At 56.9% G+C, this 57,671-nt stretch carries 38 protein-coding genes and 8 pseudogenes (1 of these 46 cut by a window edge); 7 read left to right on the forward strand and 39 right to left on the reverse strand.

Going from position 1 to position 57,671, the window contains the following annotated elements; all coding sequences use genetic code 11:
• Positions 1–58: 58 nt before the first annotated feature.
• Positions 59–865 (forward strand): alpha/beta hydrolase, encoded by an 807-nt coding sequence (locus H9L05_RS05870; RefSeq protein ID WP_187733398.1) that lies wholly within the window; start codon positions 59–61, stop codon positions 863–865.
• Positions 866–907: 42 nt separating this feature from the next.
• Here the strand turns inward: H9L05_RS05870 and H9L05_RS23190 are convergent, their stop codons facing one another.
• From H9L05_RS23190 to H9L05_RS05885, 6 genes and pseudogenes are all read right to left on the reverse strand, one after another.
• Complete coding sequence (locus tag H9L05_RS23190; protein ID WP_223284753.1) at positions 908–1,168, reverse strand: hypothetical protein; 261 nt, start codon at positions 1,166–1,168, stop codon at positions 908–910.
• A gap of 64 nt (positions 1,169–1,232) precedes the next feature.
• Positions 1,233–1,637, reverse strand: coding sequence for a putative sulfate/molybdate transporter (locus H9L05_RS23195; RefSeq protein WP_223284754.1), 405 nt, complete (start codon positions 1,635–1,637; stop codon positions 1,233–1,235).
• 94 nt (positions 1,638–1,731) lie between these two features.
• Positions 1,732–1,989: pseudogene (locus H9L05_RS26755) on the reverse strand (putative sulfate/molybdate transporter); the annotation flags it as partial.
• Between the two features lie 141 nt (positions 1,990–2,130).
• Positions 2,131–2,541, reverse strand: a complete 411-nt coding sequence (locus H9L05_RS05880; RefSeq protein ID WP_187733399.1) for a hypothetical protein — start codon at positions 2,539–2,541, stop codon at positions 2,131–2,133.
• Positions 2,542–2,644: 103 nt separating this feature from the next.
• Positions 2,645–2,827 (reverse strand): rhodanese-like domain-containing protein, encoded by a 183-nt coding sequence (locus H9L05_RS25875; RefSeq protein ID WP_317175118.1) that lies wholly within the window; start codon positions 2,825–2,827, stop codon positions 2,645–2,647.
• 8 nt (positions 2,828–2,835) lie between these two features.
• On the reverse strand, positions 2,836–3,753 hold the full coding sequence (locus H9L05_RS05885; RefSeq protein WP_317175119.1) for a HesA/MoeB/ThiF family protein: 918 nt from the start codon (positions 3,751–3,753) through the stop codon (positions 2,836–2,838).
• Positions 3,754–4,104: 351 nt separating this feature from the next.
• Here H9L05_RS05885 and fdhD point away from each other — a divergent pair, with 351 nt between their 5' ends.
• The 3 genes and pseudogenes from fdhD to H9L05_RS05900 all read left to right on the forward strand — a co-directional run bounded on the left by fdhD (position 4,105) and on the right by H9L05_RS05900 (position 8,035).
• Positions 4,105–4,986 carry a formate dehydrogenase accessory sulfurtransferase FdhD gene (gene fdhD / locus H9L05_RS05890; protein ID WP_223284755.1) on the forward strand — a complete coding sequence of 294 codons (882 nt, stop codon included), beginning with the start codon at positions 4,105–4,107 and terminating at the stop codon, positions 4,984–4,986.
• A gap of 12 nt (positions 4,987–4,998) precedes the next feature.
• Positions 4,999–5,322, forward strand: a complete 324-nt coding sequence (locus H9L05_RS05895) for a DUF7009 family protein (protein ID WP_187733400.1) — start codon at positions 4,999–5,001, stop codon at positions 5,320–5,322.
• Positions 5,323–5,480: 158 nt separating this feature from the next.
• Positions 5,481–8,035 (forward strand): annotated as a pseudogene (locus H9L05_RS05900) (FdhF/YdeP family oxidoreductase).
• Positions 8,036–8,394: 359 nt separating this feature from the next.
• On the opposite strand, the gene tamL reads toward H9L05_RS05900, so the two are convergent.
• The 7 genes and pseudogenes from tamL to H9L05_RS23210 form a co-directional block, all read right to left on the reverse strand.
• On the reverse strand, positions 8,395–10,719 hold the full coding sequence (gene tamL, locus H9L05_RS05905; protein WP_187733401.1) for a translocation and assembly module lipoprotein TamL: 2,325 nt from the start codon (positions 10,717–10,719) through the stop codon (positions 8,395–8,397).
• A gap of 195 nt (positions 10,720–10,914) precedes the next feature.
• Positions 10,915–15,273, reverse strand: coding sequence for a translocation/assembly module TamB domain-containing protein (locus H9L05_RS05910; protein WP_187733402.1), 4,359 nt, complete (start codon positions 15,271–15,273; stop codon positions 10,915–10,917).
• A gap of 152 nt (positions 15,274–15,425) precedes the next feature.
• Positions 15,426–16,052, reverse strand: coding sequence for a DUF748 domain-containing protein (locus tag H9L05_RS05915; protein ID WP_187733403.1), 627 nt, complete (start codon positions 16,050–16,052; stop codon positions 15,426–15,428).
• Positions 16,053–16,369: 317 nt separating this feature from the next.
• A complete protein-coding gene (locus tag H9L05_RS05920) occupies positions 16,370–17,965 on the reverse strand; it encodes a DUF4394 domain-containing protein (RefSeq protein WP_187733404.1) in 1,596 nt (531 codons plus the stop codon).
• Positions 17,966–18,132: 167 nt separating this feature from the next.
• Positions 18,133–19,734 (reverse strand): DUF4394 domain-containing protein, encoded by a 1,602-nt coding sequence (locus H9L05_RS05925; RefSeq protein ID WP_187733405.1) that lies wholly within the window; start codon positions 19,732–19,734, stop codon positions 18,133–18,135.
• A 242-nt stretch (positions 19,735–19,976) separates the two neighbouring features.
• Positions 19,977–20,702, reverse strand: a complete 726-nt coding sequence (locus H9L05_RS23205) for a DUF4394 domain-containing protein (RefSeq protein ID WP_223284916.1) — start codon at positions 20,700–20,702, stop codon at positions 19,977–19,979.
• Positions 20,703–20,825: 123 nt separating this feature from the next.
• A pseudogene (locus tag H9L05_RS23210) lies at positions 20,826–21,592 on the reverse strand (DUF4394 domain-containing protein); the annotation flags it as partial.
• A 206-nt stretch (positions 21,593–21,798) separates the two neighbouring features.
• Between H9L05_RS23210 and H9L05_RS05940 the strand changes: the two are divergent.
• The 3 genes from H9L05_RS05940 to H9L05_RS05950 all read left to right on the forward strand — a co-directional run bounded on the left by H9L05_RS05940 (position 21,799) and on the right by H9L05_RS05950 (position 25,631).
• A complete protein-coding gene (locus H9L05_RS05940) occupies positions 21,799–22,176 on the forward strand; it encodes a CBM20 domain-containing protein (RefSeq protein ID WP_187733408.1) in 378 nt (125 codons plus the stop codon).
• The gene (locus H9L05_RS05945) at positions 22,080–24,548 is read left to right on the forward strand and encodes a 4-alpha-glucanotransferase (protein WP_187733409.1); all 2,469 of its coding nucleotides are present in this window, start codon (positions 22,080–22,082) and stop codon (positions 24,546–24,548) included. The genes H9L05_RS05940 and H9L05_RS05945 overlap by 97 nt, the downstream gene beginning before the upstream one ends.
• A gap of 117 nt (positions 24,549–24,665) precedes the next feature.
• Positions 24,666–25,631 carry an NAD(P)/FAD-dependent oxidoreductase gene (locus H9L05_RS05950; RefSeq protein WP_187733410.1) on the forward strand — a complete coding sequence of 322 codons (966 nt, stop codon included), beginning with the start codon at positions 24,666–24,668 and terminating at the stop codon, positions 25,629–25,631.
• 9 nt (positions 25,632–25,640) lie between these two features.
• On the opposite strand, the gene H9L05_RS05955 is transcribed toward H9L05_RS05950, so the two are convergent.
• The 26 genes and pseudogenes from H9L05_RS05955 to H9L05_RS23245 all read right to left on the reverse strand — a co-directional run.
• A complete protein-coding gene (locus H9L05_RS05955; RefSeq protein ID WP_187733411.1) occupies positions 25,641–27,020 on the reverse strand; it encodes a sensor histidine kinase in 1,380 nt (459 codons plus the stop codon).
• Between the two features lie 123 nt (positions 27,021–27,143).
• The gene (locus H9L05_RS05960) at positions 27,144–27,446 is read right to left on the reverse strand and encodes a hypothetical protein (protein ID WP_187733412.1); all 303 of its coding nucleotides are present in this window, start codon (positions 27,444–27,446) and stop codon (positions 27,144–27,146) included.
• 955 nt (positions 27,447–28,401) lie between these two features.
• Positions 28,402–29,112: a hypothetical protein gene (locus tag H9L05_RS25880; RefSeq protein ID WP_317175120.1), complete on the reverse strand. Its 711-nt coding sequence runs from the start codon at positions 29,110–29,112 to the stop codon at positions 28,402–28,404.
• Positions 29,109–29,288 (reverse strand): hypothetical protein, encoded by a 180-nt coding sequence (locus H9L05_RS25885; RefSeq protein WP_317175121.1) that lies wholly within the window; start codon positions 29,286–29,288, stop codon positions 29,109–29,111. Before H9L05_RS25885 ends, H9L05_RS25880 begins: the two co-directional genes overlap by 4 nt.
• On the reverse strand, positions 29,246–31,042 hold the full coding sequence (locus H9L05_RS05965) for a glycosyl hydrolase 115 family protein (protein ID WP_317175122.1): 1,797 nt from the start codon (positions 31,040–31,042) through the stop codon (positions 29,246–29,248). Before H9L05_RS05965 ends, H9L05_RS25885 begins: the two co-directional genes overlap by 43 nt.
• A gap of 20 nt (positions 31,043–31,062) precedes the next feature.
• A complete protein-coding gene (locus H9L05_RS05970; protein ID WP_187733413.1) occupies positions 31,063–32,187 on the reverse strand; it encodes an endo-1,4-beta-xylanase in 1,125 nt (374 codons plus the stop codon).
• A gap of 55 nt (positions 32,188–32,242) precedes the next feature.
• The gene (locus H9L05_RS05975; RefSeq protein WP_187733414.1) at positions 32,243–33,871 is read right to left on the reverse strand and encodes an alpha-N-arabinofuranosidase; all 1,629 of its coding nucleotides are present in this window, start codon (positions 33,869–33,871) and stop codon (positions 32,243–32,245) included.
• 260 nt (positions 33,872–34,131) lie between these two features.
• Entirely contained in the window at positions 34,132–34,272 is a 141-nt protein-coding gene (locus H9L05_RS23215; RefSeq protein ID WP_223284756.1) for a hypothetical protein, read from the reverse strand.
• Positions 34,273–34,934: pseudogene (locus tag H9L05_RS23220) on the reverse strand (transketolase-like TK C-terminal-containing protein); the annotation flags it as partial. It lies immediately after the preceding gene.
• A gap of 59 nt (positions 34,935–34,993) precedes the next feature.
• On the reverse strand, positions 34,994–36,181 hold the full coding sequence (locus tag H9L05_RS23225) for a transketolase family protein (protein WP_223284757.1): 1,188 nt from the start codon (positions 36,179–36,181) through the stop codon (positions 34,994–34,996).
• A gap of 82 nt (positions 36,182–36,263) precedes the next feature.
• Positions 36,264–37,595, reverse strand: a complete 1,332-nt coding sequence (gene xylA / locus H9L05_RS05985) for a xylose isomerase (RefSeq protein ID WP_187733415.1) — start codon at positions 37,593–37,595, stop codon at positions 36,264–36,266.
• Positions 37,573–39,099 carry a xylulokinase gene (locus H9L05_RS05990; protein ID WP_187733416.1) on the reverse strand — a complete coding sequence of 509 codons (1,527 nt, stop codon included), beginning with the start codon at positions 39,097–39,099 and terminating at the stop codon, positions 37,573–37,575. The genes xylA and H9L05_RS05990 overlap by 23 nt, the downstream gene beginning before the upstream one ends.
• A gap of 447 nt (positions 39,100–39,546) precedes the next feature.
• Positions 39,547–41,550: a sialate O-acetylesterase gene (locus H9L05_RS05995; RefSeq protein ID WP_187733417.1), complete on the reverse strand. Its 2,004-nt coding sequence runs from the start codon at positions 41,548–41,550 to the stop codon at positions 39,547–39,549.
• A gap of 78 nt (positions 41,551–41,628) precedes the next feature.
• Complete coding sequence (locus H9L05_RS26760) at positions 41,629–42,432, reverse strand: hypothetical protein (RefSeq protein ID WP_394368485.1); 804 nt, start codon at positions 42,430–42,432, stop codon at positions 41,629–41,631.
• A gap of 21 nt (positions 42,433–42,453) precedes the next feature.
• Positions 42,454–43,673, reverse strand: a pseudogene (locus H9L05_RS26765) (alpha-glucuronidase); the annotation flags it as partial.
• A gap of 51 nt (positions 43,674–43,724) precedes the next feature.
• A complete protein-coding gene (locus H9L05_RS06005; RefSeq protein ID WP_262892640.1) occupies positions 43,725–44,387 on the reverse strand; it encodes a family 43 glycosylhydrolase in 663 nt (220 codons plus the stop codon).
• A gap of 395 nt (positions 44,388–44,782) precedes the next feature.
• Positions 44,783–46,498, reverse strand: a complete 1,716-nt coding sequence (locus tag H9L05_RS06010; RefSeq protein ID WP_394368486.1) for a glycosyl hydrolase family 95 catalytic domain-containing protein — start codon at positions 46,496–46,498, stop codon at positions 44,783–44,785.
• A pseudogene (locus tag H9L05_RS24870) lies at positions 46,475–47,304 on the reverse strand (glycoside hydrolase family 95 protein); the annotation flags it as partial. The pseudogene H9L05_RS24870 and the gene H9L05_RS06010, both read right to left, overlap by 24 nt.
• A 115-nt stretch (positions 47,305–47,419) precedes the next feature.
• Positions 47,420–49,347 (reverse strand): annotated as a pseudogene (locus H9L05_RS06015) (alpha/beta hydrolase-fold protein).
• A gap of 53 nt (positions 49,348–49,400) precedes the next feature.
• Positions 49,401–50,744, reverse strand: coding sequence for a family 43 glycosylhydrolase (locus H9L05_RS06020; protein WP_187733418.1), 1,344 nt, complete (start codon positions 50,742–50,744; stop codon positions 49,401–49,403).
• 131 nt (positions 50,745–50,875) lie between these two features.
• Positions 50,876–52,476 (reverse strand): annotated as a pseudogene (locus H9L05_RS06025) (glycoside hydrolase family 43 protein).
• Positions 52,477–52,494: 18 nt separating this feature from the next.
• Positions 52,495–53,805, reverse strand: coding sequence for a glycosyl hydrolase family 8 (locus tag H9L05_RS06030; RefSeq protein WP_187733419.1), 1,311 nt, complete (start codon positions 53,803–53,805; stop codon positions 52,495–52,497).
• A gap of 39 nt (positions 53,806–53,844) precedes the next feature.
• The gene (locus H9L05_RS25890; protein WP_317175123.1) at positions 53,845–54,084 is read right to left on the reverse strand and encodes a beta-xylosidase family glycoside hydrolase; all 240 of its coding nucleotides are present in this window, start codon (positions 54,082–54,084) and stop codon (positions 53,845–53,847) included.
• Positions 53,994–55,520, reverse strand: a complete 1,527-nt coding sequence (locus H9L05_RS06035) for a glycoside hydrolase family 43 protein (RefSeq protein ID WP_317175124.1) — start codon at positions 55,518–55,520, stop codon at positions 53,994–53,996. The genes H9L05_RS25890 and H9L05_RS06035 overlap by 91 nt, the downstream gene beginning before the upstream one ends.
• Positions 55,521–55,873: 353 nt before the next feature.
• On the reverse strand, positions 55,874–56,656 hold the full coding sequence (locus tag H9L05_RS23240; RefSeq protein ID WP_223284758.1) for a RagB/SusD family nutrient uptake outer membrane protein: 783 nt from the start codon (positions 56,654–56,656) through the stop codon (positions 55,874–55,876).
• Positions 56,584–57,671: the 3' portion of a RagB/SusD family nutrient uptake outer membrane protein gene (locus H9L05_RS23245; RefSeq protein ID WP_262892643.1), read on the reverse strand. 1 nt of this gene lie beyond the right edge of the window; only the last 1,088 of its 1,089 coding nucleotides appear in the window; the start codon is cut by the window's right edge — 2 of its three bases fall inside, at positions 57,670–57,671; its stop codon occupies positions 56,584–56,586. The genes H9L05_RS23240 and H9L05_RS23245 overlap by 73 nt, the downstream gene beginning before the upstream one ends.

Below are 57,671 nucleotides of genomic sequence, written 5' to 3' on the forward strand. Positions count from 1 at the left end.
CTTAGTTGTAAATTAGCTTACCTACTCGGCCACCAGCAACTAGGCGCAAGCCTATGCCATGAAACTTTTCCTTGTTGCATTTGGCGTAGCCTTGGTGCTATATGCGGCGGTGTGCTGCCTGCTTTATTACAAGCAGGAAAGTCTGCTGTTCTTTCCGCAAAAATTGCCCCCCGGCTACCGATTTTCCTTCCCTGTTCCCTTCGAGGAGCGCTGGATACCGGCCGCCGATGGGACGCGCCTGCATGGCTTACTCTTCACCACGCCAGACCCGAAAGGCCTCATCTTTTACCTGCACGGCAACGCTGGCTCGCTGACCAGTTGGGGTGATGTAGCGCCGGTTTACACCCGCCTTGGTTACGACGTGTTTATGCTCGACTACCGGGGCTACGGCAAAAGTGAGGGCACAATCAGCACTGAAAAGCAGTTCATTAGCGATGCTGAGGTGGCGTATGAGCATGTCAAAGTTCGGTACCACGAAAACCAAATTGTGGTGGTGGGCTATTCGCTGGGTACGGGGCTGGCAACCTGGCTCGCTGCTCATTATCAGCCCAGACTGCTCATTCTGCAAGCTCCGTACTACAGCTTTCAAGACTTGGCTCAGCACTTTTACCCCTGGGTACCGGGCGTATTGCTGCGCTACCCCATGCGCACCCACGAGTTATTGCCGCAGGTAAAAGCGCCGGTGGTGCTCATCCACGGCGACCAGGATGAGGTAGTATACTATGGCTCGTCATTGAAGCTCAAACCCTTGCTCAAACCCACCGACCGGCTTATTACGCTCCCCGGAATCGGGCACAACGGCATGACCGAAACTCTTATCTACCAGACGATAATCCGGGGTATCCTGAGCGCGCCGACGGTATAACTCTGTGGTTTGCCTGCGCAATACATGTGTTTGCTGCCCCAATTACTTGCCCAAGCCAGCCCAACCGCGCTGCATAGCATAGTACACCGCCGTACCAATCACCAGTCCTACCAGATACCCATACGGTAGCCCGCCACACAGCAAACCTACCAGCAGGGCCACCAGCAAATCGGCGCGGGAGCCGGTCAGGTCGCGGATGAGAGCGGCTAGCGTCAGGGATTCAAACAAGAGCAGAATACCAAGTATAGGCAGCGGGAATATCTGCACAATTTGGGCGAAGCCCTGGCTGAAAAACAGGCCCATCACCAAAAAAAGCCCCCATATAGAATAACGGAGCCCCCGGAGCGTGCCCCAAACGCATGGTGCCCTACCAGCCCCCGGAGCCGTGGCACACCGGAACCCCGCCAAAAAACGGATTGACCAGATTCATCAGCGAGTAAGTGAAGCTGATTTGGCGGACAGTAATGCGGCGCTCGGGGAAGAAGTCGGTGAGGACTTGCTTGGTGGCCAGAATGGAATTGCCGAGGGAAAGCGGGATCTGAGGCAAGGCCAGTAACAGGGCTCCGGTCAGCACATCGGCACGGTTGGGCGTATGCCAGGTAGGTAAATGGAAGCCCAGCGCGGCGTAAGATGATGTAAGATCGAGCTTGAAAACCAAGGCATAAATGCCCCCAGCGCAATGACCAGCAGGGCCGCCGGCCAGCGACGGTTGCCAAGCAGCGCCACCGTGACGCCAAACGCGGCGGCAGCCAACAAATAGCCCCCAAGCCATCGGCGGGCACATATTCCTTGAGCGCCAGAGAAGCCAGTTGCAAGGCCAACCCCAACTGAATACCGCGTACCACGGGTTTGGGCACCAGTCGGGCCAGCCCATCAATCAGCCCCAATACCGACAGCAGGAACATGACCACACCAATGGCCAGCCCACCACCAAAGATGACGTTGCCGGGCAGTTTTTGGGCAATAACGAGGGCCGCAAACGCCTTCAGTGGTTGCACTGGCATGGGCAGTCCGTACCAAAATCCCGAAAAAAGCTGCATCAGCCCAAACATGATCAGCACACTGGCGCTATCAACGTTTGAGGCGGCAATGATGCCAATAAGCAGCGGCAGATCGGTGCCCAAATCCCCGAAAGCCCCGCCAGCTCATTGCGGTCAAAACGAATATGGCGCGGGGTTGGGGCGATACTGGGGGCATTTTTGGCACTTATAATCTTACTGAAGAGCTGCTTGGACAAGTGGCTGGAGCAATTATTCTAGCGACGCTTATGCCTCCTGCAACCAGCGCGTGGTCTCGCCTTCGTCATCAAAAACATTGACCAGAAAAGGACGCTCCGGCGCGAGCATATACGCCACGTGCTGCTGGTGCGCCGGGTCATTGCGGAAGCGGTCGTAGATATAAGTCGAATTCAGAACGCCTAAGCGCAGGCGCTGGGGCAATAATCGGGCGGCGGCTTGGGGGTAGAAGGTAGCACTGGCCCACGCACTCAGCTGCGGATCGGTGTTTTCGCGGCGGCGCACATCCAGCAGCCAGCGGGCGCAGCTATGTTCAGCCGCCACTTCCAGCATGGCCTGATAATCAGCCTGCAAGACCGGCAGGGACGCATCCTGGTGCCAGCGCACAATCAAAATTCCTAAATCGGGGCGGTAAGCAATGGTGCGGGTGGTGGTATCCAACGGGGTAGAATTAGAGCAGAATAGGCAGGCTCGGGTCAAATATGCATCGAATACTCTACTTAGCATGGATGCATGGTAAACTACTAGCTTCTGAAATCCTCCCTCAATACTGCGGCATAGTTGGATCAACCTCCAGCGCCCAGGCATGAATGCCCCCCGTCAGGTTTTGCAGATTGGTGAAGCCCGCCTTGGTTTGCAGCTCCGTAATAGCCGCCGCGCTCCGCCCGCCGTGGTGGCAATACACCACAATGGGGTGATGGCGAGGCAACAGGCTGGCGCGAGCCACTACCTGGCTCAGCGGAATAAGGGTAGCCCCGGCAAATGAAAGCGGTAATACTCCTCCGGCTCACGCACATCCAGCAGAAACGGCGGCGCTTCGGAGGCCAAAAGCTCTGCCAGCTCCGGCGCTGTTATGGCTACTGGCGTGGCCGAGCAGAGCTCCGCATAATCGGTGGGGGAAGCCGTGCTAAGGTTGAGTAGGGAGTGCTCGGGGTGGCGCGAAAAGCGCAGAATGCGCGACTGAAAACTCAGCGCATCGAATACCCAAAGCCGGCCGCGCAGCACTTCGCCCAGCCCCATCAGCACTTTGAGCGCCTCCGTTGCCTGGGCGCAGCCAATGAGCCCGGGCAGCACGCCCAACACACCGGTGGTGTCGCAGTTAGGCGCCTCGGCCGCCGAGGGCGTCGTCGGGAACAGGCAGCGATACGTAGGGCCGTCTTGGTAATTGAACACCGAAACCTGCCCTTCAAACTTATAAATGGCCCCCGAAACCAGTGGTCGGCCCACGCTCACGCAGGCGTCGTTGAGCAGGTAGCGGGTGGCAAAATTATCGGAGCCATCGACCACCAGATCGTAGGCGCCCACCAGCTTCTCAACGCTCACCCGGTCTACGCGCCGGGCGTGGATTTCGCATCTGATGGATGGATTGAGGCGCTTTACAGCACGGGCGGCGGCTTCGGCCTTCATTTGGCCAATATCGGCGTTGCCGAACAGAACCTGGCGCTGCAAATTGCTGAGCTCCACCCGGTCGGAGTCGGCAATGCCGAGCGTCCCGACGCCGGCGGCGGCCAGGTATTGCAGCACCGGACAGCCCAGGCCGCCAGCGCCTACCACCAGCACCCGCGCCCCCAGCAGCCGCGCCTGGCCCTCCTCCCCTATTTCGGGCAGCTGAAGGTGGCGGCGGTAGCGTTGACGGTCTTCTTGAGTAAGCATAGAACAGATAAGTAACTATAGAAACCTAGCTAAAGCAAATTTAGGTTTATCCACAAAGGTGAGCGGCACGTCTGATTGGGTCACTATCGTTGCTGATAATGTTTAATGTATACTCATCCATTTAAAATCCACCTGTTTGTCATCCTAAGGCACGAAGGACCTTTTCACACCAGGAAAGTCGTACAACTGCTATAAAGTCCTTCGTGTCTCAGGATGACAGGAAAAATAACACCCCACAAAGACTATCTGCAAGTACGCCTCTCTACACCTGTAGGCTAAACTAACGTAGGCACTAAGAGTTAATCATCAGCTGATAACTACCGCTTTTTCCGTTTCTTAATTCCTGCACTCGTGTCCGCGCCCGTTTTTTTGCCCCCCACCAGCTACGATTACGTCACTGTGCACAAGGTGCAGGGCGAAGAAATAACAGTAGCCTCCGATGTGCTGGCCGCCGAAGAGCCCCTAGAAATTCGGATTGGCTACGGGCCCAGCGGGCAGCGCGAGCATCGTACCCTGTCCATTACCATGCGCACGCCGGGCCACGACTTTGAGCTGGCCGCGGGCTTCCTACTCACCGAAGGCATCATTCGGGGCCGGCAGGAGTTGCAGGGCGTCATCTATTGCCCCGATGTAGAAAAAGAAGAAGAGCGCGAAAATGTAGTGCGGGCCGAGCTTTCCCCCACGGCCACCCCCGACTTGCCCCGCCTGGAGCGCCACTTTTATACCAGCAGCAGCTGCGGCGTCTGTGGCAAAACCAGCATCGACGCGGTGCACGCGGCTTCCTGCCCGGTGTTGCCCAAAAATGCCCCCCACGTAAGCGCGGCCGTCATTCATCAGCTGCCAGAGCGGCAGCGGGCGGCCCAAGCCTTGTTTGAGCAAACCGGCGGCTTGCACGCAGCGGCTTTGTTTTCGCCCGAAGGCGAATTGCTGCTGCTGCGCGAAGATGTGGGCCGGCACAATGCTCTGGACAAAGTAATTGGCGCGGCTCTGCTGCAAGAACAGCTTCCCCTGCACCACACCATACTGCTGGTGAGTGGGCGGGCATCATTTGAGCTGGTGCAAAAGGCGGCCGTGGCCGGCATTCCCATGATGGCTGCCGTAGGCGCCCCCAGCTCTTTGGCCGTAAAAGCCGCGAAAGACTTTGGAATGACGCTTTGCGGCTTCGTGCGCCAAGGCCGCTATAATGTATATTCGGGCGAGTGGCGCATAAGCGCTACTGCGTCTGACACATAAACCTTGCTACCCATGAAACTACGCATTGAGGATAACTCGCTTCGTTTGCGCCTGTCGGAGGCGGAAGTGCACCAATTTGCCGAAACGGGACGGGTAGCAGCCGTAGTCCCGCTAGGTCCAGCCGCCACCGACGCCCTGACTTACGCTCTTGAGCGCGTAGAAACGGAGCATTTTCGGGTCTCATACGGTGCCGGCGCCATCACCGTGAAGGTGCCCGCCACGCTGGCCAATCAATGGACCACAACCGATCAAAATGGGTTGTCGGCAACCTTACTGCTCACCGATACTCAATCACTCAAGGTTTTAATCGAAAAGGACCTGGATTGTCGGCACTAGTGGCGTAACTTTCTCTTACGCTCTTCGTGGATGGTTTTGGCTAAAGTGCTTGAAAACCAATAAAAACCTTTTTTTGTTGACAACAATCCAGACTGTACGTATTTAATAGAGTTTCGCTGTTTCGTTGCGCCCACCCACCTTCATTCTCAGCTCTTATTATGGAAAAGTCCCCCGCCGAAGACCCCAGCAAAGCCGGCCGCACTCACGAGCAAACGGCCCAGGACAACGTGCCCAAAAGCGGGGAACGTCCTGATCAGGGAGTAGCGCCCACCAACGACCATTATAATCCCGAAGGACAGTTGAAGAAGGAAGAAGAACACATTCCGGCCCCCGAGGTGGCGCGCGCCAAATACCTGTTTCCGGTGTTGGCCCAGCCCGTCGAAACCCTGACTGGCCTGAAGCTGGAAGAGCGCATGAAAGTAGCTGCTGGGGTTACGGCCGTTATCAAATCTATGCAGTTCAGCTGGAGCGAGGGTGGCATGAACCGTGGCACCCGCGGCCTGCTTAAGATGAACCAGAAGGACGGCTTCGACTGCTCTAGCTGCGCCTGGCCTGACCCCGACGACCACCGCTCCGTGGCCGAGTTCTGCGAGAACGGCGCCAAAGCTACCGCCTCCGACGCCGACGATAAAAGCTGCGGCCCCGAGTTCTTTGCTAAGCACAGCCTCGCTGACCTATCGCGCATGACCGACCGCGACCAGAACAACGCCGGCCGCCTCACGCACCCGCTCATCAAACGCCCCGGCGGCACCCACTACGAGCCCGTCGAGTGGATGGAAGCCTTCCAGATCATTGGCCGGGAGCTGAACGCGCTTTCCTCGCCCGACGAGGCGGCGTTTTATACCTCGGGCAAAGTGCCCAACGAGCCGGCTTTCCTGTTTCAGCTTTTCGTGCGCGAGTTTGGCACCAACAACCTGCCCGACTGCTCCAATATGTGCCACGAGAGCAGCGGCTCGGCCCTAAGCCCCACGCTGGGTCTGGGCAAAGGCTCTGTCACGCTCAATGACATTCACGAGGCCGAGGTTATTCTGGTTATTGGCCAGAATCCCGGCACCAACCACCCGCGCATGCTCACGGCTTTGCAGAAAGCCAAGCGCAACGGGGCCAAAATCATCAGCGTAAATCCGCTGATCGAAGCCGGTCTGAACCACTTCAAAAACCCTCAGGATTTCATGAACCCGGTGCGGGCCCTGGGCGCTCTGATGGGCGACGGCACGCAGATTACGGACGTATACCTGCAAGTACGCGTGGATGGCGACATGGCCCTGCTGCGCGGCATTATGAAGCATTTGTTTGAAGCCGAAGACCGCAACCCTGGCCAAGTGGTAGACCGCGCTTTTGTGAATGAGTTCACTACAGGCTTCGAGTCTTTTGAGCAGAATATTCGCAACACGAGCTGGGAGGATATCGAGGAAATCAGCGGTGTTTCGCGGGCCGAGCTGCTGGAAGCGGCTAACCTCATTGCCAACAAGCAGAAAATCATCACCTGCTGGGCCATGGGCGTTACGCAGCAGCGCAAGGGCGTCGAAACCATCCAGGAAATCATCAACCTGCAACTGATGAAGGGCGCCATCGGCAAGCCGGGCGCGGGCACTTGCCCGGTGCGTGGCCACTCCAACGTGCAGGGCGACCGGACCATGGGCATCTGGGAAAAGCCGCACAAAAACTTTCTGGACGCGCTGGAAAAGGAGTTCGGCTTCTCGCCGCCCCGCGAGCAAGGCTTGGATACCGTGGAAAGCATCAAGGCTATGGTACTGGGCAAAATCAAAGTGTATTTCAGTCTGGGGGGCAATTTATTAGCCGCGGGCCCCGATACCGAGCTGATTGCCGAAGGTATGCGCAAGCAGAAGCTGACCGTGTTTGTGGGCACCAAGCTCAACCGCGGCCACCTCGTAACCGGCGAAACCAGCTTGTTGCTTCCCTGCTTCACCCACCTGGATATCGACATGCAGAAGTCGGGCCACCAGATGACGTCCTGCGAGAACTCGATGGGCGTAGTTAGCCAAAACAAAGGCGTGCTGGTGCCGCTCGATGGGCAGATGCTGAGCGAAGTAGCCATCATCAGCGGTATGGCCCTGGCCACCATCGGGCACCGGACCAAGGTAGATTGGGTAGCCATGACCCAGAACTACGACAACATCCGCGACCATATTGCCCGCGTGATTCCGGGCTTCGAGAACTTCAACGAGAAGCTCCGCCGTCCGGGGGCTTTTATTTGCCCAACGGCCCCCGTGAGCGGAAGTTTACAACTGAGAACGGCAAAGCCAACTTCACTACCACTACCCTGGAAAAGCCCCTCCTGGAGCCCGACCAACTGGTATTGATGACCGTGCGCAGCCACGACCAGTTCAACACGACCATTTACGAGTACAACGACCGCTACCGGGGCATCCACGGCGAGCGACGCGTGCTGTTCATGAATAAGCAGGACATGGCCGCCCGCAGTATTAAAGCCAAGGACCTGATCGACATCACCAGCCACTATGAAGGCGAGCAGCGCACCGTAGAGAAGTTCGTGGCCGTGCCGTATGATATTCCCAAAGGCAACGTGTGCGCTTACTTCCCCGAGGCCAACCCACTGGTACCAATTTCCAGCGTGGCTAAGGTGAGTAATACGCCTACTTCCAAGTATGTGGTGGTGACGGTGGTACCTGCTGCCGTTTCTAATGGCGCTTCGGAAAAGGCAATGGCTCGGGAAGCGGTGGAGGCGTAAGCTTCTTAGGCGGCGAAAAAGCCCCCAACGATTGGCCTCACCCCCCGACCCCCTCGCCTAGGGGTAACGCGCTTCAAGTGTTTGCGGGTGAGCCTGACGTTAATCGTTCTACGCCGCACCTTCGGCTTTCGCCTCAGGCACTACTACGAGTTCCATCCGCCAAGCTCAGATCCAAAAAAGCCCCCAGATTTTTCTGGGGGCTTTTTTACGTTGCAAAAAATCTAAGTCGGTAGCGGTTGCGGAGGCGACAGGCGACGTAGCCACGTAGAACGATTAACGTCAGGCTCACCCGCAAACACTTGAAGCGCGTTACCCCTAGGCGAGGGGGTCGGGGGTGAGGCCAATCGCCAGGGGTAAACCTAGAACGGATAGCCGATACCGATATTCAGGCGCACGGCCTTAAAGCCGGAGTCCAGCTTATTATAATCATCGCCATTCGGCGTTTGGAAAGCTGAATTCTCAAACGGATAAATGAGCGGGTAGGCCGCATCGAAACGGATAACGAAGAACTGCACGTCGATGCGGATGCCGGCGCCGGCGCCCACGGCTAATTCCCGAAAGAAGCTGTTGAATTTGAACTGGCCGTTTTTGCCGTCGGGCTGGCCGTTGGCATCGAAGGTAGGGCGGTCGGCATCGGCATTAATCAGCCAGATGTTACCCGCATCAACAAACAGAGCGCCTTTCACATACGGAAACAAATCGTGGCGGTATTCGATGTTGGCTTCCAGACGCATGTCGCCGACCTGGTCGTAGAAGCTGGTTACATCTTCCGGGTCCTGAGAGCGGTACGTGCCCGGTCCGATGCCCCGCGCGGCGAAGGCCCGCACGCTGTTCGGTCCTCCAATACCGTACTGCTTCAGATAAGGCAGCACATTGGAGTTCTTATACGGCACGCCCACTCCAATCAGCAAGCGCGTAGCAAAGCGGTTGCCGCTGGTAGCGTCGGGCGACACGCGGAAGTAGTCGCGAAACTCCAGGTTGACCTTGGTGTACTGCGAAAACTCCTGCCCAAACAGCTCGTAGTTGCCCTGCTCATTCTGGGGGGCTCCTTTAGTGCTTTGCAGCAGGTACGCCAAGTTGCCGGCCAGCTCTACTCCTCCGCTAAAATAAATCTGGTTGCGGCGCTGCTCCAGCACCTGCTGGTTGTAGGTATAGGTGTAGCTGCTACCCAAAACAAACTGCTGACGGAAGCTATTGGCCAGGAAAGGCCGCTCACGCAATAAAGAATCGAAAGCTGCATCCGTGTTAGCCAGGCGCAGGTATTCTACGTTGATGGGCTGAAGCTGCTGCTCGTTGGTGACCTTGGTTTTCCAACTGTAGCCATAGCCCAGATTAAATACATCCTGCTGAAAAAAGTTGGTGCGCAGCACGTACTTATAGCCCGCGTTGAAGAAAGTGCGGGGCTGAAAATCCGAGTTGCGCAGACGGATATCAAAAGGCGGCGTAATCAGGCGCGGCACCAGCAGCTGCCCATCTACCCCAATGGTGGTTGACGTAACGCCCGACTGAATACCGTTGCCGGTTTCAAATGAGGCCCGCGCATTTATCAGCAGCTGCTCAGCGCCCCGCAGGGCAGAGCGGTTGCGAAACTGCAAGACAATGCCCGGCCCGGTGAAAATGTTGGACACGTTCATCTGTACCTCCGCCCGCAGCGACTTTTTGGGCACCTGCGTCATGCGTACCAGAGAATTGAGGTGGCCGTAGCCCCCCGAATCGGGCTGGTTGGCGGCCCGGTACCGGATGTCCACAAACTTGAAGGTGCCCAGGCTCATCAGTCGGCTCAGCGTCTGGTCGGAGCGGCGGCGGCGGTAAATGCTGTCGGGGTAAATGAAGGTGGCGTTGGTAATAGCCTTAGCCTTAAACACTTTCTCGTCGGGGAAGTAGCGGTAGCCCCGAAACATGACTGGCTCCTTGGCGCCTTCCGTCGTATCAGAAAGAGTATAGTCGGTATCCAGCGTCACCCGATTAAGCACATACGGCTTAGCCGCCTGGGGCGGAATGGTACCCTTAATTTTCAGGTAGACATTCGCTTCATTATCCAGGGTGCTATCTACCTGAAACAGAATATAATCGGGGTTGAAATAATAGTAGCCCTGGTTTTTGAGCGCCGCGTCGATACGTACCCGCTCGTTAATCATGGTTTGCAGGTTGTACGGGTCGCCTACTTTCAGCAGCGAGTTTGGCTCCGTGGCCCGAATAGCGCGGTCGATGAGCGTGTCGCGGTCGGGGAAGTGAATCTCTTTGATCAGATACGGCTTGCCCACCGCCGCCACATAATCAATGGAGGCCGTGTTATCTTTCACCTTCACCTTGCTGCTCACGGCGGGCTTGAAATAGCCATTGTTGTAAAGACGGTTGGTCATCAGCCCCTTTACATTGTTGGTGTCCACGGCGCTCAGCAGCACGGGCTCTTCGCCGTATTTATCGGCCAGCCACTTGCCCAGGCCCTTGGTTTTGCCCTCGCCCATGTGCCAGAAATACAGCTTGGGCCGCAGCCCCAGAATGGAGCTGTTGGGCTTGGGCGTTATCACCGACTCCAACTCCGTCGTCAGCACCGACTCATTCGGAATAGCGCTTTCCGACTTAATCGCGACGGTGCTGCCGGTGTAGAGCTTGCTGCCTTCGGGAATAAACTTGGTGCCGGAGCAGCCAGCCAGCAGCAGGACAAAAAAGCCCCCAGCCACCACTGGGGGGCTTTTTTTGCGATAGCAATAACGGTGTGGGTCGTAGAAGGCACGGAATAAGTTGGAGATTTTGGGTAGATAATGGCAGAATGTAGAACGGAGTGGCACTCCGTTCTTACGCGAAGCGCAAAGCCGTAACCGCGCCCGCGTGGGCTTGCCGCTAGGCGGCAGAACGGAGTGCCACTCCGTTCTACATCACCGGCCCGCCGTCGTCTGGCGCCGCGCCAAGCGGCCGGCCTCACGCCGGGGCACGGCCACGGTTTGCACGGAGTCTTTGACTGCTTTTTCTTCCTGTTTTTCGCGTTTGCGGTTTTGCTTGCGTTCTTCTTTTACGTCTTTGTCAATGCCCTGAAACAAGTCGGCCAGGGTCTTGTAGTCGCGCTGGAAAATGAGGGAGGCGCCGTTGCGCACGTACTGCCCATCGATGTCGCCGTAGGCGTTGTTGCGGTAGGCGCGCAGGCGGAGGCGGCCGTTAGCCAGAATATCATACTCAATGCTCACGTCGCCGGCGAAGTTGCTCACGCTTTGCTGTCCGCTCGAAGCCTGGTTGCCCCCGGCCAACGGCACATCCGTACCCAGTCGCACCGTTACACGGTCGTTGAAGAGCTGGCGACGCACGGCCACGTTCAGGTCGGTGCGCGTTTTCTCGGAGCCCGAGGAGAAGTCAGCCTGTGAGTTCACGCCCAGCTCCACGCCTAAGTTGGAGAGGTAGCTGCCCGTGAGCTTGTTAAGCTGCTGGGTAAGCACCTGACTGGCGCTACCCCGCAGCTGCTCCGCCACCAGGCTACCTCCACTCGACTCGAACGGATTGGCAGCTAGGAAGCGCTCCAGCACCAGCAGTGAGAATACCTGCTTGTTCAGTTCGTCCGTCTGGCTCGGCTGGCGTAGCTGGGCCAGACGGTTTTCGATTTGGGGCCGCAACTGGGTACGGGCATCTTCGGGCAGTTGAATATCGAAGCTGATAACGGGCTTGAGCAGGTCGCCGTTTACCTTCAACAACACCTCAAAGGGCAACTGATTGCGCCCGATCGTCTGCAAGCTTTCGTCGGCTTCACCCTGCCCGGCCAACAGCTCCGCGGGGGCCGTTTTGACATTGAAAATAGCCGTTACGTTGGTTTGGGCATTATACGGGTCGCCGCTCCACGTGATAGAGCTGCCCTGGGCAATCTCAAATTCGCGCGAAGCTAGGTCGTATAGAGACATAGCGTACTTGCCCTCCGTCACATCCAGCCGTCCGCTGAGCGTAATGGTACCCGCAGGGTCGATGGCGGTGTTCAGCGTGCCGGCGGCCCGCACTTGCAGATTGTCGCCGGAGGCCTGGTCGATGACAATGGTAAACGGCGTCTCATCGGTCACAGTCACGACGGCGGCAATATCAAAGCCCTCCGCCGTTTGGGCCGAATCGACGGGTGCCTGACGGGCCAACATAGTATCGAGCGGCGCGCTGAGGTCGATGAACTCGACAATGCCCTCTCGCTCTACCGCCACGGCCTCATCGTTGGGCACCACCACCGTCAGATTGGAGCCTTCCACTACGGTAGCCGTGGTGCGGATGCGCGGCAACGCAAGATCCCCGGTTATGCGCGTGTCCGAATCGACCAGTAGCTTGCCGTAGAATATTTCGTTATCGCGCTGGGTGCTTTGCACGGCCAGAAAGTCATTCGTAACGGCTCGCAGCTGAAAGCGGTAGTCGTCGATGTAGTTCTTGGTGTACACGTAGCCGTTGATTTCCGCCTTGTTGTTCAGCGAATCCAGAATGGTAAAGTCCTGAAACTTGATTCCCTGCTCATCGAAAGTCAGGCTTTCGTTGGGCAGCGTGAAAGGGGCGCCAAGCTGGGTAAGCGTAAAGCCGGCATCGTTGGTATTGAGCGTACCGCGCAGCTGGGGGGCATTTGTAGTGCCTCGCACCGTAAAATCACCAGTCAGATAGCCCGTCATCTCGCGCACCTCGCCGAGCGCGAAAGGCTCGGCCGTATTCAGGTTCAGGCGAGCTACGTTGATGGCCATATCCAAATCGCCAGCCGCCAAGTAGTAGCCCGTGGCCCGCACTTCGTTGTTGTTGGGCCCGCCCGTCAGGCGAGCATCGACCTGGTAGCGGTCGGCAGTGGGATTAGTTGCATTCAACGACAAGTCACCGATAACCGACTTGTTGTAGGCGAAGCTGCTCAGGGTCATGTCGGCGGTAAATGCCTGGCGCGGCTGGCCCAGACTGCGTACTACAGCCTGCCCGTTGAGCGTACCGCCCACCAACGAATCCTGCAAGCCGCCCGCTACAGCCAGCATGTTCAGATCGAGGCTGCCCAAGCGCACCTGCAACGGATATTCGCCCCCCGGCAAGGTTTGCAGCTCGATAAACTGCTGGCCCTGACTTAAGCGCACGTTTTCGGCTCGCACTGCCCCTGATGCCAGAGTATACTGCACCTTATTATTGGGTGCAACCGTCCATTTCTGGTTACTCACCACCAGATTTTCATCAAAGCTGAACGCATACGCGTCGCCTTGGCTCAGCACTTGCAGCACCCCAGCCAGATTCAGCAGCTGGGCGCTATCCGACTCCGCAATGCGCACGCTTGTAGCCACCTGGTTGTTGGCCACGTTGCCGGTTATGCTGGGGTTGGGCAGGCGCAGACTGGTATCCTGGCTGGCCTGGCGCATACGCAGCGCGTAATCCAGCTTTTGCGGATCGGAGGCAATGGTAAGCTGGGTCGAGTCGAGCCGGAAGCCCTCGTAGATGATAACCGGAATCCGGCTGTTCAGCGTCAGGTTAGCTTCCCGGCTGTCGAAGCCGCCGGTCAGGTTGAAAGGCGAAATCTTGGTTAATCCCGGTACAAAGGCCGCAATCGGGCGGGGCTCCAGCACGCGCACATCGAAGGTGAAATTGCGGGCCGGACCGCCCGCCACGTAGCGCACATCGGGCAGGTCGAAGTAGCGGTCGATGTGCTGCTGAAGCACCGTTGCCAGATCACCTAGCGGCGTATTGCCATCCAGCTTAACCGTGAAAATATCCGAGGTCACGTCCACCGCCGAGCGACCGGGCTGTTGCACAATCTTACCTTCCAATGTGCCAAAGGCAAAAGGCTGGTTATCACGCACAACTACCACATTCTGCCCCGAGAACGTGCCGTTGATGGAATTGGCATCAGCACCGCTGAGGTTGGCCGTCAGGTTGCCCTGCACGCGCAGGTCGCCGCCGGTATAGAAGCCCAGCGCCGTCAGATTTGCCCCCCGCAGGTTCAGCGACGACACTTCGTAGCTCGGGTTGTTTGCGTCGCGCAGATTCACAGTCGCCAGCACGTCGAGGTTCAGGTTGGGGTCGGTTTTGCTTTCGGCAGCAATCACATAGCGGTTGCGGTCGATGTCGACGGTGGCGGCAATGTCGCGGTACGTGTAGTTATTGTACTCGGCCCGCTGCACGTCGGCCACTAGGCGGCCTTGCATGGTAGCCGGGTCGAGGCCGCGGGCATTCAGGCGACCAGTAGTCGTCACGCGTCCAATGGTCGGATCTCGCAGCACGGCACCCACGTTGAAGTTCTGTACCGAGAAGCGAGCCGTAACGGGCTCCCGGCCGGCGGGGCCGGGTTCCATATTCACCACGGCCGTCGCGTTGCCGAAGCTGGTGTTTACTTTCAGATTGGTATCAAACACCATGGCCGTAGGGCGGCCCTGAAACGTGCCCGATACCGCAATGCGCGGCGGCAATTGATACTCCCGCGGAATAGTACCGGCGGGAGCCAAACTCTTGATATCGGCCGCGGTGGTCGTAAACTGCGCGATGTTGAGGTCGGTGTAGAGGCGGCGGTCTACTTCGGGCAGGCCCTGAATGCGGCCACTGGCGCGCAGCACCGTATTGCGAAAGCCCACCACATCCAGGTTCTGCACCCGGAAGTCGCCCACGCGGCCATTTACGCGCCCACTCACCAGCACCGACTGGTTAGGGCCAGTAGTAAACGGTGGGGTGCTGGCCAAATCGGGGGCCAGATACAGAATATCCCGGAAGCCCAGGCGGGTTTCGCGCAGGTCACCCTCAATGCGCAGCTGGCCCAGCTTCTCGGTGTCGGCCAGGGCATCTAGGCTTTCGTAGCCCATAGCCAAAGTGCGGCGGATGCGCGTGTGGGGCGTTATCAGGTCGAGGTTGTCGAGGCGAGTTTGCACCGAGTCGAAGACGACATCGGCCGTGGCGCTTTCTACCTCAAAGCCGCTTTGCTCCTTGCCCGCCAGATTCACGATGCGGCCCGTGGTGCGGTTTTCGGAGTAAAACAGGTTCTCCGTATTCAGAATCAAGTCGGTAAACTTGAGGTGATTATAGTCCATGCCCCGCACGCGGGTTTTTTGGGCGGGCTCGTTAAAGTTGTCGAACGCCACATCTACCCCGTTGATGTCGGATTTCTTGAGCGTAACCACCCAGCTGGCTTCCTGGCCGGTCGCTTTCTCCACCGATTCATTCAGGTCGCGTACAGCCTCGGCCGGATTGATGATGCGCTCCTCAACGGGCACGTTCTCATTTTGGGCGTAGGCGAAGGAGGTGTTGCGCAGCAGCAACGTATTGAGGGCCACCCGCGAGTTGCGCAGGTCGATGTTGTCGGTGGTAATGTCGGCCTGGCCGATGCGGGTGGTGATATACTGGGCCGAGGGGGCATTTTTGTACGTCAGACTGACATTATTGAGCTGCGCGCGGTTCAGGCCCAGCTCCAGTTCCAGCGGCTCACTTACGGCCGTGTCCGGGGGGCGTTTTTGCTCTGCACAATGTCGATGCGGGTGTTGCGCAGAGCCGCCTGATCGATGCGGTAGGTGGAGGCGTCCACGTCAACGGCGTCCATGTTCACGGCCAGCTCGCCTACGCGCGTCTTCACGGCCATGCCTTCCACCTGGTCGTCGTAGCGGAGGCGAATGTTGGTCAGGCGGGCGTCCCCGATGTTGTACTGAAACCCGGCGCTGGCCGTATCGACGGGGGCCGTGGTGGTGTCGCCGGTCGCGAAGGCGGCCGTGATATAGTCGAAGTTGAAGGTGCTGTCGGGCAGGGTGCGCGTGATGCCCACGGTACCGTCATTCAGCTCCACCGACTTTACGTTAATCTGCGATTTGGTGAGCGCCCACAAGTCAATGTTGACGCCCAAATGACCCACGGCCAGCAGGGTATCGCCCTTCTGGTCTTCCAGATACACATCGTCGAGGGAAATGGCGTTGCGCCAGTCGGTGCGGAATTTCCCGATGCGCACTTCCGTCCCGATCTTATCTTGCAGATAGCCGCTGGCTTTGCGCGCCGCAAAATCCTGGGCAGCCGGGAATTGCAAAGCCACCACTACCAGGATTACCAGTAGGACAATAAAAGCCACCAACCCCAGGATACCATAGAGGATGCGGCGAACGTAGGTAGGCAGGGATTTGATAACTCAGCTGTGCTTAAAGTGTTCAGTATCACCCAACGAAAAAAGGCCATGCTAGGTTGGCTGGGGGGCTTTTTTGCTGTTAGAACGCTCTATATATCGCGACTGGTGCGGCGTGAAGCACGAAACTTGCGAAACCAGCAAGCGGTAGTGTCGAGCTTGGTGACGGTGTCTATTTGCACCTGCCAGCAGTGTGCAACCAGCAGTATGTAAACAAAAAGCCCTGGCTCTCGAGCCAGGGCTTTTTGTTTATCCTAATAAACGGGTTAAAAACCTGGCGCAACTGCTAAGGAAAAGATGAAAGGACCACCAGCAAGGTTGAGTTTGCGAAGAAAAGTGGCTCTTGGGGTCGCTAGGTCAAGAATCGAAACCTCATTTTGGTTATTACTGCCAATTGAAATAGCATAGGCCGTATTGCTAGTACCTCCAATATCAAAAACATTAACACTGGTCGTGGTCGAGCTAAATCCACTCAGGCCTATTGTCCCGATTTCGGTCAGCGTGCCTGCGTTAGGCGGATTCTGAAGATAAAGCTTATTGCTACCCAGAACGTACAACTTGGTAGAGGTTGCGCCGACAAAGCTATTATCATAAGCCACTGCACTTACGGATGGCAAGGCAGGATTCAGATTGCTATCTACGGTAACAACCCCGTCGGTGGGGTTCACCCTTAGGTTTTGCCCCCCACTACGTCTCACGATACGAATACGGTCGTCGATAGGGTCGAAATCAAATGTATAAGCGCTAGTTCCTGAAGAAAAGGATAAGGGGATACTCAGGTCAGCTACAGGCGTAGCCATAGCCGTTACCAGATCGATGGTATAGAGCCTAGTACTGGCGATATAGTCGATTCCGTTCAGATAGCGGGCTCCTTGCCCTATTATCAAGGCGTAGAGTTGACCAGTTGCCGGGCGGAAGTCCAGGCCCACGACTTGTTGGTTTATAGCCAACCCACCGAACTGCTGCGTGATGGCAGCGGTGGGGTCAGTGGTGTTCGTTGGGTCGAAAGTGTACAAGGAGTTAAAAGTTCCTCTCAGAGGAATAGTTATAAACCCGGCAGCATAAATAACTGGCTGAGTGGGAATGGCGATGCCGGAGTAGGCTAAGCTAGTTGCGTACTGAGCTAAAGGCCGCGCCGCGCCGGTAGCCAGATTTACGGTGAAGAGAGTAGGGTTGCCACTTACACTATATAACCCAAGAGCGGTGCCAGTTTTGGCATCAATGTCGAAGCCCCCGTCGCCGCTAATGTTCAGGTTCAGACTCCCGACCGCTACTAATGTCCCGTCGTTAGGCGGATCCTGGCGGTAGAGCTGATCGGTGGCCGGGTCCAAGTCATAGAGCACCGTTGTAGCCGCTTTTGTCGTATTGTTGGTGTAGGCCGCCCCATTAATAGCAGCGCCCGCTGCGCCAGTGATGGCCCCATCGGTAGCGGCCACTGCGCCCGTCTCCGGGTTCAGCCGCAAGTTCTGGCCCGTGCTAGTGACCAAGCGAATGCGGTCCACGGTCGGGTTGAAGTCGAAGCCGACTAAATTGCCCCCCAGCGCTGGTGTGAAGGCGCCACTGCCGATGGCTCGGGCCGCGCCGGTATTCTGGTTAATGACATACAAGCGGCTCGCGCTACTCACCCCGTAAAGCTGACCCGTAGCGGGGCGAAAGTCGATGGCCAGCAAAGTCTCGCCATTGCCCAAGCCCGTAATGTTGACTGAACTAAGGCGCGTGGCGGCATTTTTCGTGGAGTAGGCGTCGAGCTTGGTGCCCCCGATAGTGCGTAAAAAGCAATGTCCTGGCCTAATGGGGGAAAGGTAGGAATAACTGGTGGTGGAGTGGGCTTGGGGAAGTACTGCTCCAAGATGTCTTCGCAACTCGTGAGTGACACCAATAGCAAGGCAGCGGCCCCAAGCTTGGCAAGTGAAGAAGTTGTTTTCATACAGCGATGAGAGTAAAATGAAATACAAAACATAGCATCAAAGCCCCGACTCTTGAGCCGGGGCTTTGTAATAAACAGACATGCTTATGTGGTGAGCAAATACTAAAACCCTAAGCCAACCGTAAATCCAGTCGCATCAAAAGGAAATACTTCCTTTTTAGTAGCACTAGCACTAGCCAGATCAATTGTATAGAAATATCGGCCAGGGTCAAATTGCTGTAACGCATTGGTAAGAATGGCGTAGCCTGTATTGCTCATTCCACCAATGTCAAATCCTGTATTATACTGAAGATCAAGCGCGAAAGTAAGATTCCGGAAACTATAGATTCCTTCAGCCGGCTGCGTTATAATCGCAAAGTCTCCTTTGCGCGAGAAAATAGCGTATAAAGTAGCAGTGGTAGCCCCGGCGTAATTATTATCGTACGCCACCGACGCTATACCTGCATCAAGGCCAGTACTTCTCTGGCCATTCAAATGCAGCAAACCATCTTCTATGAAAGTAGCATCCACAGGGTTGATGCTTACATTCCTCTGACCACTAATAATGCGAATACGATCTGCTACCGGGTCAAAGTCAAACCCGGGACCAGCAATGAGTAACTCTGTTGGCCCGGTGAGTGGACCGACACGAGTCGCAGCAGCAGTGGCAGCGTTAATCGTATACAGTGTCACGTTATTAAAGTCAGCTGTGCGAGCTATGGCATACAGTTGGCCATTAGCCGGCCGAAAGTCTATGCCAGCCACTGACTCCCCGGGCGCTAAGCCTGTGATGGGCTTGGTAACCCCAACCGCAGGCGTAGCTATATTAAAGATATATAGGCTATTTGCCGTAGTGGCATAAGCTACGGGCTGAGTCGGGATGGCTAGACCTGCATAAGCAGTGGAGGCCGCGTACTGGGCCAAGGGCCGGGCCGCGCCCGTAGTCAAGTCGACGGTGAATAGTGTAGGATTACCATTGACTGGATACAGACCTAAGGCTGTGCCGGTCGTGGCATCGATATCGAAGCCGCCATTGCCGCTCACTGGCACATTTAAATTGCCCACTTGCACCACGGTCCCGTCATTGGGTGGGTTGATTAGGTAAAGCTGTTGGTTCTGGGTGTTAATGGCGTATAAGGCCGTAGTCGTAGCGCCGGCGGTGTTGTTGGTATAGGCTACCCCGGTCAGCGTGGCGCCCGCCACGCCGTTAACGGCCCCATCGGTGGCGACCACCGTACCGGTCTCTGGATTCACCCGCAGGTTCTGGCCCGTGCTAGTGACCAAGCGAATGCGGTCCACGGTCGGGTTGAAGTCAAAGCCGACTAAATTGCCCCCCAAGGCCGGGGTGAAGGCGCCACTGCCGATGGCTCGGGCCGCGCCGGTATTCTGATTGATAACGTACAGCCTACTGCCGCTGCTCACCCCGTAGAGTTGGCCCGTAGCGGGGCGAAAGTCGATGGCTAGCAAGGTCTCACCGCTGCCCAGGCCCGTGATGGAAACCGAACTAAGGCGCGTGGCGGCATCTTTGGTAGAGTAGGCATCGAGCTTGGTGCCGCCCGACAGCGCATAGAAGGATATGTCTTGGCCTAGAGGTGGAAAGGTGGGAATAGTGGGCGGTGGAGTGGGTTTGGGGAAGTACTGCTCCAGGATGTCTTCGCAGCTACTTAGCGAGGACAATAACAGAACAGCCGCGCCCCAAGTGGCGAGGGAAGAACGTTTTAGCATATAATGAAGATGATAGGATGGAAGGAAGAAATAATTGAACTAAGCTCCTTCGCCATACGCAACTCTATTGTATTTGGATGTTGCTATTTTCCACTTTCTAGAAAGAATTAATTCTAGTTGAGATGCCTGATATTTAGTGCCCTTGGGCATGTCCTTATCATATAAAACCACAAAAAAAGCCCCCAAATGATTTTAGGGGGCTTTTTTATGGCATGAAGAGTTCAAACTAACCAGACAATGAATTAGAAGCCCAAGCCCACGGTAAAGCCGCTTGTGCCGATACCACCGGAGCTTCGGCCAAATATGCCTTTGCTGGTAGCCTTACCCGTAGCAAGATCGATGGTATACAGTTCCGTGCTACCCGTAATGTTCAGCACAGCGTAGCCCGTGTTGGTAGTGCCTCCGATATCGAAGTTGCTGCCGGGGCCGGCGTTCAGCTCCAGATTCCCCACTTCTACCATATTGCCAGCATTGGGCGCGTTCAGTTGAAACAGCTTGGCGGAAAGGAAAGGGGCCCGGGGGCTGAAATCGCGGGTATCGATTACGTACAAATTGGAGATAGTTGCGCCGGCGAAGTTGTTGTCGTAGGCGGCGGCCTCCACTACTGGCGTACCCGGATTCAGGTCACCGTCCTGGATGGCGGAGCCGTCAGCAGGGTTGACCCGTACGTTCAGGCCGGAGCGGCTCACAATACGAATGCGGTCCACTACGGGGTTGAAATCGAAGCCATACGCGCCTCTGAACGTTAATGGAACAGATAAGCTAGCTACCCGCGTAGCCTCGGCAGTGGCGGCATTGATCGTGTACAAGCGGCCATTATCCATCTGAGGACCACCCTGCGGACGCTGCACAGTCAGGGCGTAGAGTTGCCCATTAAGGGGTCGAAAATCCAGGCCGGCCATCTCTTCATTCGGAGTAAGCCCGGTGATGGGTTTAGTGATGGAAGTGGACGGATTGGTGGGGTCCACAATCAACAGGTCGTTGTTGATGGTGACCGCGTAAGCTACCGGTGAGGTTGGGATGGCGATGCTTGAATAATCTAGGCTTACGTCGTATTGGGCCAATGATTTGGCGGCGCCCGTGGCAAGATCAACGGCAAACAGCGTCGGGGTGCCGCTCACTGCGTACAGGCCCAGGGCCGTGCCCGACTTCCCATGAATATCGAAGCCGCCATCCCCGATGATACTTAGATTCAGCCCTCCTATCGGCGCTACGGTGCCTTCATTGGGTTGGCTGATCAGATAGAGCTGCCGGCTTGCCGAGTTGATAGCATACAACTCCGTTGTTGTGGCTCCCGCCACGTTGTTGGTGTAGGCTACCGCCGTAATGCTGGCGCCCGCAACGCCGCTGATAGCGCCATCGGTGCTGGCCACGGTGCCCGTTTCGGGGTTCAGCCGCAGGTTTTGACCCGTTGAAGTAATCAGCCGAATCCGGTCCACGGTCGGGTTGAAGTCGAAGCCCACCAAATTGCCCCCAGCGCGGGCGTAAAGGCACCGGTGCCAATGGCGTGGGCGGCGCTCGTATTCTGGTTAATCACGTACAGGCGACTGGCGCTGCTCACCCCATAAAGCTGCCCGGTGGCGGGCCGGAAGTCGATTGCCAAGAGCTGCTCCCCGCCGGCTAAGCCCGTAATAGCTACTGAGTTTGTGCGCGTGGCGGGAGCCTTGGTCGAATATGCATCCAACCGGCTGCCGCCCGACAAAGCGTAAAAAGGAATATCTAGTCCCAGGCTCGGAAAGGTTGGGACAATAGGGGCAGGCCTTGGAAAGTATTTCTCCAGAACGTCTTCGCAGCTACTCAACGAAGACAAGAGCAAGACGGCCATGCCCCACTTGGCGAGGGTAAAAATCTTCATCATTTTAAGTAAATTTTTATTACTAAAATGAGAAATAATAGAATTTATTTTATCACATACTCTATGTAGCTATATAGATTCGGATTATCAAATTTTTGTGGGAAGCACCAACTCACCCGAACCTTGTCGGCCTGATCAGGTAGCTACTACTTAGCACAGTCATAAAGCGTAGTAAAACTTATCTTTCGCCCCCATCTGATTTCTTCCGAATGATTATTCGCTTCTCTCTTCCCTATCATACCGAGCCCGGCCAGCGCATTGCGGTCTGCGGCTCCGAGCCCAGCCTGGGCCAATGGAACCTCGACCGCGCGCTTTTTTTGCATTACGCTGCCCGCACGGGCCTGTGGACCCAGGAAATCAGCATCCCCACTGACCATCCTCATCCCATTGAATACAAATACGTGCTGCTCGACGAGCGCGACGGCAGCAAGCACTGGGAGTGGGGCTCCAATCGGGTGGTGGCTGACTCTGGGGGCTTTTTACCCGCCTTGTGCTGGAAGATTTTTGGCGCGCCCCCGCCCAGCCCGACAATGAGCTGCACACGGCGGCCTTCACCAAAGCCCTGTTTCGTCGGGGGCCGCACGTAGCCTCCGCTCAAGCCCTCGCCACACCATCCGCAACAGACATCGGGTCGGCGGGAGCCATCCGGTTTCAGCTGGTGGCGCCGCGGGTAGCACCGCAGCACCAGGTCTGTATTCTGGGCTCCGATGAAGCGCTGGGCGCCTGGGATGCCAGTCGGGCTATTATCCTTGACGATCAGGACTATCCTACCTGGACAGCCCAGGTAGCCCTGGCGCAGCCCGGCCAGAACACCCAGTACAAGTACGCCATCTGCGATGCCCAAACCGGCGATATCGTCCATCTGGAAACCGGCGACGACCGGGTAATTTTGCCCCCCACGCCTGCCAATACCCTGCGGGTGCGGGCAGATGAAGGCTTTCGCTACCCGGCCGGCAACTGGCGCGGAGCCGGCGTGGCGCTGCCGGTATTCTCGTTGCGCACCAAGCAGGGCTTAGGTGTGGGCGAGTTTTCGGACCTGAAGATGCTGGCCGACTGGTCGGCGGAAGCGGGCCTGAAACTGATGCAGATTCTTCCTATCAACGATACCACGGCCACCCATACCTGGGTCGATTCGTACCCGTACGCGGCTATTTCGGTGTTTGCCCTGCATCCGCTCTATCTGCATCTGGATGGTATTGCGGAGCTAGCTGATGCCGCCGACCGCACCGAGCTGGACTGCCTGCGCGAAGAGCTGAATGCCCGCGACTTTGTGGACTATGAGCCCGTGATGGAGGCCAAATGGAAGTTCATCAAACGCCTGTACCAGCAGCAGAAGGCGACTTTCCTCGCCGATCCTGCTTTTAAAGCGTTTTGGGTGGAGCAGAATGAGTGGCTGGTGCCTTACGCTGCCTTTTCGGCCCTGCGCGACCGGTTTGGCACCGCCGACTTCCAGCAGTGGCCCGAAGAGTTTCAGACGCCCCGGAACCTGGATGAGCTTACCGCACCCAGCCAGCCCGATTTCGACGAGTTTGGCCTGCACTTCTTCACGCAGTTTCACCTCGATAAGCAGCTGCGCGAAGCCGTAGAATATGCCCGTGAGCGCGGCGTGGTGCTCAAGGGCGATTTGCCCATCGGCATTTATCGCCACTCCGTGGATGCCTGGACCCAGCCCGAGCTCTACCACATGGACCGCCAAGCCGGCGCTCCGCCAGACGACTTCTCGGTGACGGGCCAGAACTGGCGCTTCCCCACCTACAATTGGGAGCGCATGGCCGAAGACAACTACCAGTGGTGGCGCAACCGCCTGAGCCACCTAGCCCGCTACTTCGACGTGCTGCGCATCGACCATATTCTGGGCTTTTTCCGCATCTGGGAAATTCCGGGGCATTCGGTGGAAGGCTTGCTGGGTCATTTTGCGCCCGCTTTGCCGATGCACCGCCACGAGATTGAGCAGCGACTGGGCTGGTTTGATTATGGCCGCCTGTGCGAGCCATATATCCGCTGGCACATGCTTCAGCACATCTTTCACGCGCAGGCGCAGGCCGTGTTCGATGAGTTTATGGAGGATGCCGGCTACGGCGCTATCCGCCTCAAAGACTACGTGCGCACCCAGCGGCAGATAGAGGCGCTGTTTGACCAGCGAATCGCCGATGACCCAAACAATGCCGAGCACCTGCGCTGGCTGCGCACGGGCTTGTACAAACTAGTAAATGAGGTGCTGTTTGTGCCCGCTGATGAGCCCGACTTCTACCACCCACGCATCACGGTGTATCTGAGCACGTCGTTTAAGGAGCTGGACGATCATAATCGCCATCTTATCAACGAGATCTACAACGATTTCTTCTTCCGTCGTCACGAAGACTTCTGGCGGCGGCAGGGCTTGGTAAAATTGCCCCCCGTGCGCTACGCCACCGATATGCTGATCTGCGGCGAAGACTTAGGCATGGTGCCCGCCTCCGTGCCGGGCGTGATGCGCGAGCTGGGCATGCTGGGCCTCAACATCCAGCGCATGCCCTCCGACCCCAACGTGGAGTTTGGCAACCCAGCCCACGCGCCGTATTTGTCCGTTGTCAGCCCCGGCTCGCACGATATGAGCACTTTGCGCGGCTGGTGGGAAGAAGACCGCGACATTACCCAGCGTTTTTTCGAAGACCTGCTCGGCCATCGGGGCGAAATTGCCCCCCAGCACTGTGAACCATGGATAGCGCGCGAAATAAACGTGCAGCACCTGCATTCACCCGCCATGTGGGCTATTTTTCCCCTTCAGGATTTGCTGGCTATGGATGCTGACCTGCGTCGCGAAAACCCGCACGATGAGCAGATTAACGTTCCCTCTAATCCGCAGCATTTCTGGAAGTATCGCCTGCACCTGAATCTGGAAGAGCTGGCCTCCCAAGCAAGTTTTACCCAAGCGCTGCATAACCTGACTGATGAAAGCGGGCGCAACCAAGTGTATTAGATTCAGGTACTTGCATTTGCTTTAGCTAAAGGCTTTTCTATATTTTCTACTTAAAAAAAGCCCCCCGGCCTAACCGCTGGGGGCTTTTTTGGTATAGGAGTTTCTACTGCGTTTCATATGCCTACAGCTCTTCCTCTTCCCAAAGCGGCCCGCCGTCTTCGACCTGCTACCGACTACGATGTTATTATTATAGGAGCCGGAAGTGCCGGACTCAGCGCGGCGCTGGTATTGGGCCGCTGCCTCCGCCGCGTACTCGTGTGCGATGGTGGCGCCCCACGCAATGACCCCTCGCCCGCCGTGTGGGGCTTTTTCACCCGCGATGGGGTGCAGCCCAGTGAGCTGCTGCGCTTGGGCCTAGAGCAGCTGGCGGCCTACCCGAGTGTGGAAGTTTGCCCCTTGCGCGTAACCGAGGTTAGCGTGAGCGACGAGTGCTTTACCATTGTGGCCGATACGGAGGCCAGCCGCACCCGCACCATAACGGCGCGCAAAGTATTGCTGGCCACGGGCGTAGAAGACGAATTACCCCCCCTGGATGGTATGCGTGAGTTTTGGGGACGCGGCGTGCTGCATTGCCCTTATTGCCACGGCTGGGAGGTGCGCGACCGGGCGTTAGCGGTATACGGACGGGGAAAAGGCGTTACGGGTCTGGCGTTGCTTGTCAGCCGCTGGTCGAAGGATGTGGTGGTATGCACCGATGGCCCCGGTGGCCTCACAGAAAAGGCCCGTCAGCGTCTGCACAAGCAAGCTATTAAGGTGCATGAAGAGCCTATTGAACGCCTGGAGGGCTCTGAGAAAGAGGGCCTGCAACACGTGCTGTTCAAGAATGGCGACAAGCTGGTGCGCGAGGCGCTGTTCGTGCATCCACACCAGCACCAACGCACCAATCTAGCAGAGCAACTGGGCTGTCGTCTGAACAGCAAAGGCGCTGTTTGGACGGACAAAAAGCAGCAAACTTCGATACCGGGCCTCTATGCTGCCGGCGACACTACGGCCGGCATGCAGCAGGCTATTCTGGCTGCCGCCGAGGGCTCACTGGCCGCCATTATGATAAATGAAAAGCTGACCAAGGAAGAGTGCGTATAACAAGCTGGATCAGCCGGGTATGCGAATGGTGAACTCCGTGTATTCGCCTTCCTGGCTTTCTACCGTAAGCGACCCATTATGTCCCTTGGTCACGATATCGTAGCTCAAAGACAAACCTAAGCCTGTGCCCTCGCCCGTGGGTTTGGTGGTAAAAAAGGGCTGAAAAATCTTATCCTTTACAGTAGTAGGCATGCCCATCCCATTGTCGCGTACACGCACTTCTACATCGCCGGCCTCGGTACGGCGGGTGCTTACACTCACCGTGGGCACGTAGCCATCAGACACGCACTCTTTCTTTTTCTGAACGGCGTAGAATGCGTTGGTAAAAAGGTTGAGCAACACCCGCCCTATATCCTGCGAAATCGCATTCACTTGTCCCAGTTCAGGATACAAGTTCGTGTACAGGGTGGCGTTGAAGGTTTTGTCCTTGGCCCGCAAACCGTGGTAAGCCAGGCGCAGGTATTCGTCGGCCAGCGTATTTATATCGGTCGGCTGCAGCTCGCCCGTACTGGCGCGGCTGTGCTCTAGCATTCCCTTCACGATGGACGCTGCTCGTTGGCCGTGGTGGGTAATTTTCTGCAGATTCTGCTTCAAATCAACCAGCAGCTCGGTTTCCAGATCGATGTTGCGCGTGGGCTTGCGCTTTTCCTCCTCCAGCTCCGTAATCAGCTCGGCGCTTACATCCGAAAAGTTGGTGACAAAGTTCAGCGGGTTCTGAATCTCATGGGCAATACCGGCGGTCAACTCGCCCAAACTGGCCATTTTCTCGGCCTGAATGAGCTGGGTCTGCATGGTTTTAAGCTCAGTTAATGCCTGGCTCAGCTCCTCCGTCTGCTTGGTAAGCGTAGCGGTACGCTCAGCTACGAGTCGCTCCAACTCAGCGTTTTGCGTTGCGATGCGCTGCTTTTCCTGTTCCTCTTCCTCTCGCAATAGGCGCTCTTTCTCGAGGTGCTTTTTCTGATTGCGGGCAATCAGCAGAAAGGTAATCATCCATATCACCGTGAAGCCCTGCGAAGCATCGAAGGCGTCTTCATAGTTCTCGCCTAGCTTCCAGTCCGATACTACCAGCATCAGCTCGATGGCAGAGTAAACGGTGTAAGGCACTACAGCCAGCAACACGGTGCGGGCCGGTCGGTAATCCCGTAAAGCCAGTGCGACCAGTATTACGACCACAAAGACGAAGAGCATATACACTTCGTCCAGCTGGTCGTTGCGAAAGTTGAACAGGAGGTCAATAATACCTAGCCCCACCCCCGGCACCCAGATCCACCGGAGCAGCTTATCCCAATGGGGCAGGCGATTGGGCAGGTCGAAAAACCTACGCAGGATTCGCACCACCAGAAACTGGGCCAGCAGAATGCTAATTATTATTTGACCATCAAATTTCATAGGGAAAACCGGTGCTGAAACAGCGAGGTAAACTGGCAGGAATGCATGGTATCGATTGACATATTGCCGCTTCCATTTCCTGCATTCCAGTGTGGAAAAAGGTCAGCTTAGTGAGAAATAATACTAATCATCTTTTGCTAACTTTTTGGTAAGCCAGTTCCTCGGCAGCGGAACTGCAAAGACAACTGTAGGATTGCTGGTGCGAGGGCGGCGGCGGGTGGTTAGCTTTTTCAGCTTGTCATCCTCTTTCGACAAGAGAATGCTGGCATAATCTCCAATTAGTCCCACGGAGGTAGGCAACGTAATGCGTACGGAAAGCTGCTGCGAGGTCTCAATGGGTTTTGCGCCAGCGGGATTTTGTGCTTGGCTGCTCATGATGGAAAGCGGACAGACCAGACATAAAACAAATAACTTAACACCAGACATTGAGGAAGAGCACCACTATACTACTGATTATGAATAGAATTTATTCGAAACTCGCTATAGAATTATGAACAAATCTACTGTGTTTGCTTTCTGAAGCAATAGCCCAGCAAATCCAACCAAACAACACGCTGATTGTAAGGCGGTAATCAATGGTATACAACGTATCCGCTTTCCTGCTGCGCAGCTTTACGGCTGCCTGTAGCCAATGTGCTTTTGCCCCGAAGCGAAAAACAACCGCCTGTTTGTCTGGGGGGCATTTTATTATCTCAAACGGCTTGATCTATTCAGGTCAGCTTTAATTCAGGCCGTACTGCTGCAATGAAACAGTGTGCCATTTTGTATAAGCCAGCCAGCGGCAGCACCACTGCTCATAAGTGCCCAAAACGCAGATAACGTGGCCGCTTTGCAAGTAAATGCGCGTCTTGGGCTGACGGTTTTTCCAGTCGATGGGGCCGGCTTCGTCAGGCTCCTCTCCTGCACATGCTGCCAGAGGAAAGAGCGCGGCATTTCGTGTTCCTGGCCCAGCATATCCTGCCAGAGCCGTGTAGCTTGAACGATAGGGGAAGAAGACATACTCGGCTGGTGAAAAAACCTAATACTGTGTCTACCAGCATTTTCCCAAAAATTGCGCCTGTTTTCAGGTCAGAAAAGTAATGCAGGCCACAGGCAGCGAATTTCTATAAATCGCTATAGTTTAAATTGTTAAATCAAAGCTTTGCAGGTGAGAGTCGGCTTGGCTAGTCATTGACTGGGCGCGGCTTTACAGTTGAGCTTAGACTACAAATTGCTCTGAATTCCATACTAAAAAACGCCTGCCCAATTGGGCAGGCGTTTTCTGGAGCCATTTTCCTTTGTCGCATACATGCGCATGATGCGGGGGGCAAATTCCTGCTCCCGTTTGAGCCTCGCCGGACACCTATGCCCGCAGGACAATCAGGACAACTAGATAAGTAGCCTAGCGCTGTCCTACGCTACCCTTAGATGCCTTAGTAGCTTTCGGCGCGGGCGTGCTCTTCGAGAAGTTCTCGGGTGGGCCGAGGTAGCTGGGCTTCACGCCGCCGAGGTCTACCACCAGTTTTTGCACTACCACGCCGGGGTCGACGCGCCAGAGTTTCAATACATGCTTACCGGGCTTGGCCAGCGTGTGCGTGGAGGTTTTCAGAATAATATTCTGCGCTACCGCCTGCTCCCAAGGGCGGTTGCCGTTGTCGGCTACCATACCCGTATGCAGATTAATGATCTGGGGGGCTTCGTCGTCGAACGACACGGCGTACCGCAACCCTTGGCTGGCCATAAAATCCAGTGTGGGGGACAAATATGCCTGCACCGTTACGGGGCCAGCCTGCGTTAGGGTGAGTTCGTATTCCAAATGTGGACTGGCACCGCCGGGCGCGGCCGTTGGCGCGGCCGTAACCGGAAACGTCGTGACGGCTCCGGCTGTGCGGCCCAGGTCGGGGAGGTGCTGCCAGGTGATGGAGCCCGCATTTACAGCCCGCGTAAATTGCTCGGCTTCAATCGAGATAAACTTGTCGCTGACATGGGGCGCCGGAACTGTTGGCTCGGCTGCGGCCACTATTTTATCGGGCGTCAATGTCACCACCTCTGGCATTTTATCCACGGGCGGCTGCTGCCAATAGGTGTAACCGATGTGCGTCTGATCCATCATGTGGTTCCACTTGCCCCAGCCAGGGCGTGGTAGCGGTTTTTAATCTCCACATCTTTTTCAAACAAAGCTTTGGCTTTGTCGGCCAGCGCATTGGTAGTGGAATGACCAGCTTTGGCGGCCTCCCGGTTTTGGGCTACGGTGTAGTACAGCTCATTGAGGTTGGCGCTAGCCTGCACCGGGTGCAGCACCAGCTGATAATAAGCGTCGCGGACGGTGGGGGCAATTTCTGGTTAATAGCTTCGGCCCGCTCCAGCAAGCGCTGGTAGTCGCTCACGACGGTGGCCCACTCGCCGGTGGCTAGGCTGTAGGTGTTGGCGTCGAGCAACTCGGGCTTGCGGCGGGCGTTGTACTTAGCGTATTTAGCCAGAATATCAGCAATATCAGTGGCGTGTTTCTCGCCGAATTGCTGACTGGCCCAGCGCTGCGTGTACGCTGCCACTTGGTCGGCCTTTATCTTATCGGGGTTCCAGGCGTAGTCCAGAAAGAAGCTGATGGGCAATTCCATGGGCTTCAGGTCGCCCACGTTCACAATCCATATCTGATTGGCACCGTACTCGTGGGCCAAGTGCATCTGCTCCCAGATACGCGGAAGCGGGTTGGTGTTGAGCCACTTATAGTTGCGCGGCCCACCCACATAATCGAAGTGATAATAGATGCCGTAGCCGCCGCTGCGGGGCTTTTCGCCTTGCTTGGGAAGCTTGCGGATATTGCCCCAGTTGTCGTCGCAGAGCAGTAGGGTCACGTCGTCGGGTACGCGCATGCCTTTGTCGTAATAGTCCTGCACTTCCTTGTAGAGGGCCCAAAGCTGCGGGGTTTGCTCGGCGGGCTTGCCGGTTTCTTCGGCAATAATCCGGCGCTGATCGGCTACAATCTTCTCCAGCAAGGCAATGTTGCTGCCCTCACTCATGGGCTCGTCGCCGTCGCCGCGCATGCCCATGGTCACGATGCTCTCCTTGGTGCCCATATTCTTGATACCCTGCCGCCAGAAGTCCTGCAAGATTTTTTCGTTGGTCTGGTAGTTCCAGGGGCCGCTGCCAAAGCGCTTCCACTCCTGCTGCGAGCGTACCATGGGCTCGTGGTGGGAAGTGCCCATCACCACGCCGTACTCATCAGCTAACACGGGGCTCTGCTTATCGTCGTCGTTGAAGGCATTGCCCCACATAGCTGGCCACAGGTAGTTACCCTTCAGGCGCAGAATCAGCTCGAATACATGGACGTACATCTTAGAGTTGATACCGCCGAATTTCTCCTTGGCCCAGCCGCTCAAGGCGGGCGCCTCGTCATTAAGGAAAATGCCCCGGTATTTCACCTTCGGCTCGCCTTGGGTATGCCGGCCGGGCGCCACATACAAAGCCTGCTGTTGCGGCGTGGGCACATCGGCCCACCAGTGCCACGGCGATACGCCAATCTGCTGCGACAAATCGTAAATGCCGAAGATGGTGCCGCGCTTGTCGCTGCCGGCAATCACCAAGGCGCGGTCAACACCGGGCATTGGTTTTTCTACCACTTGCAGCACGAAAGTTTCCCACTTGCCCGCCACGCCCGCCACGTCGAGCTTCTTGGCTTTCACCAAACCGTCGATCAGGGGGCTTTTTCCCAGCGTGCCGATGAGCACTACTTCCTTGCCGGCTGGTGCTTTGTCGGTGGTGAAGGTGGGCGTGAGCTTAGTTACGCGGTTAATGTCGGTCTGCAAATCCTTGGCGGCGCGCAGCACGCCGGGCCAGTCGGAGTTGCTGGCGTAAAGAGCGGCCGTTTTGCCCCCCGCCGCCAGCGTAAAGCCACCTTTGCCCTTTTGGCTCGACACGTAGACTTCAGCTCCCGGCACTGTTGGGCCGGCTAGCGTAGGCAGCGTCGCCAGCAACGCGAGCAGCATAGGCAGCTGCCATTTGCGGCGCATGTATAAGTACAGTTGGATGGGTTTGAGTAGCATAGCTTTTCGCGAAACGCGTTCTACATTTTATTCTTCGCCGTTTGCAGAACGGCCTGCATAGCGGGCTTGGGCTGGTAGCTGCGGTCGAAGAGCAGCGGGTAGCTGGTGCGGCCTCGGATGGGCCAGTCGTTTAGCCAGGAATCGTTGTCGGTCACGCCCCAGAGCGTGATGCGGTCGATTACGTTGCGGTGCTTGCGGAAGAGGGCGAACAGGTCAGCGTAGCGTTTGGTCAGCTTTTGCTGCACCGAGTCGGGCAGGCCGGTGGTATACACGTTGTACTTCTCGTCGGCGCCAAAGGTCTCGGCGATGTCGGCGCCCTGGCGGCGGCTGGGATTAGGCAGCACGTCGATGTCCAGCTCCGTGAAGTTGACCTTTACCCCCAGCTTCGAGAAAGCGACAATGCTCGCCTCTATATCCTCCAGGCTCGGTTTGGTCAGGCCGTAGTGGCCCTGCATACCAATAGCCGCCACTTTGATACCTTTGGCTTGTAAGCTCTTGACCAGCTTGATGGTACCTGCCCGCTTTTCGGGGCGATAGAGGCTGTAATCGTTGTAGTACAGTTCCGCTTTAGGGTCGGCTTTGTGGGCGTACTCAAATGCTTTGGCGGCGAAATCTTCGCCCAGAATTTCCAGCCACTTGGTTTTGCGCAAGTCGCCCTGCTGGTCATCGATGGCCTCGTTCACTACGTCCCAGCCGCCGATCTTGCCTTTGTAGCGGCCCACTACGGTATTGATGTGGTCTTCCAGGCGCTTGAGCAGCACTTCCCGGCTCACGGGGTTGCCGGCGGCGTCTTCAAATACCCACTTGGGCGTCTGCTGGTGCCACATGAGCGTGTGCCCCACAATGAACATCTTGTTGTCCTGCCCGAACTTTACGTAGTCGTCGGCCGGCTTGAAGTTGTAGGTGTCCGGCTGCGGGTGCACGGGTCCCCACTTGAGCAGGTTTTCGGGGCTGATGGTGTTGAACTGCTGCTTAATTAGGGCTGTAGCTTTGGGATCCTGACCACTAATCTGCCGGCCGTTGAGGGCCGCGCCCACATAGAAATCCTGCTTGAACGCATCCTTTAAAGTTGGCTCCGACTTCTGGATAAAGCCCAGCGAAACACCGGTAAGGATGGCGTATGTAAAAGTCTTTTTGATAATCATGGAAGTGGAATAGCAACGGGAAATAGATACAGGATATGCGAGCTTCAAGCAGCGGTTACTTCAGCTCCAGCACCACCACCGACTGGGGTGGCAGCTCCACGGCCAGGTTGCCGCCGCGCTTCTTAGCGCCAGAAAAGCTCCCCAGCTTCACTTTGTTGGGGTTGTCAAACGAGTTATAGTCGCTCACGCTGGCCGAGGTCAGAATCCGGCCGGACACGGTTTTCCAGGTTACGCCGGGCAGGGCGGTTTCCAGCTTCAGGGTCTTTTTGGTATCCAGGTTTACCAGGGAGATGTGAACGGCGCCACTGGCGTCTTTGGAAGCTGAAGCGTTCAGGGCGGGCACTTTGTCGTTGCCCATTACATAATCAGGGCTGGTGAATTGCAGGGGCATGTATTGGGCATCCTGGTGCACCTGATATAGATCAAAAACGTGGTAGGTGGGCGTGAGCAGCATCTTTTCCTTGTCCGTCAGCACGAGTGCTTGCAGTACGTTCACGGCCTGAGCCAAATTTGCCCCCCGCACCCGGTCGCAGTGATTGTTGAAGATGTTGAGCGTGGTGCCCGCTACCAGCGCGTCGCGCAGGGAGTTTTGCTGGAACAAAAAGCCGGGGTTGGTGCCGGGCTCCACATCGGTCCACACGCCCCACTCATCCACCAGCAAGGCTACCTTTTTGTCCTTGTCGTACTTGTCCATGATGGCAGCGTGCTTGGTCACCACGGCTTCCATTTTCAGGCAGTTCTTCATGGTGTTGAAGTACTCCTGCTCGTTGAAGCCGGTGGCCTTGCCCTTGCTGCCAGTCCAGCTGCCGGTGGGCAGCGTGTATTGGTGCAACGTGAGGCCCCACATCTGGTTGAGCGGAATATTTTTCATGCACGTCTCCGTCCAGTGAGCGTCGTCGCCATTGGCCCCACTCACGATTTTCTTCAGCGGAGGCGAGGCCGGGTAGTTGTGGGCGAAAGTGGCGTAGCGCTTATACACATCGGTGTAGTACTCGGCCGTCATATTGCCGCCGCAGCCCCAGCTTTCGTTGCCGATGCCCCACCAGGTTACACCGTAAGGTTTGGCTTGGCCGTTTTTGCGCCGCTCAAGCACGAGCGGCGTGTCGTCGTTGGAGTTCAGGTACTCCATCCAGCCCGCCATTTCCTGCACTGTACCACTGCCCACATTGGCCGCCAGATACGGCTCGGTGCCCAGCAGCTTACACAACTCCAGAAACTCGTGGGTACCGAAGCTGTTGTCTTCCAGATTATTGCCCCACCACATATTTAGCATCTTGGGACGTTGGGCCGTGGGCCCCACGCCGTCGCGCCAGTGATAGGTATCGGCGAAGCAGCCGCCAGGCCAGCGCAGATTGGGCACTTTTATCTTGCGCAGGGCCTCCACAATGTCCATGCGGATACGGCCCTGTTTGGGTACGTTCAGCTTTTCATCCACCCAAAAGCCATCGTAGATACAGCGGCCCAAATGCTCGGCAAAATGCCCGTAAATGTGCTTGCTGATTTGCAGCTTAGGGTCGCCGGGCTGCACTGTTACCTGCACCGTTTGGGCGACGGCATTAAGCGTTAAGCCAAGCCCGAGTCCGGCAAGGAGCCCGACTCTTTTTCCCCACTTTCGCAGGGAAAAACGTGGCGTATTCGTCTCAAAAAAGCCCCCCAGCGGTCGGTTTGAGTGCAGTTTGGTCATTAGGTTTATTCTTGGACTAGAGAAATGGTGCTAAAAACAGAACGTCATGCAGAGCAGCGCGAAGCATCTCGCGTGCTGAGGTATGCTAAACGAAGTCGAAGCATCTCTACTGGTAACTAATTCCAATCGGTGCTCAACGAAGCGGGAGAGATGCTTCGACAAGCTCAGCATGACATATGCTTTGGCAACCTCAGCACGCGAGATGCTTCGCGCTGCTCTGCATGACGGCCTTATTCGAGGAATGAATAAGGCCGTCATTTCTAGGAAAGAACTTCTTTGGGCTCGGTTTCGGCGGGGTTGTCTTCCAGTAACGCCTTAGCCTTCTCTACCACATTCTCTACCGTGAAGCCAAACATGGCCATCACTTCCTCACCCGGACCCGACTCGCCAAAGCGGTTCATGCTGATGACGGTGCCTTCATCGGTGGCGTACTTGTGCCAGCCAATGGGCGAGCCGGCTTCAATGGTAACGCGCTTGCGCACGGTGGGGGCAAAACTTGCCGTTGATACGCTTTGTTCTGCTGCTCAAACAGCTCCCAACTCGGCATACTCACGACCCGCGCCGCAATGCCTTGCTTCTGGAGCTCCTGCTGAGCCTGCATAGCTAATGACACTTCCGAGCCAGTAGCTATCAAAATGAGCTGAGGTTTACCACCCTCGGCTTCGCTCAGAATGTAAGCTCCTTTGGCCACGCCTTCGCGCGCCGAGCCATACTTTTCTTGATCCAGTGTAGGCAGTTTCTGGCGCGACAAAATCAAGACAACAGGCGACGCTGGCTTTGTCATAGCAACGCGCCACGATTCTACGGTTTCGTTGGCGTCGCCGGGGCGCAGCACGATAATGTTGGGGATGGTGCGCAGGGCGGCCACTTGCTCTACCGGCTGGTGCGTAGGTCCATCTTCGCCCAAACCGATACTATCGTGGGTGAAAACGAACGTAGCGGCCGATTCGGCAAGGGCAGTGAGACGAATTGCCCCCCGCATGTAATCGGAGAAAGTGAGGAAGGTGCCACCGTACACGCGCACGCCGCCGTGGCGCGACATGCCGTTCAGGGCGCCGCCCATGGCGTGCTCGCGCACCCCAAACCAGATGTTGCTCTTCTCGTAGCTGCCCGGCTGAAAGCTCAGGTCGCCGGCGGGGGCATTTCGTTGGAGCTGGCCAGGTCGGCCGAGCCACCAAACAGAAAAGGAATCGTTTTCTTCAACGCGCTTAGCGCCTTGCCCGAGGCCTGGCGAGTAGCCAAAGCACCATCGGCGGGCGTGAAAACGGGCAGCTCCGCGTCCCAGCCAGCGGGCAGATCGCTGGTAAAGGATGTTAGAAACTGCTCGCCTTCCTGCTTAAACTGCTGCTGGTAAGCCTCAAACTTTTGTTGCCACTCCTGCTGCAGCTTCGCGCCGCGCTGGCCGGGTTCGGCCAAGTGTTGACGTACTTCTTCGGGCACCACAAACGACTCGTCGGGGTTCCAGCCAAAATACTCCTTGACTTTGCGTAGGTTTTCGTCGCCCAGTGGGCTGCCGTGCACTTTGCTTGTGCCTTCCTGCGGACTACCAAAACCAATAATGGTTTTAATCGAAATCAGCGAAGGCCGGTCGGTCTCAGCCTGCGCCGCCCGAATAGCCTGCTCAATGCCGTCCAGATCGTTGCCGTCCATCACGCGCTGGGTGTGCCAGCCGTAGGCTTCGAATCGCATCAACGGATCCTCGGTGTAAGATAGGCTGGTGGGCCCGTCGAGACTGATATCGTTGTCGTCGTAGAGGTAAATGAGCTTGCCCAGCTTCAGGTGGCCGGCCAGGGAGGCGGCCTCAGCCGCAATTCCTTCCATCAGGTCGCCGTCGCTCACAATAGAGTACGTATAGTGATTTACTACTTCGTGCCCCTCCTTGTTGTACATGGCGGCCAAATGTGCTTCGGCCATGGCCATGCCCACGCCATTGGCGAAGCCCTGACCCAGTGGGCCCGTGGTTACTTCCACGCCCGCCGTGATGTTGGACTCCGGGTGACCCGGCGTTTTGGAGTGCAGCTGGCGGAAGTTTTTGAGTTCCTCAAGCGGCAAATCGTAGCCATACAGATGCAGCAGGCTATACAGCAGGGCCGAGCCATGACCAGCCGACAGCACAAACCTGTCCCGGTCGGGCCAGGCGGGATCCTGGGGGTTAAACCGCAAAAACCGCGACCACAGCACGTAGGCCATAGGCGCGGCTCCCAGCGGCAAGCCCGGATGGCCGGAATTAGCCTTCTGCACCATATCCACCGACAAAAGGCGGATGGTGCTTACACTTTGCTCTTCTACTGATATCTGCTGCTCAATCATGCTGCGCTACATTAAATAAAACGTCCCCGGCCGGCCACGAAAATTCCCACCCAAGCAGCCAGCCGGTTCGGTTTCACTCAGTTTAGATGTATTGGTTGATAATGGCTTCCAGCCACTCCTGCTTGCCGCTCTTCATCACCGGCTCGCCCGACTTATGGGCAATGGTGCGCAGGTCTTCCAGGGTCAGCTGGCCTTTCTCGAAAGCAGCACCGTCGCCGCTGTCAAAGGAGGCATAGCGCTCCGTGCGGAACTTCTTGTAAGGCGACTTTTCCAGAATATCGTTGGCCGTTACCAAAGCGCGGGCAAATGCATCCATGCCACTGATGTGCGCCACGAAAATGTCCTCCAGATCGGTTGAGTTGCGGCGCGTTTTGGCGTCGAAGTTGATGCCGCCGGGCTTAATGCCACCGTGCTCCAGAATGATGAGCATGCACTCGGTCAGCTCGTTGATGTTGTTAGGGAACTGGTCGGTGTCCCAGCCGTTCTGGTAGTCGCCGCGGTTGGCGTCCATGCTGCCGAGCATGTTATTATCGGCGGCTACTTGCAGCTCGTGCTGGAAAGTGTGGCCAGCCAGCGTGGCGTGGTTGGTTTCGAGGTTCAGCATGAAGTCGTTTTCCAAGCCGTACTCTTTCAGGAAGCCAATAACCGTGGCCGCATCGAAGTCATACTGGTGCTTGGTAGGCTCGGCGGGCTTGGGCTCGATGAAGAACTTGCCGGTGAAGCCTTGCTTGCGAGCGTAGTCGCGGGCCGTGCTCAGGAAGCGACCCATGTGGTCCAGCTCACGCTTCATGTTGGTGTTGAGCAGGGTCATGTAGCCCTCACGGCCACCCCAGAAGGTGTAGCCCTCGCCTCCCAGCGCGATGGTCGCGTCCATGGAGTTTTTCACCTGCGTCGCAGCGTGCGCCAACACGGAGAAGTCGGGGTTGGTGCTGGCGCCGTTCATGTAGCGCGGGTGCGAAAACACGTTGGCCGTGCCCCACAGCAGCTTTATGCCGCTGGCCGTCTGGTGCTCCTTGGCGTAGTCTACAATGGCTTGCAGATTGCGCTCATACTCAGCCAGCGAGTCGCCTTCGTCTACCAGGTCGATATCGTGGAAGCAGTAGTAGGGCGTGCCGAGCTTGGTGAAAAACTCGAAGGCAGCATCCATTTTTTCCTTGGCGCGGCCAATGATTTCATGGTGCGAATCCCAGGCAAAGGTCTTGGTGCCGGGCCCGAATGGGTCGCCGCCGGTGCCAGTGAAGGTGTGCCAGTACGATACAGCGAAGCGCAGGTGCTCCTTCATGGTTTTGCCCCCCACGACGCGGTTCTCGTCGTACCATTTGAAGGATAGCGGGTTGTCCGACTCGCGTCCTTCGAAGCGAATGGTGTCAATGCCTTTAAAGAATTCCGTTTTAGAAAGCGTGTTGGACGACATCTGTCTGGGTGGTTGTGGTTGAAAGAATCTGTTGAGTAAGAACCTTGTGCCAGCGGGCATAGGCCGATTGATATTGTGTTTGCAGTTCCGTCGTAGGCTCCAAGGTTAGGATACGCTCCAGGCTCCCAAAGGCTTCGGCCGGGCTGGCGTACACGCCCACGCCGATACCGGCGCCGCGGGCCGCGCCCTGAGCCGCATCCGTATTATATAGCTCCAGGGTCACGTTGCCAGTATTCACAAAAGCTTCGCGGAACAGCGGGCTCAGGAACATGTTGGCGTTGCCGGCGCGCACCTTTTGCACTTGCACGCCCATGCTGCGCATAATGTCCATGCCGTAGTTCAGCGCAAACACAATTCCCTCCTGGGCCGCGCGCAGCACGTGCGCCTGCGAGTGAATATTGAAGCTCAGACCGCGCAGTTCGGCATCAGTAGGGCGGTTTTCAAGGATGCGCTCAGCGCCGTTGCCGAAGGGCAAAAACAGCAAGCCCTCCGACCCGATTGGCGCTTGAGCGGCCAGCTGGTTCATCTGGTCGTAGGGCATTTCGCCGACGATTTTGCGCAGCCAGCTATTTAGAATGCCCGTGCCGTTCATGCACATTAACACCCCGTTGCGGGGCTGCTCGGGCGTGCTGTTCACGTGGGCAAACGCATTGACGCGCGAATGCGGGTCGGAGGCGGGCTGATCGGTGATGCCGTACACAACCCCTGAAGTACCGGCCGTGGCGGCTATTTCGCCGGGCTGCAATACATTGAGCGAGAAGGCATTATTAGGCTGGTCGCCGGCGCGGTAGCTGATGGGCGTACCCGCATGGAGGCCCAGTTCCTGAGCCGCTTCGGCCGTGAGCTGGCCCTGGGGGGCAAATGTGTCGACTACCTCGGGCAGTAAGTCGCGGCTGATGCCGTAATAATCGAGCAGATCCTGGGCGATGCTCTGCTCGCGGAAATTCCAGAAAACCCCTTCCGACAAGCCCGATACAGTGGTCTGCATCTGGCCTGTGAGTTGGTAAGCGATGTAGTCGCCGGGCAGCTGAATCTTGTAGATCTGCTCGTAGATAGCGGGCTCGTTTTCCTTTACCCACTTGAGCTTGGAAGCCGTGAAGTTGCCGGGCGAATTCAGAAAATTCTGGAGGCAGTATTCTTCGCCTAATTCCGCAAACGCTTGGTTGCCAAAGTCTACGGCGCGGCTGTCGCACCATATAATGGCGGGCCGCAACACCTTACCATCCTTGTCAAGCAGTACGAGGCCGTGCATCTGATAGGTGATGCCAATACCGGCCACCAGCGACGCATCGAAGCCATACTCGCTTTTTAGCTCCCGCGTGGCGTTTACTACCTCCTGCCACCAGCGCTCCGGCCGTTGCTCGGCCCAGCCTACCGCTTCCGCGGTAATTTCCATCTCCTTTTTCGGCGATGTGACGCTGGCCACGCACTTGCCGGTATCCACGCTAAGTAGAGCGACCTTGATGGATGAACTGCCTATATCGTACCCGAGCAGGTATTTCATGGGTGGGAAGTAAAGGGTTTTTCAGATAAGCCTGAAGGGAAACATGCCGCCCTAATGGCAGTAACCATCGAGCGCCCTACTTTACAAAGTACAATTAACAAGTAAGTCAACAACTTACTATCTGTCAGCTTCAAGAGGGAGCAATAGCTAGTGTACGTTGTATCTACTCATCGAATATACATCACAATCGATTACACGTGGCATTCTAAATCGGGGCGTACGCGCTTCGTTTTCAAATAAAAATATCGAAACCGTTTTCGGAAACGGTTTCGATAGGTATTTAGCAGGCATTTTTATTTCTTAAAATATCTTTGAATAATCAAACGCAACAACACAGGATCGGTAGCAGTCGAGCTTATTACGTGTTAGAAATAATACTATTGTCTTTACTCTATGGCAAGCCCAGGCGTTTCACTTTGCGGATTTCTGAATCGCGAGTTCAACGCTTTAGGGAACTGCTACCGAGCTAGCCTGGAAAGGTGAAGCTGGCAATCCCTCCTTATTGTATAGGTTGGCGCCGGCTGGGTTGTCGGCCCAGGCATAGCGCACGAAGGCCGGCGCCGGCACCTCGTCGTGCCACACCACGACGGTGTTACCCTCGATGCGTGCCTGCGCCCACACGAATTTTTTGTCGGGGCCGGCTATGGCAAACTGTGTGAGCGGTCCGCTGCCTTTGGCCACCAAACCGCCCCCCACACTGGCGAACTGGAGTACTGCCTTGCCGTCTTTCACCTGCATGGATTGGTATAAAGGACCAGACGCCACCAGCTTTTTCTCGCCGTAAGCCACCTGGCGGGCGGCCAGGGCGAGGCGTTTACCCACAGTTTCTTTGTCCAAGGGGTGAATGTCGTTCCACTCGCCCACGTCGATGGCGACGACCATGCCCGTATTGGGCAGCTGCAAGGTTTGGCGCTGGGCGTCGCGCACGCCGGCCCAGCCGCTTTCGCCGGGCTGAGGCCGGGTGCTCATAAAGTTGGCGAGCTGCACGTACAGAAATGGCAGCGTGGGCCGCTGCCACTGCTTGCGCCAGTCGGTAATTACGGCCGAGAAAAGCTGCTGATATTCCTGCGCCTTGCCCGTGTTGGACTCCCCCTGAAACCAGATGACGCCCTTGATAGCGTAGGGCAGCAGCGGCCCCACCATGCCGTTAAAAAGCCCCCCAGGCTGATTTTGAAAGGAAGTGCTACCCGGTGCAGGCGGCATAGCAGCTCCCAGCTTGTACTGCCAGGGACCGCGCAGATCCAGAGTTTGCCCCCCGGCGCTAAGCTGGTATTGCTTGTCGGGGGTGAAGCCGCCGCGCCCGCCGTTGCTGATGAGGCGCACTACAATTACGTTTTTGCCTGGCTTCAATACGCCGGGGCCAAAGTCGTACTTGCGGGGCGGATACTGGTAGCCGGTGGTGCCCACCAATTGACCGTTGATGTAAGTGGAGTCGGCATCGACCAGCGTGCCTAGCTCCAGACGGGCGGGCTTGCCAACCATGCTGGCCGGCACTTCCACTTCCTTGCGAAACCAGAGTACGCCATTAACCTGGCCCAGCGGTGTTTGGTCGGCCCAGAAGCCGGGCACGCCCATGGTAGCCCAGCCCGTAGCATCATAGCCGGGCGCCGACCACTTCATTTGGCCGGGCGCCTGCCCCTGATCGGCCTTATAGAGGCGCTGCTGCCAGGCGCGGCCAGCGGCCTGGTCGCGCTGCTGAATGCTGGCTACCAGCGCACTGTCCTTGTACTGCTCGCCTTGCTGCTGGTAGGCGGGAAACTGCTTGAGTGCCTCGGCGCTCAGCCAGGCTTCGGCTGGGGAGCCGCCTATGGCATTTTTGATTAACCCAATGGGCACCTGATACTTAGCGTAAAGGTCTTTGGCAAAAAAGTACGCCACGCCCGAAAACTGCCCGATGCTCTGCGGACTCACGCTGACCCAATTGCCGCTCGCGATGTCATCTTTGGGACCCTTGAAAGAGTAGCTCGTGGGCATCGTGAACTGCCGGATGCGGGGGTTGTTGGCTGTGGCTATTTCCTCCGGAAACCGGTCGCGCAGGCGGCTCATGGGCGTTTCCATGTTCGACTGGCCCGAGCACACCCACACGTCGCCCACCAGAATGTCTTTGAGCTCTAGCTGGTTGCTGGCCGCAATGTTCATGGTATAGGGCCCACCCGCTGGCTGTGCCGGCAGACTCACCGTCCATTTGCCATCGGGGCCGGTGGTAGCGGAGTAGGTTTTTTTCTTGAAGCGCAGGGTTACTTTCTCGCCTTTTGCCCCCCAGCCCCACACCGTCAGCTTGGCGTCGCGCTGAAGCACCATACCGTCGCTGACCAGCCGCGGCAGGCGTACTTCCGCTCTGAGCTCAGCTGGCGTTATCAGCCCGCTGCCCAGCAAGGCCAGCAGCACGCCTCGCCGGCCTAGCGCAGTGCGCCAGCGCAGCGCGGAATTAAATATGCGGTAATTTATCATAAGAGGAGGTATTAAATAAGCTAAACGTAAAGAAGGAGTTACTGCTCGGCCTTCTGTCTTGGCTGATAAGCTATTCCCTTATCTTCTTGGCCGCATGTCATTGGCTATGATAGCATCCAGGTTATTCATGGGCGGCTCTACGTCCGCGGGTATGGGCATACGGCTGAACTGCTGGAAGTAGAGCAAACAAGCGTCTTTCCACTGCACGGCGTTGCCGCTCTGGCTCCGCAGCTTGTGCTGCACCACCGCAAACCGCTCCGCGTCGACGTAGGGCTGGGCTTTGTCCCACACTTTCTGGAATTGCCGCACCTGCTGCACGCCCTTATCGTAGTGGGCGCACAGCTCATTCCACAAGGTGTTGCCGCTTTTCATCTTGAAATCCCAGGGCAGGTGGTGAAACCACAGCAGGTACTCGTCGGGGCAGGTGGTCGGGTCGTTGAATTGGGTTGCCAGGGGCTCGTGGTACTGGCTCACGGCATCGCTGCCGGTTTTGGTGCGGTTGAAGCCTACGCCGGCCGAATCGGCCTGATGATAATAGCGCGGAGTCCAGTCGGCGCGCATCTTGGGTGGGGCCCACCACGGCCCAGGGCCGTAGTGCTCGCGAGTGGCCGACATGATGTGGTGCAAACCCAGCGGCATCGAGTAGTTCACGATGGCTTCCCGGCTATCCAGCATCAATTGCTTGACGGGAGTTAAAAACTGGGTATTCCAGTCAGCGGCGGCAGTCGGCCCACCGAAGGTCAGCTTCAGCCACTCGTCGGCAATCTGGGCGCTTTTCAGTTGATTGTTCCAGGCCAGGCGGCCGAAGGCGTACCAGTTGGCCTGGGCAAAGTCGTGGCCGGTCCAGTTGGTATCGAGGCCCACGTTGGCTACGCCAGCCATAGCCGTATGCTTCTGCGGGTACACACTGCCATCGGTGCAGCGGGCCACTGTGCTGCCGGGACCGGCTTGGTGGGTGTCGCTGCCCAGGCACTCTTCCCACATGGGGGCGAGAAACGCCAGATCAATAGAATGTCCCAGATATTCCTGAGTGATTTGAAACTCAGGCATGACGGAGGTCTTTTTCAGGGCTCCAAAGAGCGGACTGAACGGCTCGCGCGGCTGAAAGTCAATCGGACCGTTCTTTACCTGCACGATGACGTTGTCGCGGAATTTGCCGTCCAGGGGCACAAATTCGTTGTACGCCTGCTTGGCGCGGTCCTTATCGTTGGGGCTGTACACGAAGGCGCGCCACATCACCAGGCCGCCGTGAGGCCGCACGGCGTCGGCCAGCATGTTGGCGCCGTCGGCGTGGGTACGGCCGTAGTCTTGGGGGCCGGGCTGGCCTTCGCTGCTGGCCTTCACCAGAAAGCCACCGAAATCGGGCACCAGCCGGTAAATCTCCTTGGTCTTACCTTGCCACCACTTAACCACCGCCGGGTCCAGCGGGTCGGCGGTTTTGAGCCCCCGAGCAGCACTGGCGAGGAAAACTTCACCGCGAGATAGGTCTTGACGCCATACGGTCGCAGCACGTCGGCAATAGCCTTCACGCGGGTTAGGTACTCGGCCGAGAGGATCTGCGGGGCGGCATTCACGTTGTTGATAACGGCCCCATTGATGCCCACGGAGGCATTGGCGCGGGCGTATTCCTGCCAGCGGGTTTTGTCCTGGCTAGTCGTTACCAGGGCGCTATCCTTGCGCCAAAAGATAGACTGGCCGGCGTAGCCCCGCTCCACCGACCCGTCGGGGTTGTCCCAATGGTTGAGGAGCCGGTGCTCATAGGATGGATTGAGCAGGTCGTTTTGCACGGGCTGGCCGGTTTGCTGGCGCCGCAGCAGCTCATACACCCCGTACAGGAGGCCTGCCTCGGTGGCAGCCTGCACGCTGGTAGGTCCCAGGCGAAATCCGTCGTACTTGATGGTTTTGTCCTTTGTGAGGGTTAGCGCAACGGATGCGCCGGGTTTTCCCTGCCAGCCTTGCTGTAGCTCCTGCCGCGCCGTAGCGAGCAGGAGTGAATTCTTGCCGGTAGCCACCACCTTAACCGGTGCGGCCCGCTGCGGGCGGAGCCAAAGCTGGTGCCCGTCTTCGGCCCTCAATGATGAGGCTGCACTCAGGAACAGCAGAAAGAGAAAGAAGCGTTTCATAAAGCAGAGTGGGAAGGTTTCTGTTGAAGGGGAAGGGGCCGCTCTGAGTTTTTACTTCACCGGCGCCACGCCTGTGGTCGTCTGCACGATAGGCTTGATAGTACCGTCCTTATTGTAGTGCAGGTAATCCACGCAGATGGAGCGCCGGTAGCTGCCGCCGGTGGGCAGGGCGCCGTTGTGGTAGAAGAAGTAGCTCTTGCCCTTGTAATCGATAATGCCGGGGTGCGTGGTAAAGCTGTTGGGCACATTTTCCTGAATTATACCCCGATACGTCCAGGGGCCGGTGGCGCTGGGAGCTGTGCAGTACTCAATCATTTCGGGCTTGGTGCCCTGGCTGGCGTACACGAGGTAGTAGAGCTTCTTGCGCTTGTACACCCAGGGACCTTCAATGTAGTTCTTGATATTCAGCACCGTGATGGGGCCATCCAGCTCCGTCATGTTGTCTTTGAGCTTCACCCAGCGGCAGCTTAAGTTGCCCCAATACATATACACCTGCTTGTCGTCGTCGATGAAAACCGTCGGGTCGATGTCGTCCCAAGCGTGCGGCTTGTCCTTGGTCATCTCATTGATGATAAGCGCCTTGCCGATGGCATCCTTGAACGGCCCCGTCGGCCGATCCGACACGGCCACGCCGATGGCCGCGCCGCCCTGGCTGTTGTCGTCTTTCTTGTGGAAGGTGGATACAAACCAGTAAAACTTACCCTTATGGTACACGCACTGCGCCGCATACGCGTCGCCGGTAGCCCAGGCGAAGGTGCGGGCGAAAGGCGCTTGCCGTAATCTTTCCAGTTTACCATGTCGGTGGTGGAATAGATGCGCCAGTCGGGCATTTTGTAGTTGGTTTCCTGCACCGAGGCAGTATCGTGGCTGGTGTACAGAAACAGCGTGTCGCGGTAGACGAGCGGGGCCGGGTCGGCGGTGAAGACGTCCCGAATGATGGGGTTTTGCGCTTGTAGGCTGGTAGCAGTCGTCAGGAGCAGCAAGGCTACGACTGATAAGAGGAAGCTCTTTTTCATAGAATCAGGATGGATGACAGAATAAGGGAGCAGTAGTGACTGAAAGCTTACTGGGACCGCAGCTCATAGGCCTTTCCAGCTTCCGTCGGAAAATCATACACAAACGACGCGGGCAGCGTGGGTTGCCGCTGGGGGCTTTTCCGGATATCTGGGGGCTTTTATGGAAGGCGTCTGGTAGAACGGGTTGGCGTTGTCACCTTGGGCAGTTTGGAGCTTCGTTTTGCCAAAGCCTTTCACGGGACTGTGCACCCGCACCCGACAATTGCCCCCCAGACGCGAGGTGATGCGTGCGCGGGTTATTTTACCCTTGTCCCAAGCAAGGTCTACCACGTAGCCGCCGCGGGCCACGAGGCCGGTTACTTCGCCCGTCGGCCAGGCGTCGGGCAGGGCCGGCAGCAAATCCAGGACGCCGTCGTAGCTCTGTACCAGTAGCTCGGCCAAGCCGGCGGTGCAGCCAAAGTTGCCGTCAATCTGGAACGGCGGGTGCGCGTCGAGCAGGTTGGGGTAAGTGCCGCCGCCCTCGCCCGAGTTGCCGCCCGCCCCGGAGCGCAGGCGCAGCTGCTCGGTGAGCAGCTTATAGGCGTGGTTGCCATCGAGCATGCGGGCCCAAAAGTTCACCTTCCACCCCATCGACCAGCCCGTGGACGCGTCGCCGCGCTGGGTGAGCGTCACGCGGGCGGCTTCAAACAACTCGGGGGTGCGGTAGGGCGAAATCTGGCCGCTCGGGAACAGTCCGTAGAGGTGGGAAATGTGACGGTGCTGGTCCTGGGGGTTGTCCACGTCTTGCAGCCACTCCTGCACCTGTCCGTGCTGCCCAATCTGCATGGGCGGCAGTTGCTCGCGCAGGGTGAGCAGGGTGTCGGCAAAGGCGCGGTCGGTGTTCAGCAGCTCGGCGGCCCGGATAGTTTTCGAGAACAGGTCGAACACTAGCTGGTTGTCCATGGTGGTGCCCGCCACAATGGCAATGGCTTTACCCTGAAGCGAATAGGTATTCTCGGGCGACACCGACGGGGCTATTACCCGCCACTGATGGGTGGGCTCCTCCTGCAAGGCATCGAGGCAGTAGGTGGCCGCGCCCTTGAGCACGGGGTAGTACTCGCGCAGAAACTGCTCGTCACCGGTGAACTGGTAATGGTCCCAGAGGTGCTGACTGAGCCAGGCCCCGCCCATGGGCCAGAGGCCGTACTGCGGCGGGTCGACTTGCCCCGTGATGCGCCAGATGTCGGTGTTGTGGTGCAGCATCCAACCCCGGGCCCCGTACATCTGGCGGGCGCTCTGCTGGCCGGTCACGCTCAGGTCTTTGAGCATAGCAAACAAAGGCTGGTGCAGCTCGGTGAGGTTGGTAGCCTCGGCCGGCCAGTAGTTCATTTCAGTATTGATGTTCACCGTGTACTTGCTGTCCCAGGGGCCCTTGAGCTGGTCGTTCCAGATACCTTGCAGATTGGCCGGCTGCCCGCCCGGCTGCGAGGAGCTAATGAGTAAATAGCGGCCGTATTGGAAATACAGCGCCGCTAGGGCAGGGTCATTACCCTGAGCGAAGTTTTCGAGGCGCTTATTGGTGGGCAGCTGGGCTGCGGGCGTTACGCCTAGATTCAGCGTCACGCGGTTGAAGTAGCGCTGGTAGGTCGCTACATGGTCGGCCAGGGCCTGCCGGTAGGGCTTGCTCACGGCCTTTGTCAGGTGGGCCGTGGCCCGCTCGGCGGCGTTGCCGCTCACGTCGTGGTAGTTGTTGAAGTTGGTGCCGATGGAAATATAGAGCGTGGCGCTGTTAGCATTTTGAATGCGGATGCCTGCGTCGGTGGTTTGCACGGTGCCGCCTTCGGCCACAACCTGCGCGCGCGTCTGAAAGCGAATTTTCCCCTCTTGCCCTTCGTGCTCGCTGCCGCGGCCATCGAGCACCAGCTGGTTGTTTTCAGTGCACTGGGTGTGCGGCATCAGGCTTTCCGCGCCAAGCTGGCAGCTGATCTGGCCGGGCTTGCTGGCCGTGAGGCGCACGATGATAACCTGATCGGGCAAGGAGCTGAATATCTCCCGCCGGTACGAAACGCCCCCAGCTGGTAACTAACGGAGGCTACGGCGCGGCTGATATCCAGGTCGCGCTGGTAGTGGGCGGCTTTTTCGTGACCGGAAAAATCCAGGTACACGTTGGCGGCCATCTGGTAAGGCATGCCGCTGTTGCCGTACGGCTGCATCTGGGTTTGCGCCAGCGCTTGGGCCTCCACTAGCTGCCCGGCTCGGAGCTGCTCGCGTAGCTGCCGAATCACGGACAGGGCGTTAGGCTTCACGTTGTTGTTGGGTCCGCCGGCCCAGATGGTTTCCTCGTTCAGCTGAATTCGTTCGCGTTCTGGCGCGCCAAACACCATCACCCCCAGGCGACCGTTGCCGAGGGCAGGGCCTCGTTCCAGTTGGCAGCGGGCCGGTCGTACCACAGCCGCAGCGGGGTTGGCATGGGCTTGGCGGCTATGGCCGGCTGCACGGCAGCCCAGCAAAGCAAAAGTAAAAAGCCCCCCACAGGCCAGCGAAGTTTCCTCATACGTGGGTAGGATGGATGCCGAGTTGAGCGTTAGAGTTTGTTTAAGACTTCTTAGAACGTCATGCTGAGCTTGCCGAAGCATCTCTACCGAGTAGTAATCAATACTATCTCAACGAAGCGGTAGAGATGCTTCGGCAAGCTCAGCATGACGTTCTGTTTGTTTTATTGTTCACGCTTTTAGTCACAGCTGGCTTCCCTTAAAACAGCTTCTGAGCAAACAGATACAAGTCGTGCCGCCAGACGGGCCAGGTGTGGCCGCCGGGATATTCACTGTACACGTACTTGATGCCCAGCTCATCCATTTTGGCCCGCATGGCTTTGTTGTTGGCGTAAGCAATGTCGGCCGGCCCGCCCATCGAGAGCCACAGCTGCTTAAGGTTGGTATTGATGGTGCCGGCATTCGCTTTCATAAAAGCATACTGCGGGTCAGACAAGGCCGTATTATTGGCAAAAAAGCCCGAGCTGAACACCCCCAAGTGAGCAAACATATCCGTGTTCCTGATGCCGGCGTAGAGCGTTTGCAAGCCACCCATGGATAAACCTGCCAGCGCCCGGTTCTGGGCCCCGGCCGTTACCCGATAATTGCTTTCCACCACCGGCATTACGGTTTGCTTTAGCTCGTCTTCAAAGCGCTTCAGCGTATTCTCGTTGAAGCTGGCCAAGCCGCCAGGGCCGCCCATATTGCCGTCCAGCATCACCACGAGCATGGGCTTGGCCTTTTTCTCGGCAATCAGGTTGTCCAGAATCAAATCCGCTTTGCCTTGCTTGGCCCAACCGGTTTCGTCTTCACCGCCCCCGTGCAGCAGGTAAAGCACCGGGTACTTGGTGGCAGTATTGGCCTCGTAGCCCGGCGGCGTATACACGTAAAACTGCCGCCACGAATTGGTGACCTTGGAATAAAACCGCTTCATCCGCACCTCGCCGTGGGGCACGTCTTTTAGCGCGTAGAAACTGGTGCCGCGGCCGGGAATCTCGATGCCGCTGGCCATGCGGCCCATGCCGTAGAAGGTGTCGCTGGTGGGGTCGGCCACGGGCAGGCCATCGAGCACCAGGGAATAGTAGTGCAGGCCCCGGCTCAGCGTATCGGTCGTGACGGTCCAGGTGCCGCTGCTGTCTTTCACCATGTCGTATTTGCGGCCCAAGTCCAGCTGTGCTTGCTGCACACCGGGGGCTTTGAGGCGAAATACGGCGCGATTATCGGGCAAAATCTGCGGATACTTGGCGTTGCGCACGTTGGTAGCAGCGGGCGCGCCCAGCACGGTGTAAGTAGGCAGTACCGCCGTATCGACGGGCTTGAACAGAAACTGCGCGAACATGTACAGACCGTTTTTCCAGACCTTAAAGTCGTGCCCGCCTGCTTCTAGGTAGTACACGTGGGGCACGCTGTGCTCGTACAGGTAGTCGTGGGTGCGCTGGCTGATGGGCAGCAGGCCGTCCTGGTCGCCGCACGAAATCCAGAGCAGCTTGAGTTGCTTTTTGGCTTTCGCCGGGTCGGGTACCAGCTCCTCAGGCATTTTAGTATTCGGGGCCGAAGAAAAGCCCCCACCCAGGCAAACTTATCCAAGTTGCCCAGCCCGAAGTTCAGCGACTGTCCCCCGCCCATCGACAGCCCGGCCACGGCCCGGTTCTCGCGATTGGTGAGCACCGGGTACTTCTTTTCAATATAAGGGATGATGTCGGTCAGCAGGTCTTGCTCGAAGTTGGCAAACGCGGCTACTTTCTCGGGGCTGAAGACATTGCCCACGGGCCGGTCGTCTTTCATGGCCCGGCCGTTGGGCATCACCACCAGCATGGGCTTGAGCTTGCCCGCCGCGTACAGATTATCCAGAATCACCTGCGGGCGCCCGCCCTTGAGCCATTCTTTTTCATCGCCGCCGATGCCGTGCAACAGGTAGAGCACCGGGTATTTTTTCCTTTTAGAAAACCCCGGCGGCGTATACACCAGAGCCTTGCGCACCGTGCCCACGGTTTTGGAGGTGTAGGTGATGCTGTCCAGGCGGCCATTGGCAACGCCCGCAGTAGGCTGGTCGAAGCCCTTGGGCGCTTCCTTCACCGTCGGTTGGGCAAAAGCGCCGCCTGCGCTTAGCAGGACAACACCCAGGATGACAGAAAACAGGTTTCTCATAGCTCGGGGGGCAAATCTGTCAGGTGGAAGGTGTGGGGGGCTTTTTTTGCTGCTTACTCGAATCTCACCCAGTCAATCTCTACAGGCGTATTCGTTTTGGACGAAACCACCAGCGTATGCGTACCGGGCTTGAAAGCTGACAAGGGCGCTTTCACTTCCTGCCACTGCCCGCCCTTCGGCACCACTACTTGGGCCAGCACTGGCCCGGCAGCTCCAGCTGTTCTGATTTGCACCGTTGCACCGGCGCCCGCTGTCGCACGCATCGTTACCGTTTTGAGCGCCTGTTTGCCAAACGCTACCTCGTTGTATTGTACCCACGCCTGGCTGTTGGTAAGCACGGTTTTCCAGCCTTTGAACGTATTGGCTGTGTCCAGAAAAGCAATCGAAGCGCCGCTATTGCTGAGTCGGCTGTAGCGGTCCAGCTGGATTTTCTGCTTGGCATCGGTCAGGCCCACGCCGCGCAGGGTCGGCTGCACTTTCCGAATGGAACCATCGGGCGCGAAGGATAAGCTGTCGATTCTGACCGAGCGGTTTTTGTCGAAGTTGGGTGACAAATCGTTGTGGTGATAGAACAGATACCACTGGTTCTTGAACTCCAGCAGCGAATGATGATTGGTCCAGCAGCCGGTGGGCGACTCGTCCATAATCACGCCCTGCACCTTGAACGGCCCCAGCGGGCTGGTGCTGGTGGCATATTCGAGGCGCTCGGTCTTGTTCTCCACGTGCGGATACGTGAGGTAATACGTGCCCTTGCGCTCAAATACGTACGGCCCTTCCTTGAGGCCCTTGGTCGGCAGCTCGCCTAGGGTTTTGGGTTCGGAAGCCAGTTCCAGCATGTTTTCCTTGAGCTTGGCCCCGTATATCTCTCCCTGCGACCAGTACAGATATGCCTGTCCGTCCTTGTCAATAAGCACATTAGGGTCGATGCCGCGCACGCCCTTGATGGGTAGCGGCTGCGGCACAAACGGACCCGTTGGCTTGTCGGCCACGGCGACACCGATAGTGAAGCCTTTGATGACCGTAGTGTCTTTGGGCGTGGTTGGGAAGTAGAAATAGTACTTGCCGTTGCGGTAGATGCAGTCCGGCGCCCACATGCTGTAGCTGTCGGGCTTCACCCAGGGCACCTTGTTTTGGGTGACGATGACGCCGTGGTCGGTCCAGTCGGTGAGATTGGCGGACGAAAACACGTGGTAATCCTCCATGCAAAACCAGCCGATGCGCCCGCGGCCTGGCCCGCAGGGAATATCGTGCGACGGATACACGTACACCCGGCCATTAAATACGCGCGCCGTGGGGTCAGCCGTAAATTGATTGGTGATAAATGGGTTTTGGGCGCCGGCAGTTATGCTAAAAAAGACAAATGCAGTCAGCAGATACCACAGTTTATGTTTTATCATTTGAGACTTTTTATTGAAATGCGTGCGTATTGTCATGCAGAGGCGGAGCCGAAGCATCTCGCGTGTTTAGTTGTATAGCTTGGCAACGTCAGCACACGAGATGCTTCGCTGCCGCTCTGCATGACGTTCTTTTATTCTTTACTGATCTGCTCTGTAATTCGGAAATAATCAAAGTCAGCATAACCACCCGTATTTTTTGTGGCATAATTAAATAACCCGAACCGGTATCCCATAAAATGCGGCAGCGTGTAAGCCATTTTAAGCGGCGCGCCAATTTTTTTCCACGATTTGCCGTCTAGGCTGTAGAAAAAAGTAGCCACGTCTTTACGGTCCGTAAAATCACACTCGGTTTTAAAATAAACCTTGTTCTGCGTCAGCGGAATGCGCTGCATTTCCACCGGCTTTTCCGACTCCGCGCTTATCATCACGATGGCTTTTGCGTCTTTTGTGCGCTCTACTCCTACCAGCCCGTAGCGCTTCTGCAATAAAGCCAGGCCAGCAAAATCACCGTCCTTCAGCTGCGAAATATCCAGGGCCGTAGTTCCGGAACATACCGGCCCGATGGTACGCTGGGTGAGCGTATTGCGGGCCAGCAGGAAGGAGGAATCCACGCGGCCGGTTTTCAGGCGCAGGTAGCCTTGGCGGTCGGTGAGCGACCAGAGCGCGTTGTCGGGGTTGTGGTTCCACTGCCACACCAGCGGCAAAGCCGGCGCGCCTGGCCGGCGGTCAAATTCGTCTGAGGCGACAATGCCGGGAATGAGTCCTTTGCTAGGGGGCAAAGCCAGCGTCTGGGGGCTTTTCCGGCCGTACCCAACACGGGCCAGCCGTCGGCCCATGTTACAGGCACCAAATAGGGAATGCGGCCCACGGCCCCAAAATCGCGGAATAAGTACGAGTACCACTGGCCATCGGGCGTATCGATAAGGCCGCCCTGGGCTACGCCCAAATCCTGGAGTGCCACCCGGCCCTCGTAGGGTCCGGTTATCTTATCGGCCCGATGAATTACCACCGTGCGCATGCCATCCTTTGGCCATACAATGTTGAAGAGGTAATATTTACCTTTCACTTTGAACAGCTGAGAGCCTTCCGCCGGCAGGTTGATGTTGGGGCCGGCCGGCGCACTCGCGTTTTCGATCAGGACTTGCTCTGTCGTGCCGGGCTTCACGCCGGAAGCGTCGGCCGTCAGCTCTACCAGACGCAACTTGCCAGCGCCATACACCAGGTACACGCGGCCGTCGTCATCAAAAAATAAGGAATGGTCGTGGTAGCTGGGCCGGAACGACACAGCTTTCCAGGGGCCTTTTTCGATGTCACGAGTGGAGTAAATGTGCGTTTTGCCGGAGGTTTGGGCGAAGGTGCTAACGTAGTACGTGCCATTGTGAAAGCGCAGACTGCTGGCCCAGGAGCCCCGGCCGTAAGTGCTTTTACCGTTGGTCAGGTTCATGGCGTCATTCGACACCAGCGTGTCGTAGGCATAGCCTATTAGCTTCCAATTAATTAAATCCGTGGATTTCATAATCGGCACGCCCGGACTCATGTGCATGGTGGTGCTGCTCATGTAATAATTGCCCCCCACGCGAATTATTGCTATATCCGGCACATCGGCGTGAATCACCGGATTTTGCGCCTGCTTTGTTTGCGCAAACAGCGGCGAAATAAAAATCGACGCGAAAATTATTCCGCAGAATAAACCGATTTTATTAAAAAAGCCCCCAACAGAAAAATAATACATAAGCCTGAGTATTTTTTTTTAGCGCTGCTGCGGTTTTATAGCTTGATATTTCCCGCTTAAATGCATTAAGCTGAATAAATACAGAATACCGTCGTAATAAGGATCGAAGTAGCCGTCTTCATAGGGCTCCAGCTTGGCGTTCCAAAGGGCGTGCACAAAATCGAGCTGCTTGTCCTGCTTTATCAGAGAAGCCGAGGCGGCGGTAGACACCAGCCCCAGCGAGTGCCGCAGCTTCTTGACGTTGCCGGCTTGCAGAATAAACTCCGGCCGCGAGCCGTCCACGTTGAACTGATCCTCGAAGGTGTTGATGCCCTTACTGCGCAGAAACCCCTGAAAACGCTGGGCGTACTGCTCCTGCCAGGCTTTATCCTTGCCAAACCACACGTAGTCCATGGCAATATTCATCGGCACCCGCCACGAATCGTAGCGGAAGGCGGGCGGCGCCCACTTGGTGGCGTGGGGCTTGCCGCTAAACTCAGTGTAATCGTAATTGAGGCCGGTTACGGGGTCGCAGGCGCGGTGCAGAAACGCCCGCGACGTATCAGCGCAGGCCCGGTAAAACGCCTCGTGCCCGTCCTTGGCATACTCGGCCCATATTTCCATGAAGGCCGGTACGTGGTAGGAAGGGTCAGTCCAGTTATACATGTCGCCGACGGGCACAAAGCTGATTTGCTTATGCTCGGTGTTGATCAGGTTATACACGTCGCCGGTGCCGTCCTTTTTCCACATAGCATCCAGAATGTTGCGGGCTTCCTGGTAGTAGTTGATGCCCGTCGTATTGCCCCAGCGGTTGGAGGCAAACAGCAGGCTGGTAACGAAATACAGTTCGCCATCGGAAGCCGGCCCTTCGGAATTCCGCTTCATGGTGGCCGGATTGAGACTCCAGGCGAAATACCCTTTTAAGGGGCCTTCCTGATGTTGCAGGTATTTCTTCGACCAGCGCCAAATGCGGTCAAACTCCTCCTTCTTATTTAGCTGCACGGCTATCATCATCCCGTACGAAACTCCCTCCGTCCGTACATCATGGTTTTTCAGGTCGGATACGTAGGCCATCGAATCGCCCACTTCGAAGTAGATCCGGTTGGGACCTTCGAATAGCGCCTGGTAGGTTTGGGCTACCTTCTTATCGATGTCGGCCTGCTTATAGCCCGCTTCCCGGAACAGGTTGGGGTACTGGCCGGTGTAAAAAGCCGCTTTCCGATTTGGCTGTGCCTGCTTCTGTTTTGGCAGTCGCTGCGCTTCGGCGTTGCTACCCAGGCCCACGTACAGCAGGCACAGCAGCAGACAGTGACCCTTGCTGCTTTTAAGAAGTTGGAGGAGTGCGTTCATCGCCTGATTATATAGCCGTGACTTCGTTTGTAGCGCGCCTTACTTCTTGTATACCGGGTCGTTTCCTTCGTATTTCAGCCACTTAAAGGAAGCCGCATTGGTAGTAGGCTGCCCGGCCGAGGTGCCGTACATACCGAACAGACAGCCAATAAAGCCCCCCGCAGTTTGCGTGCTCAGGAAGCGTGCGTCTACCTTGTCTTTGAGCAGGGTCCAGGCTTTGCCATTCTCCGAAAACCGGAAGCTGTAGGTGTCCCCCTCGGCATTGATGCGCAGCAGCATTTTGCCCCCGCCGATTTCAGAGGAGCCTTCGCCAGCAGCTCCATGTTCTTTGGGTCATCGGTACTCTTGAGCAGCTGCACCACTGGCTTCCCCTTTTCCACCGATTTGCAGAGGTAGTAGAAGTGCTTTTCGTCCTGAAAGACTACCAGGCCAGCCGTTTCATTTTCCGCCTTAGCCGAGAAGGTCAGCTCGGTTTCGGTGCTGCCATACAGGTGCTGCTGTCGCCTGCCGATAAAGGCCGGATTGCCCAGTTCCGCGCAGGTTTCCGGCTTGAGTTTAAGCGTAAGTCCCTTGGCTTTGCTCAAGGAAAAATTGGTGCTGTCCACGGTGCGCATAAACAGGAGCGCCGGGTCGAGCTGCTTGTCGAAGGTGAGCGTATAAGCGAAATTTCCGCTCTGCGGCAGCGCGCCGGGCTGCTTCACTTCCGGAAACTTCGCCATGTACGAATACTGCACCCCGTCGGGGCCGGGGTTCATAACGGGCCACTCGTCTTTCCAGATAACGGGTACGATAAACGTCTCGCGGCCCGTATTGTAATGGTTGCCTTCGTAGGGCCGCACAGCCAAAAAAATAGCGTAGGTCTGCCCATCGGGTCCGTCTACAAACTGCGCGTGGCCGGCCGACGTGATAGGGTCTTTGCGGTCTTTAGGCAATTCCCGCTGCGAGAGAATTGGGTTGTTTTCGTAGGGCACATAGGGCCCCAATGGCGACTTACTGCGGAATACCACCTCCGTATGATTTACCGACGTGCCGCCTTCGGCCGCGTACAGGTAGTACCAGTCGTTGCGCTTCATAATGTGCGGTCCTTCAATCCACACCGGCTTCTTACTCAGATCGACGCCGCCATTGACAAGGATCTTGGCCTCGCCTACGGTTTGCAGCTTCACCGGGTCCAGCTCGATAATCTTGATGGTGCGGTGGCCGGAGTAGAGTGATACATTGTTCGGCGGGTCGCTGTTGTAGATGACGTAGGCTTTGTCGCCCTCAAAAAATAGTGAGGGGTCAATGCCCTTCACCTCGGGCAAAAAGATTGGGTCGCTCCACGGCCCGGCGGGATTTTTAGCCGTCACCACAAAGTTGCCCTTGTGGTCAATCAGCGTGCAGGTGACGTAAAAAGTGCCGTTGTGGTGCTCGATGGCCGGAGCAAACAACCCGCGCGTCATGCGGTCGCCCATGAAGGTCATCTGTGAGGGCCGGCTGATGACATTTCCTATCTGCTTCCAGTTCTTCAGGTCCTTGCTGTGCATGACCGGAATGCCTGGGAAATAAGAAAAGGTGGAGTTAACCAAGTAGTAATCCGTACCCACCCGGATGACGCTGGGGTCGGGGTAAAAGCCCGTCATGATGGGATTAACCAACTCAATCGATTGTGCAAAAACAGCTACATTATGCAGCAAAAAGAGGGTGCAGGTGAAGAGAAGCGCTTTGATTTTCATGCTATTTTATCAGGTATTTAATTTAGTTGACTAGGCGAAAAGTTTATCAACCAAATTGAATTTTCAGATGTAAATAATGCCGGCCAGAATTAGTAGAAGTTGGCTTCATTCTCCGTCCAGCTTTAGGCTTAGTTTGCAGGTGAGTGCTAGGATCCGCTATTGTTCATTCAGGTAAAATTTGCCCCCAGTCACCAACTGGGCATGTACTTATACTGAATTGGTGAGGTGATAGTCACTTGCGTAAAATGGCATTCGCTTTACTTGCTGTGCAAAAAAGCATCAAAGAAAAAAGGGGTAAAAAAACTGGCTACCCGTGTTGAGCAGCCAGTCTTTTTTAACCCTTTTTTATCAGGCTATTGATATTCCGGGTTTTGATAAGTAGCTTTTACATCTGGTGATACGTCCAAACGCTCAAGCTGGAACTGCGGTATAGGACGCAGATAGTGATAAGGTTGGATGGTGCGCGTAACGGTTAGAGGGGTATGGTCTCCGTAGTTAGTGCCCCCAATACGGTAGGTAGAAGCTAACTCATTCCATTTTTGCGTGCGCACCAAGTCAAACCAACGGTAACCTTCAGCATAGTATTCGCGCGAACGTTCTGCCAGGATGTAGTTGATGTCTATCGTGGTCGGAGTGGCCGCAACCATCGCAGCGCTGTTATCCTGCACTTTGGCCATGTTACCGTTGTTGTCGAAACGCCACTTACCGGCCCGGGCACGAATGACATTAATCAATTCCCGGGCGCTCTTACCAGATTTGGTAGTGGCTCCTTTTACGGCGGCTTCGGCCGCTACGAAGTATAGTTCCGAGAACTTGGCCACGTTGAACGGCCGCGTGCTGCCGGCATTCGGCTGTCCTAAGCCCGTACCGTTGTCGGTACGGTAAGGGCCGAGCTTCCAGAGACCGGGATAAACAATCCGGCTTATCCCGCGCGGCGAAATCACATAATCGGCTCTGCCGGGTAGTGTGCCTGCTCCTACATTGCTCGCGCCAGTGCCGGTGGGGTACGTAATAGCAGTAGCAGGTTCTGTATCCAGAAAAGTCAGGATGGCACTACCTGGGGTTACTGGCAGGTTGTTGGCGTTGTACAAGGTGGCGTTAGTGACGCCTGCCTTGGGCCAGTTGCCACGGTACACCGTGGTAAACGTCCCATCGTAGCGGGAATCGTTGGTTTTGTCGGCAAACGTGTTTTCGATGGCCCAATGGTCGGAGCCATCCGGTTCCAAGGACGGCCCAATGCCTGAGCGGCTTCCCGCTGCACCGAATTTACGCCCCCTGTGCCATTCGCATTGGTGTAGCTTCGGATGTTGGTATAGTTCCACGTCATCATCCAGCCGGCAAAGTTGTCAGGGGAACCACCACTACCAAAGGTGATGCTGCCGCCATTGTATAACTCGCTGGATTCGGTGTGGTCCGCGAACATCAGCATTTCCGAATTGCGGTCATTCGTGCCTACGTGCACATCGTAGTACGTGGGCTGCAGGCGGAACGGCCCCGGGCTGTCGATACCGGCCGTGGCGACATCGTAGGCCTGCTGATAATACCAGCGGGCGTCATGACCGTCAGGATCGGTTCTTGGCGCCGCCGGATAGGTGGGAATGTTGTTCGGGTTTTCCAGCCACCAGGCATAGGTCAGGTACGCTTTGGCCAGATAAAGGCGGGCAAGCGTTTTAGTTGCGCCCCCTACTACCCGTGGATTCGCCGGCAAGTCGTTGACGGCTATCAGTAAGTCAGGAAAAACGGCTTTGGTATAGACCTCGGGCACCGTATTGCGAACCGAGGTTCTGATAGCACTGGTGTTGAACTCCAACTCTCCCGAACCCAAGTCCAGGGGTACCCCGCCAAACGTTTGGACCAGCATGAAGTAATCGAAGGCGCGGAAGAATCTCGCCTCAGCAATCAACGCCGGCGAAATGGTACCGACGGCGCTGGCACTCTTAATAATACCACTGGCGGTGTTGATATTAGGAAAAGCAGCTCCCCACAACGCATCGGCCCGGCTGTTATTGGCGTTGAGCGCCGCTCGGCCGGAGAGGTCCATGGCCAGAAAGTTCTCATCGGCATCCCGGCCGTAGGTTGCCTCATCGGTTCCGGTCAGCGTAGCATTATAGTAGTACGCGTTTCCGTAGATGTAGCGCAAGTGAGCGTACA

The sequence above is a fragment of the Hymenobacter qilianensis genome (assembly GCF_014489555.1).
Classification (GTDB): domain Bacteria; phylum Bacteroidota; class Bacteroidia; order Cytophagales; family Hymenobacteraceae; genus Hymenobacter; species Hymenobacter qilianensis.

Coding starts and splice junctions, on each gene's coding strand:
- H9L05_RS05870 (WP_187733398.1), top strand. CDS start 59: ATGAAACTTTTCCTTGTTGCATTTGGCGTAGCCTTGGTGCTATATGCG.
- H9L05_RS23190 (WP_223284753.1), bottom strand. CDS start 1,168: ATGGGCCTGTTTTTCAGCCAGGGCTTCGCCCAAATTGTGCAGATATTC.
- H9L05_RS23195 (WP_223284754.1), bottom strand. CDS start 1,637: ATGGCTTGGGGGCTATTTGTTGGCTGCCGCCGCGTTTGGCGTCACGGT.
- H9L05_RS05885 (WP_317175119.1), bottom strand. CDS start 3,753: ATGCTTACTCAAGAAGACCGTCAACGCTACCGCCGCCACCTTCAGCTG.
- H9L05_RS05895 (WP_187733400.1), top strand. CDS start 4,999: ATGAAACTACGCATTGAGGATAACTCGCTTCGTTTGCGCCTGTCGGAG.
- H9L05_RS05925 (WP_187733405.1), bottom strand. CDS start 19,734: ATGCTAAAACGTTCTTCCCTCGCCACTTGGGGCGCGGCTGTTCTGTTA.
- H9L05_RS05940 (WP_187733408.1), top strand. CDS start 21,799: ATGATTATTCGCTTCTCTCTTCCCTATCATACCGAGCCCGGCCAGCGC.
- H9L05_RS05950 (WP_187733410.1), top strand. CDS start 24,666: ATGCCTACAGCTCTTCCTCTTCCCAAAGCGGCCCGCCGTCTTCGACCT.
- H9L05_RS05955 (WP_187733411.1), bottom strand. CDS start 27,020: ATGAAATTTGATGGTCAAATAATAATTAGCATTCTGCTGGCCCAGTTT.
- H9L05_RS05960 (WP_187733412.1), bottom strand. CDS start 27,446: ATGTCTGGTGTTAAGTTATTTGTTTTATGTCTGGTCTGTCCGCTTTCC.
- H9L05_RS25880 (WP_317175120.1), bottom strand. CDS start 29,112: ATGATGGATCAGACGCACATCGGTTACACCTATTGGCAGCAGCCGCCC.
- H9L05_RS05965 (WP_317175122.1), bottom strand. CDS start 31,042: ATGCTACTCAAACCCATCCAACTGTACTTATACATGCGCCGCAAATGG.
- H9L05_RS05970 (WP_187733413.1), bottom strand. CDS start 32,187: ATGATTATCAAAAAGACTTTTACATACGCCATCCTTACCGGTGTTTCG.
- H9L05_RS05975 (WP_187733414.1), bottom strand. CDS start 33,871: ATGACCAAACTGCACTCAAACCGACCGCTGGGGGGCTTTTTTGAGACG.
- H9L05_RS23215 (WP_223284756.1), bottom strand. CDS start 34,272: ATGAACCGCTTTGGCGAGTCGGGTCCGGGTGAGGAAGTGATGGCCATG.
- H9L05_RS23225 (WP_223284757.1), bottom strand. CDS start 36,181: ATGATTGAGCAGCAGATATCAGTAGAAGAGCAAAGTGTAAGCACCATC.
- xylA (WP_187733415.1), bottom strand. CDS start 37,595: ATGTCGTCCAACACGCTTTCTAAAACGGAATTCTTTAAAGGCATTGAC.
- H9L05_RS05990 (WP_187733416.1), bottom strand. CDS start 39,099: ATGAAATACCTGCTCGGGTACGATATAGGCAGTTCATCCATCAAGGTC.
- H9L05_RS05995 (WP_187733417.1), bottom strand. CDS start 41,550: ATGATAAATTACCGCATATTTAATTCCGCGCTGCGCTGGCGCACTGCG.
- H9L05_RS26760 (WP_394368485.1), bottom strand. CDS start 42,432: ATGGCTGGCGTAGCCAACGTGGGCCTCGATACCAACTGGACCGGCCAC.
- H9L05_RS06020 (WP_187733418.1), bottom strand. CDS start 50,744: ATGATAAAACATAAACTGTGGTATCTGCTGACTGCATTTGTCTTTTTT.
- H9L05_RS06030 (WP_187733419.1), bottom strand. CDS start 53,805: ATGAACGCACTCCTCCAACTTCTTAAAAGCAGCAAGGGTCACTGTCTG.
- H9L05_RS25890 (WP_317175123.1), bottom strand. CDS start 54,084: ATGCTGCTGCGCATCAATGCCGAGGGGGACACCTACAGCTTCCGGTTT.
- H9L05_RS06035 (WP_317175124.1), bottom strand. CDS start 55,520: ATGAAAATCAAAGCGCTTCTCTTCACCTGCACCCTCTTTTTGCTGCAT.